Source organism: Pseudomonas sp. P4_C8, from assembly GCF_056401975.1.
Genome location: NZ_JBFUIH010000042.1, coordinates 1 through 50,760, shown reverse-complemented (window position 1 = coordinate 50,760; position 50,760 = coordinate 1). Strand labels below are relative to the sequence as shown.

Sequence of the window (50,760 nt, the reverse complement as noted above, 5' to 3'; positions counted from 1 at the left end):
ACAGGAGTTTCCATGCCCAAAATTCTCGGCCACAACTACATCGGCGGTACACGCAGCGCCGCCGGCAGCCTCACGTTGCACAGCCATGACGCCAGCACCGGCGAGACGCTGCCCTTCTCTTTCATGCAAGCCACCGAGGCCGAAGTGCACGCCGCCGCGCAGGCCGCTGCCGCTGCATTCCCTGAGTTTCGCAACATGCCAGCGGCACGCCGTGCGGACTTTCTTGAAGCCATCGCCACACAACTGGATGCCCTGGATAACGAATTCGTCGCCCTGGTCACCCGCGAAACCGCATTGCCGAACGCACGGATACAGGGTGAACGCGCACGAACCAGCGGCCAGATGCGCCTGTTCGCCCAGGTCCTCCGTCGCGGTGACTTTTATGCTGCACGCATCGACCGCGCCTTGCCCGAGCGGCAACCGCTTCCACGCAGCGACCTGCGTCAGTACCGGATCGGCGTTGGCCCCGTGGCGGTGTTCGGCGCCAGCAACTTCCCGTTGGCGTTCTCCACGGCCGGCGGCGATACCGCTGCAGTCCTCGCCGCCGGTTGCCCGGTGGTGTTCAAGGCCCACAGCGGACACATGGCGACCGCCGAACAGGTGGCCGATGCAATCATCCGCGCTGCCGAGCAGACCGGCATGCCCAAGGGTGTGTTCAACATGATCTACGGCGCGGGCGTGGGTGAAGCCTTGGTCAAGCACCCATCGATCCAGGCCGTCGGTTTCACCGGCTCGCTCAAAGGTGGCCGGGCGCTGTGCGACATGGCGGCCGCACGACCACAACCGATTCCCGTGTTCGCCGAAATGAGCAGCATCAATCCGGTCGTGGTATTGCCCGAAGCACTGAACGTTCGCGGCGAGAAAATTGCCAGCGAACTGGCCGCCTCTGTCGTGCTTGGCTGCGGCCAGTTCTGTACCAACCCGGGATTGGTCATCGGCATGCGTTCCGCGCGATTCAGTGCCTTCACCGAGTCCCTCACTGCACTGCTGGCTGAACAACCGGCGCAAACCATGCTCAACGCCGGCACCCTCGGCAGCTACGAAAAAGGCGTGCAGGCTTTGCTAAGTCACCCAGGCGTGACCCACCTGACCGGCCATGGCCAACACGGCAATCAGGCGCGCGCGCATCTGTTCAAGGCCGACGTCAGTCTGCTGCTCGAGGGTGATCCATTGCTACAGGAAGAAGTGTTCGGCCCGACCACCCTCATCGTCGAAGTGGCCGATAGGGCCGAACTGCGCCAGGCGCTGAACAGCTTGCACGGTCAACTCACCGCGACCCTGATTGGCGAACCGCAGGACTTGCATGAACACGCAGAGCTGCTGGCCCTGCTGGAACAAAAGGTCGGCCGGGTGCTGTTCAATGGCTACCCCACGGGCGTCGAAGTGTGTGATGCGATGGTGCATGGCGGTCCCTACCCGGCCACTTCCGATGCCCGTGGCACCTCGGTCGGCAGCATGGCCATCGAGCGTTTCCTGCGCCCGGTGTGCTTCCAGAATTGCCCGGACACGCTCTTGCCCGACCCGCTGAAAAACGCCAATCCACTGGGCATTGCCCGGCTGGTCGACGGCAACAGCCACCGAAACCCGATCTGAAGAACACCCAAATACCTTGTAGGAGCGAGCCTGCTCGCGATAGCGGTGTGTCAGCCAACAGAGATGTTGAATGTGCTGCCCCCTTCGCGAGCAGGCTCACTCCCACAGGGATGCTGTGGTGGAAACCCGATCTAAAAAACACCCGGATACCCTGTAGGAGTGAGCCTGCTCGCGATAGCGGTGTGTCAGCCAACAGGGATGTTGAATGTACTGCCCTCATCGCGAGCAGGCTCACTCCTACAGTTATTGAATCAAGCCAGCAATGCCTTGAGGTCGTTACATAAAGCCTCAGGAATCTGCACCCCCTCCACCAGGCTACGCGCCCGCGCCTCGTATCGGCGTTGGGATGGCAAGCGTGCGCCCTGCCCTTCGATACTCTGGAACAATGCTTCGGCTCTGGCCAGATGTACCTCCGTCATGTTCCCCAAAAAGCGCTGCGGATCAAGGGCAATGATCAGTTCACCGTGATACGGCGACGACTTGCTGCCCGCGTCGTAAGCCAACGACTCGGCGCTGGTGAGGTCACCGATCAACGGCCCGGCAATCAGCTCCACCATGGCCGCCAGCGCCGAGCCCTTGTGCCCGCCGAACGTCAGCATCGCGCCGCTGTCGAGCACGACGTTGGCATCGGTGCTGGACTGCCCCTGCGCATCCACGCCCCAGCCCTCGGGGATCGCTTTGCCGGCACGGCGGTGCAGTTCGATGTCGCCACGGGCAATGGCGCTGGTGGCGAAGTCGAACACAAAAGGATCATGTCCCTGACGGGGCCAGCCAAAGGCAATGGGGTTGGTGCCGAACACCGGCAAGCACCCACCGGCCGGGGCCACCCAGGCATGACTTGGATTACACGCCAGCGCCACCAGGCCGGCAGCGGTCAACTGCTCGATCTCCACCCAAAGCGCCGAGAAATGCACGCAGTGATTGATCGCCAACGCCGCGATCCCGTTGGCTCGGGTTTTCTCCGTCAACAGCGGCAAACCCGCCTGAAAAGCCAGCTGCGAAAAACCACCGCCGGCATCCACCCGCACAATCGACGGTGCCTGGTCGATCAACCGGGGTTCGGCCGTGGCCGACACCTTGCCGGCCCGCAGGGAATTGACACACCCCAGAATCCGGTACAAGCCGTGGGAAGCACAGCCATCGCGCTCGCCGGCAATCACCGTCGCCGCCACCGCACGCGCATGGGCTAGGTTAAAACCGTTGTACAACAGGATCGATTCGGCCAACGCATGGGCTTCGATCAGGGTCAATCGGATCATGGTCATCTCCTTGGACAGACCGGTCAGGGTGGTCTATTCAAGGCGATAGGGCTTGATGGGTTTGCACGGAGGGAGTGACGAAATCAGCACAGGTGCTTCATCAACGACCCGCGACAGTGCAATGTCGATCCATGCACTGCCGCCCCTGTCCGTCAGGCCTTCGTGCTTCGTGCAACCGGCACAGTCAGCGCTGACTTCCTGGCCAGCAGGTAGTAAAGAACCCCCGGCACCACCAACCCGACGATCCAGGAAATATCCACGCCACCCAGCTGCGCGACCATCGGCCCGGAGTAGAAGTGTGTGTCGACAAAAGGCAGCTGGATCAACACGCCGCTGACATACACGCTGATGCCCAACACGTTCCAGCGACCGTAACGCCCGGCCGGGTCGGACAATGCCGGGATGTCATAGCGCTCCTTGTTGATGAAGTAATAGTCCACCAGGTTGATCGCGCTCCACGGGGTGAAGAACGTCAGCAGAAACAGGATGAAGTACTTGAACGAGTTCAGGAACGAGTACTGGCCGACCAATGCGAGCGTGGTGGATGCCGCGACGATCAGCAATACAAACAGCATGCGCTGGCGGGCGGTGATTTCCAGGCGACTGCGGAAACCGCTGATGATGGTGGCCACGCACATGAAGCTGCCATAGGCGTTAAGCGTCGACACCGTGACCTTGCCGAACACCACGCTCAGGTACAGCAGCGACGCCATCACCCCGGTACTGCCCAGGCCGACGATGGTCGCCACTTCGTGACCGCGAAAGTTGGCGCCGGCCAACGCAGCGGCAAACACCCCCAGCACCATGGACGCCTGGGCGCCTAGCACAGTCCCCAGGCCGACGGCGGTGAAGGTTTTCCAGGACGAGGTTTTGCTCGGCAAGTAACGCGAGTAGTCGGCCACATACGGGCCAAACGCAATCTGCCACGACGCCGACAGCGACACCGCCAGCAGGAACGTGCTCCAGCCAAAGTGGCGGTTTTCCAGGAGCAGGCCGATGTCGTTGAGGGTCATCAACCGGGTGAACAGGTAAGCGAAGGCGATGATGCCCAGCACGCTGGCCACCCTTCCCACCAGGTGAATCACCCGATAGCCGAAGATCGTCAGGAACGCGATGCACGCGGCAAATATCAGGATGCCGGTGCTGTCGCTGACGCTGATCAACTGGGCAATCGCCTGCCCCGAAAGGACCGCGCCAGTGGCGCTGAAACCGAGGTACATCAGGCACACCAGCACAATCGGTATGGCCGCGCCGTAAACCCCGAACTGCACACGGCTGGAGATCATCTGCGGCAACCCGAGTTTGGGTCCCTGGGCGGCATGCAAGGCGACGACGGCGCCGCCGAGCAACTGGCCGATCAGCAAACCGATCAATGACCAGAACACATCACCGCCCAACACCACGGCCAGCGCCCCGGTGACGATCGCCGTGATTTGCAGGTTGGCACCCAGCCATAGGGTGAACTGACTGTAGAGGCTGCCATGACGCTCGGCCTCGGGGATGTAATCGATCGAACGTGTCTCGATCAGGGGACTTCGTTGTTGGCTATCGCCGTGCTGGGTCATTATTTTTATTCTCTTCAAAGGTAGAACGAATCCACGCAGTCCAATGTGGGAGCGAGCCTGCTCGCGAAGGCGGCGGCACATTCAACATTGATGCAAGCTGACTCACCGCTTTCGCGAGCAGGCTCGCTCCCACAGGGAATGTGTACTAGGGGGCGGTTATTTTTGTTGTTCGGCCATGGCCACTTGTCCCACAAACGGCGCCTTGGCCCACACGACTTTGCCACCGACCACCGTCATCAGCACCGCGTTGCGAGCCAATTCTTCTTCAGGCACCTGCATGAAGTTTTTGTCCAGCACGATCAGATCCGCAAACTTGCCGACCTCGACCGAACCGACGACGTTCTCCAGCTTCAGTTGCTCGGCGGCGTTGAGGGTGATGGTGCGCAGCACTTCGGCACGGGACAGCGCCGGGTCGGCATTCAGGCGGCCGGCGTACTTGGGGCCATAGCTGTGCGGGTTCAGCGGATCACCTGAGCGGGTGACACCGATCTTCAGCGCCAGGAACTCGTCGAGGGGGTCGACAGGCCAGTCGCTGCCATACGCCACACGACCGCCAGCGCGGGCGATGCTGCCCGAGGGTTCCATGCGGGCAAAACGTGCAGGCCCGAGGTGATCGCTGGTGCCGTCGACCGTGGACGGCGCTTGCTGAGCCCATTGGAAGGACATGTTGGCGGTCACGTCGAGGGCCTTGAAGCGCCCGTAGTCGGCGGGGTCCACGGATTCGTTGTGCGTAATGGCCGGGCGGAAGCCGTTGCCGGGCAATTGCTGGCGCACGTATTCGATGCCATCGAGGGAGTCACGCACGGCGCGGTCCCCGGTGGCGTGCAGGTGCGGGTCGAGACCTGCTTGCACGGCTTGCAACAGCAGCGGTTTGAGCACTTGCGGCGGGAAATACAGCTCGCCGACGTTTTTGCCCGGCGCCCATTTTGGCGCCTTATCGGTGCCCGCGTTGTGCAGGTACGGCGTCAACATCGCACCGGTGTCCGCCGGCGCATTGATGATGCCATCCATGAACAATTTGACGTGACGCATGCTCACGCCCGGCGCGACTTTGGCGTCGCCCTGGTCGTAAGTCGCGGCCATCGCCTTGGCCTCGGCGATGGTTTTCGCCGGGTCGGCTGCCGCGGCGGCCGGGTCCAGTTTTATCGCCAGCAAGGCCCGGGCGGTCAGCTCACCCGACTGCTGCAACGTGGTGAACGCTTTGCCATTTTCCGGCCCCGACAATGCATCAAAGAAACTGGTGATGCCCTGTTGGCGCATCGCGTCGAGCGCCGCGCGGGTCTGGTTGAGTTTTTCGGCGTCGGTGGCCGGAGGCACCACGGCGGCCATCGCATCGGCCGCGCCGTCTTCGCAGATGCCGGTGAGGTTGCCGGCACTGTCGCGCACATACTTGCCATCACTCGGGTTCGCCGTGTGTTTGTTGATGCCGGCGACGGCCAGGCCGCGAGAGTTGGTCAGCACGGTATGGAAATCGGTGGAGCGAACCTGAATCGGCCGTTGGGTCTTGAGTGCGTCCAGCGTCGATTTGTCGGGGTCGCCGTCGAGTCCGTCCATGCCCATCCGGTCCCAGCTGCCCACTTCGAGCCAGACATCCGGCCCTTTATCCTTGTCGGCATCCAGGCATGCCTGAATGGTGGTCTGGAACTCCTTGCGGGTCATGGTCTGGTACTTCAGGTCGCACAAAGTCATGGCGCGGCCGCCGTCACCCGGGTGCATGTGCGCATCGATAAAGCCCGGCATCAGCATGCGCCCCGCCAGATCGATCAATTGCGTTTGCTTGCCGATGTACGACGCCGCCCCTTCGTCGTTGCCGACGTAGACGATCTTCCCTCCCGTGACGGCAATCGCCTGCTGCACCGAGTTCTGGCCATCGACGGTGTAGACATAACCGTTGCGCATGACCATGTCTGCCGGGGTCGAACCCTGGGTCTGGCACCCCACCAGCGCCACACCGGAAAATGCCGTGGTTGCCGCAATGGCGACAAAAAGCCTGGAGAATTTCAACTGCCTCACCTCTGTTTTTATAGTTTTGGAAGAGGCCCGAACAGCCTGCGCGCAAGCCCCTGATATGCAAGGCATACCCTATAGGGCGCGGCGGTTGGATGGACCTCTACAAATGAGGAGGGGTCAGTGAATGAGTGGGCGTCACGGTGATTCGCGACGGGTTGCCTGTGCAGACAGAACAGAACCCAACTCAACCTTGCTTTTCACCCCGAGTTGCAAGTAGCAGTTGCGCAAATAAGTACGCACGGTCGCGGGGCTCAAACCGAGGATTTTGGCGATCTCTTTATACGAGTGACCGGCCGCGAACAGCATCGCCGCCGTCCGCTCCCGTGGCGCCAGCACCACGCCGCGTGACTGGGCTTCAAGGGACAGAATGACGTGTTTGGCATTCGGGCTGAGGGTCAGCGCACAGCGTCCCAGGCGTATGACGCACGGCGCTTTTTCCAGCTGACCGATCACCTGCGTCGGCAGCATCGACCCGCTCCACCCCGGCACTTCGCGCTGGATCGCCGCGCACAGGCTGGCGCCCACGTACAGCAGCGTGCCGTCCATGCGCGCGACCCCGAAGTCGCTGGCGCCGTTACCGGTGTCGATGCGGATCATGTCCTGCACCTGAAAGCGCCACAGCTGCAACAGGTGATCGCAAAAGGCTGAAAACAACGCGGCCTCGCTGTCGTTGAACCCTGACGCGTGTTCGCCGCGATAGAGGCAGACAAAGAACATCAAACCGCTTTCGGGCAACTCGAAGGTGATGCATATCACATGGTAGAGGTCATGACGGCGAGCGAACGCATCGACTTCTTCATGGGGATCGGTGTAACCACTGTCACGCACCACTGCGCCGGGTTGGCTCAAGGTGTCATGGGAGAATTTGTCGCTGCCTGCGCTCTTGTGCCATTCGGCGGCAAACGATTCGGGCAGGTCTATGCGCCCGTGCATCCAGCTTTTCGGCGCCACATGGGCATCTGACGTGGACATCTCGCCCCACCATGCCGACGCGAACGGCACCAGTGGGCGAAAGGCTTGCAGCCCGTCTTCGATGAATTGCGAGGCACCGCGCTCCCGTGCCAGTCGCCCGAGGTGCAACACGCATTGATTGAATGCCTTGAGCATCGCCATCGACGGTGTGCCGCCGACCTCATTACCCTCCTCCATCAATTTGATCCTGTTGGCTGCGTGGCATTTTTTTCGACCATGCCACAAGGGCAGTGATGGCGTCCACAAGCCCCGTATTCATGCGCAAACCGGCAACAGTGTTTGTCCTTCTGGCCGCTGTTTGAGGCAAGGACTACCCCCTAGCATCGTCCCTACCCCGTGAGCATTCAGCACGAACTCACAAGGTGAAAAACGGACGATCAAACCGGTCGCCCAGCCATCCTCAAACGATACGGTGAACACCATGAACCTTTCGAAAATCGCTCTCTTGCTGGCGCTTGCCAGTCTAGGTGCACCGGCCTTCGCCGACGACAGCGCGTCAACGGCCGCAACCGCCAAGACCCCGGTTGAAACCTATACCTACGACACCCACCTCGACATCAAACGCGTTATCAGCGTGACAGACGTGGGCGACCAGTGCGGTCCGGTGCCGGCGCAAATGACGTATGAAGACTCTCACGGTCAGCAACACGTCCTTGAGTATCAAGTCATGGGAACCGGGTGTTCGAACGGTTGAGCAACGTGCAGACGATGGAGGGTCGACACTCCATACCGGCGGCACTGGCGATTATCTGTTTTTCGTTGAGCCCACGATCTTTTCATCACTGGCCAGCAAGACCGGAATGTAATCCTTGAGAAAATCCACCCAGGTCTTGATTTTCGCATCAACGAATTTTCGTGATGGATAGATGGCAAAGACATTCAGCTCTTCAAAATGATACTCAGGCAGTACCCGCACCAACGTCCCCGCTCTCAAACCGTCCACGGCAGACGCAATCGGTTGAATCCCGATGCCCATGCCGTTGGTGATCGCGACCGTCATCGCATCGGCGGTATTGACGTGAAACGGCGACAACGGTGTGTTCACCGTCTCCACGCCTTCAGGCCCTTCAAATATCCAGTTTTCTGCCGGCATCACGGTGTTCACAATCCTCAGGCAATCATGTGCGCCCAGTGCACCTGGCGCGTCGGGAACGCCGCGTTTCTTCAGGTACGCGGGCGAGGCGCAGAGAATGCTGTAGGTAACGCCGAGCCGCTGGGCGACGAAGCCTGAATCGGGTAAATCCCGCGCCAACACAATCGACATGTCATAGCCTTCTTCCAGCAAGTCCGGCAGCCGATTGGTCAGGGTCAAATCAAACATGACCGAAGGATGCGTCTCTCTGTACCGGGCGATGGCGTTGATCACGTAGTGATTGCCAACGGCTGACATCGCATGAATTTTCAGCCGGCCCACGGGTCTGGTTTGAGCCGTCCCCGCTTCTTCATCGGCTTCACGCATCTCTTCAATAATTTTCTCGCAGCGTTGCAAATAGCGCAGGCCCGCTTCGGTCAGGGCCAGGCGCCGGGTCGTGCGGTTGATCAGGCGTGTTTGCAGCCGGGCCTCCAGGCTGGAAACCGCTTTGGAAATGTTGGTGGTCGAGGTGTCCAGCATCACCGCTGCGGCCGTAAAGCTGCCGCTCTGCGCGACCGCTATGAAACAACGCATGGTTTGGAAAACGTCCATCCTTTTCGCCTCGGCGCAAAAATGTACCTGTAGAAAAAGTGGCGGCCTGACATCAGGCCGCCGCTTTGGCATGGGTTACTTTGAACGCGGGATAAAGCCGGGGATACCGGTTTCCACCACCGAGTTGAACCGCACCCGAGTCGTAATTTCCTCCTTGATTTCAAGCATGGCCCGGTGCGGCAGCGTGGCAATATCAAAGTTCTCCTGAATATGGCTCAGTGTTGCAGACGTGGTCAGAAACGCCACACCACGCTGCACCGACCAGGCCAAGGCGACTTGAGCCGGGGTTTTCTGCACGTGTCGCGCGATACCGGTAATCACCGGGTCTTCCAGCACGGCAGGCTCCATGCCATGGCCGAGGGGTGCAAAGGCGAGGACGATGATCCCATGCTGTTTGCAGAACTCCAGAAGCTCCCATTCCGGCAGATAAGGGTGGGATTCCACCTGCACGACGGCGGGTTTGATCCGCGCCACTTCGACAATCGCCTGCAACGCCTCCAGCGTGATATCCGACAAGCCGATGGACTTGCAGCGCCCTTCATCCACCAGCTGTTCAAGCGCCCGCCACGTCTCGATCAGGGTCACGCCCGAGTCGTAAATCATGTGGCCGAATGGGTCTCTTGGTTCCTGGTCATCACCGGGTTGAAAGGCAAACGGTGTATGGATCAGGTAGCAATCGATGTAATCCACCTGAAGCCGTCGGCAACTGGCTTCGAACGCCGGCAGAACCCGCTCCGGGCGATGGTTGGTGTTCCACAGTTTGGTGGTAATGAACAAGTCCTCGCGCCGGGCCTTGCCCGTGTCGAGGAAGGCCTTGAACGCCACGCCCACCGCCTCTTCGTTCCGATAACGCTCGGCACAATCGAAATGGCGGAAGCCTGTTTCCAGCGCCTGTGTGACCGCTTGGGTCGTGACACTGAGGTCGCGGAACAACGTGCCAAAGCCAACGGCCGGCATCTCGACCGAGCCGTGGTTCAGCGCAAATTTTGTCTGGCGAAGTTCATCGTGAAAGGCTTCGTAGGTCATGTCTTTACTCCACTCTCTGAGGCCGCAGCCTTTACTGATATGAACGTTTCGGTGCTTCGCGACTGGCGACTCGTTGCTCAAACACGCCAACGGAATTGCCGCCGAGGGCGACAAACAGCTGAACGGTGTCGAGGTACTGCGCGGTCTTCACCCTGATCTGCCCCAACAACGCCTGCTCATAGGCGCGCTCTGCTTCCAGCACCTGGAGAATGCTGTTCTCCCCTTGGGCGTACGCTTGCTGGTTCAAGCGAAAACTGCTGTCGGCGGCACGCAATGCGTCTTCCTGGGCGAGGTTTTCCTCGGCGTCATGGTTGATGGCTTGCAGCGTGTCAGCGACCTGACCGAACGATGTGATGACCGTCTGCTGGTAGTCCGCGAGCGATGCGTTGTAGCCGTCGACCGCCGCCTGGCGTTCAGCCTTGAGGGTTCCGCCATTGAAGATCGGCCCCGCCACCCCGGCGGCGAAGCCCCAGAGCGCAGCGCCGCCGTTGCCTGTCGCCGACTGTGCGAGAAATGCGGAAAGCTCCACATGGGGATAGAGGTTGGCGGTCGCGACACCGACGGCGGCGCTGGCGATGTGCAGTTGTGCTTCGGCTTGCAGCACGTCCGGCCGGGTGTGGGCCATTTCCGAGGGCAGACTGACGGGGATGTTGGCCAGGGCGAATTCACTCAGGTCGAAGTCCGGCGCGATCCAGTCCGCCGGGCCTTTGCCCGTCAGGATCGACAGCGCATGCCGTGCCGAATCACGCTGCTGAGCCAGCGGCGGCAACAGAGTGCGGTCCTGCGCGAGTCGGGTTTCGGCCAGCGATACATCGATCTGCGTGGTGCTGCCATTGAGGTGCGCCATGCGCACCAGTTCGAGGTTCTTGGTGTCAATGGCCAGCAGTTTTTCCACGGCGTGCATCTGTGCGTTCGCCGAGGCCATCAACAACGCCTGGCTGGCGACATTCCCCGTCAGGGTCAGGTACGCCGCTTCGTAGCGATGTGTCTGAAAGGCCGTCAGCGCTTCCTGTTGTTCGACCTGGCGCTTGTTACCGCCGAACACGTCCAGATCGAAGCCGACCCGTGGCCCGATGGCATAGAAGTTGGAAACGATGGGGTCACGACTGTTGTGCGTACGCACTCGGCCGGCCTGAGCGGCAAAATCGACCTGCGGATACAGCGCCCCCTGCGCCGCCGCGACGGAGGACGCCGCTTGGCGGATCGTGGCATCGGCAGCGACGAGCTCCAGATTGCCATCGATGGCCCGGCGCACAATGTTGTCGAGCTTGGGCGAACGAAACGCAGTCCACCAATCGCCATTAACCTTTTTGCCGAGGTCGATGCGCTGGCCAAGACGCTGCTCGGCTTGCTGATCGTAGTGCTGCGACGGGCTGGGTGGCGGCATTTGGTAATCGGGGCCGACCGTACAGGCGGTCAGGAACACCAGCACCGACACCGCGCCGGACGTGGTGTTGAACAGCTGTCTGTTGAGGAAGCGCGCATTGGATTTCATCAGGCAAACTCCACGAAAACTATTTGGTCGCAACGGGCTTGCGAAGAAAGATCACCAGTGGGCTCACCACCAGCATCGCGTACATCAAAATCTTGAATTGGCCGACCACACCGATAAACGCCGCCTGGCCGGTGATCATTTCGTTGAGCCCCGCCATGGCTTGCAGGGACGTCGCCGCCGAATGCGCCGCCGCGCCATAGGGTGTCAAGTTGCTGGCCAGCGCCATGTGCATCGCGTGGGTGTTGTTGAAGAAATACAACTGCACGATCGCAACGCCGAGGGTGCTGCCGTACACACGCGACAGATTGAAAAGACCGGTGCCTTCCGGGCGCAGCGTCGGGTCGAGGGTGCTGAAGGCGACCTTGGTCAGCGACGGCATCAACATGCCGATGCCGATGCCCTGAATTGCGCCAGCCACTGCCACCGGCCACCAGTCCATCAGCGGCGAATAGCCGAGCATCAGCCAGTTGGCATACACCACGATGGCCACGCCCGCCGCCACGAACAGCCGGCGGTCGAAACGCTCCGGAACACGGCCCATCAACAGAAACGCACCGACCAGTCCTATACCGCGCGGTATGGTCAGCGAACCGGTGGTGTCAGGCGGGTAGCCGAGAATTTCATCGAGCATCGGCGACGTCAGCGCCATGGTCGACAGCAACACGAAACCCACGGCAAAAAAGATCACCGTCGACAGCACGAAGTTGCGGTCGTTGAACAAACGCTTGTTGAGGAAATGCACCTTCGCAGTCAGCACATGCACCAGGAACAGGTAGAGCCCGAGCGCACAGCCGATCGCTTCCAGCCAGATCTCGGTCGAGGAAAACCAGTCCAGGCGTTCACCGCGATCGAGCAACATTTGAAGGCTGATCAGCCCCAGGGTGAAAGTGCCGAAACCAAAGAAGTCGAACACTGGACGTTTCTCGGCCTTCTTCTCGGCCAGCAACAGTGCGATCACCAGGAAGATATACGCCGACAGCGGCAGGCTGATGTAGAAGATCGGGCGCCAGCCGAAATGTTCGGCGACCCAGCCGCCGATGCTCGGGCCGCTGACGATGCCGATGAGCACGATGGCCGTCCACGTTGCGCCGAACTTCGCGCGCTTCTCCAGTGGCAACGTTTCCAGGGCAATCGCCATCGAAAGCGGTGCCAGCACACCACTCGCCAGGCCCTGGATAATGCGCGCGCCGATGAACTCCAGCGGCGTCGATGCCAGGGTGGCGAGCACCAGGCCCAGGACGAACACGGCCAGCACGGTTTGATAAACCCGCTTCAGGCCGTAACTCCCGGCCAGCCATTGCGCAATCGGCATCGTGATCGCACTGGCCGCGAGGTACGCGGTGAAGATCCATCCGGCCTGGTCGTCGGTCATCGACATACTGCCCTGGATCAAACGGAGGACGGCATTGGGCAAAGGCAGGTTCGCCGATTGCATATAAGTCGCGAGCAATGCGGCAAACCTTAATGAGCCCGCAGGCCCAGCAAGGTTGGTGTTCATCAGAAGGCTCCTGCAGTCATCAGCGCTTTGAGCGGATGCCACCATGGCGTGCGGTGCCCGGTATCGACCTTGACCGTGGCGCTGATCCCCGAGTAGAGCGGCATCTGTGGGTCGAGCTCGTCGAGTTCGAGCCGTACCGGCACCCGCTGCACCACCTTGACCCAGTTGCCGGTGGCGTTTTCCGGTGGCAGCAAGGCGAAGTCCGATCCGGCACCGGGACTCATGCTGACCACGTGGGCTTTGAATTCGTGATCAGGGTAGGTATCGAGGTGAATGGTCGCGGCCTGACCCGGATGCATGTGGGTGACCTCCGTTTCGCGGAAGTTGGCTTCCACCCACACCTGGCGATCGGACAGCAGCGCAAAGGCCGGCGCACCGTTGTTCACAAAATTGCCCACCTGCAAATCATCGACCTTGGCGACGATGCCATCGTCCGGCGCATACACCGTGGCGTACGAGAGGTAGAGCTGCGCTTCATCAAGCTGCGCCTTGGCCTCACGAACGGCCGGGTGGCTGTCGACGTCGATGTTCGGATTGCCGTTCAAGGCAACCACCGTGCTGGCGATCTGTTGTTCGATGGAGGCTATTCGTTGGCGTGACACTTTCAGGTCGGTGTCTGCGCGCTCATAAATCGACTTCGACACGAACTCGGAAGCGACCAGCGCCTTCTTGCGGCCAAATTCCTTTTGGTCGAAATCGGCCGACTCTTTGGCCGATTGCAGTTCAGCCTGTTGCTGGCGGTAGCTGGCCTTGAGCCCATCGATGCGCAGCCGTGCGACGCTCAGCTGGGCTTGCGCGCGGTCAACGGCGATCTGCAACGGTTTGGGATCGATGCGGAACAACACCTGGCCCTTGCGAACCGACTGGTTGTCCTCGACTGCGATTTCGATGACTTGGCCCGACGTGCGTGCATTGATCGATGCCTTCGCCACTCTGGCGTAGGCGTTATCGGTCGAGATGTAAGGCTCACCGGCTACATAGTGTGCGTACCCAACCGCCGCGAAGAGCGCCGGTACACCCACCATCAGCAATGGCCGCACGGTCTCTTTAAGGGTTTTTTTGCCGGGCGTTCCGGTCGGGTTCGGCCCTGGGTGCTCAAAGGTTTGTGAAGCTGGAATATCGAACTGTTTAGTCATGATCGAAAACACCTTTAACCGGGAAGTCAGGGGCTAATACCCATAAAAAACAGCCATACCGTGCGCAGTCAGAAGGATCGCTCCGCCGCACCCTGTTTCGTCGCCGCTATACCCAGTTCGAGCTCCGCTACAACAAACTTCAAATTCAGGAACTTCTGATTCCTTAATTTTGTGCGATGGTGTAAGAATATGCCTCGACCTACCTTCACACAAGGATTTTGTACGCCATGGCACAAAATAAGATTACGCAAGGAAAAGGTCGCGGACGCCCCCGCGCCTATGACCCACAGACCGCGCTGCAGCAAGCGCTTGGGGTGTTTTGGAGTACCGGCTATTCCGCTGCGTCACTGGATAGCATCGCCACGGCAGCGGGCATGAATCGCCCGAGCCTGTATGCCGCGTTCGGTGACAAACACGCGCTCTATATCAAGGCGCTAGAGCAGTACTGGGAATTCGCCGCTGCCGACATGCATGAGGCGCTGACCGACACCCAGCTGACCTTGAGCGAGGCGTTGATGCGTTTCTATGAGGGGCAGTTATCGATCTATTTTTCGGGAGACGGCCAACCCCGTGGCTGTTTTGCGATCGGCACGGCAACGACCGAAGCCGTCGAGGATGTGGAAATCCGTGAGGTGCTGTCGGACCGTCTCAGTCGACTCGACGCCGATCTTGAAGCGCGCCTGCGAACGGCCATTACTGCTGGCGAACTCAAAGACAACGTCGACCCGGCAGCCCTCGCGGTGCTCGCCTCCTCCCTGCTGCACAGCATTTCGATCCGGGCACGGGCAGGCAAATCCCGAGAGGAACTGACCGAACTGGCCCGCAACGCGGTCAGCGTAATCTGCGGTTGAGAGGCGGTATGGCAGGTGAAGGACTTGAAGACATACTGGCCGATCAGCTCGACGTGATTTTCTGCGGGATCAATCCGGGCATGACGGCCGCCGCCCAAGGGCATCACTTTGCGGGCCGGGGCAATCGCTTCTGGCGCACGCTCCACCTCGCCGGGTTTACGCCCGAGCAAGTGCGCCCGGAAAACGACCGGACGATCTTGCAGTACCGCTGTGGTTTGACCGCCGTGGTCGACCGGCCCACGGCGCGCGCAGATCAACTGTCGTTGCACGAGTTCATCGCCGCCGCTGCGGACTTTGAACAAAAGATCCTGCACTACGCACCCCACTTCGTAGCGTTTCTCGGCAAGGCCGCGTACTGCGCGTTATCCGGCCAGCGAGATATTGCCTGGGGGCTTCAACCCGACACCTTCGGCAACGCAAAGGTATGGGTCTTGCCCAACCCGAGCGGGCGAAATCTGGCGTTCTCGCTCGATCAATTGGTGGACGCGTATCGCCAGCTCTATCAGGCATCAAGCAGCAAAACTTGCACAAATCGACAGTAGGCTAAGCTAAGGATCAGCTTCTTGCACACGATGCTCGCTCCGGCAGGGTTTGGGTTTTTCTGAAGAGCGTCTGCAACAGCTATTTCAGACTGGCCCACACTATTCACGCAGGACTGACGTGATGACCGAGCCCCTCCTCAGCTTTGATGAATTGAAGCGTGCCGCCGTGTCCGGCGAAATCGATACCGTACTGGTCTGCATGGTCGACATGCAGGGACGCCTGGTCGGCAAGCGATTCCAGGTCGAGTTTTTTATCGACAGCGGCCATGAAGAAACCCACTGCTGCAACTACCTGCTGGCCGACGACATCGACATGGAACCCGTGCCGGGTTACGCCGCCGCCAGCTGGAGCAAAGGCTATGGCGACTTTGTGCTCAAGCCCGACATGTCCACCTTGCGCCGGGTGCCGTGGCTGGAGTGCACGGCGCTGGTGCTCTGCGACGTGCTCGATCACCACCATCGCCGCGATTTGCCGCACAGCCCGCGGGCGATCCTGAAGAAGCAAATCGAACGCCTGCGCGAGCGTGGCTATACCGGCATGTTCGCCTCGGAACTGGAGTTCTATCTGTTCGACGAGAGCTACGAGGCCATCCACGAGCGCAACTACCACAAGCCAAAAACCGCCGGCCATTACATCGAGGATTACAACATCCTGCAGACCACCCGCGAAGAGCCGGTGCTGCGGGCGATTCGCAAGCATCTGCAGGCCAGCGGCATTCCCGTGGAAAACTCCAAGGGTGAATGGGGTCCGGGACAGGAAGAGATCAACATCCGCTACGCCGATGCGCTGACTATGGCTGACCATCACGTCATCATCAAACACGCCTGCAAAGAGATCGCGCAATTGCAAGGCAAGGCGATCACCTTCATGGCCAAGTGGCGCTATGACGCCGCCGGGTCCAGTAGCCACATCCATAATTCGCTGTGGGACAAGAACGGTAAAAAGCCGTTGTTCTTCGACGCCAAGGCCGAATTCGGCATGTCGAAACTGATGCGTTCCTGGGTCGCCGGGCAGCTTAAATATGCCAACGACATCACCTGTTTTCTCGCGCCCTACATCAACTCGTACAAGCGCTTCCAGGCCGGCACGTTTGCGCCGACGCGGGCGGTATGGAGCCGGGACAATCGCACCGCCGGCTTTCGTCTGTGTGCCGAAAGCAGCAAATCCATCCGCATCGAATGCCGCATCGGCGGCGCCGACCTCAACCCGTATCTGGCCTTCGCAGCCCTGATCGCAGCGGGCCTGGCCGGGATCGACGAGAAGCTCACCCTCACACCGCCCTTTGAAGGCGACGCCTACCTCGATGAACACTTGCCGGAAGTCTCCAAGACCTTGCGCGAAGCCAGCGCCGCACTCCAGACCTCCGCCATGTTGCGCGAAGCATTCGGGGACGAGGTGATCGACCACTACGTGCACACCGCCGAATGGGAGCAGAAAGAGTACGACCGGCGGATCACTGACTGGGAACTGCAACGCGGATTCGAGCGCTATTGAGGTCACCATGACGGCAACCATTCAACTCATCTCCCCGGTCGATGGCCGGGTTTACGCCGAACGCCACTACGCCGACGCGACGCAAATCGAACAGGCTCTGACGGCGGCCGCCACCGCCCAGGCGCAATGGAAACGCCGGCCCCTGAGCGAACGTGCCGCTTTTTGCAGTGCAGTGGTGGACGCGATGCTGGCGATGAAGAATGAAATAGTGCCGGAACTGGCTTGGCAGATGGGCCGCCCAGTACGTTATGTCGCGGGCGAACTGCGCGGTTTTGAAGAGCGCGCCCGGCATATGATCGCCATTGCGCCTGAAGCGCTGGCCACGATTGAACCCACCCCGGTCAGCGGTTTTCGACGGCACATCCAACGTGATCCACTGGGTACGGTGCTGGTCGTTGCGCCGTGGAATTACCCCTACCTGACGGCCGTGAATACGATCATTCCGGCGCTGATGGCCGGCAACAGCGTCATCCTCAAACACGCGTCGCAAACGCTACTGGTCGGCGAACGGTTCGCCGAGGCCATGGCCCGCGCCAACCTGCCCGCCGGTCTGTTTCACAACCTGCTGCTCGATCACAACCAGACCGCCGCAATCATTGGTTCCGGACGTGTTCATCAAGTCAATTTCACCGGTTCCGTCGGTGCCGGCAAGGCCATGGAAACCGCCGCCACCGGGCGCTTCCTTGGCGTGGGTCTGGAGCTCGGCGGTAAAGACCCGGCCTATGTTCGCGCAGATGCCAATCTCGACCATGCAGTAGAAAATCTGGTGGACGGCAGCTTCTTCAATTCCGGGCAGAGCTGCTGCGCCATTGAACGCATTTATGTCGATAAGAAAATCTACCCAGCCTTTATCGAGCGTTTCGCTGCCCTGACCCGTCAATACGTGCTGGGCAACCCACTGGACGAAGCCACCACACTCGGCCCCTTGGTCACCCCGGCAGCTGCTGATTTCGTACGTGGTCAGATCGCCGAAGCGCTTACACAAGGCGCCAAGGCACTGATTGATCCGCAGGCGTTTCCCGCTGACGTACCGGGCAGCGCCTACCTCGCGCCACAGGTATTGGTCGACGTCACCCACCACATGTCAGTCATGCGCGAGGAAAGCTTTGGCCCGGTGGTCGGCATCATGCCGGTGGACGGCGACAACGAAGCCATCGCCTTGATGAATGACAGCGAGTTCGGGCTCAGCGCCTCAATCTGGACCCAGGACCTTGCCGCCGCCGAACGCCTGGGCAACGAGATCGACACCGGCACCGTTTTCATGAACCGCTGCGACTACCTCGACCCGGCCCTGGCCTGGACCGGGGTGAAAAACAGCGGGCGCGGCGTCACCCTGTCGCGCCTCGGTTACGAACACCTGACCCGCGCCAAATCCTTCCATTTGCGCCACGAGATTTGAGCCATGAGCCTGACCGCGAACTGGAATTACCCCACAAGCATCCGCTTTGGTGTCGGCCGCATCGCCGAACTCGCCGACACCTGCCGCAGCCAAGGAATCGAGCGCCCGCTGCTGGTCACCGACATTGGCCTGGCGCGTGCGCCGATGACCATCGCCACCCTGGAAGCCCTGCGCACCGCCGGCCTGGGCGTCGAATTATTTTGCGACCTCAAGCCCAACCCGGTCGAAGCCAACCTCGCCGGCGGCCTCGACGCCTGGCGCGCCGGCAAACACGATGGCGTGATCGCCTTCGGTGGCGGCAGCGGCCTGGACATGGGCAAGCTCATCGCCTTCATGAGCGGCCAAACCCGCCCGGTCTGGGATTTCGAAGACATCGGCGACTACTGGACCCGCGCCGACGAAAGCCGCATCGCCCCGGTCATTGCGGTGCCGACCACGGCGGGCACTGGGTCGGAAGTGGGCCGTGCAGCGGTGATCATCGACGAGGCCACCCACACCAAACGCATCATCTTCCACCCGAAAATGATGCCGCGCGTGGTCATCAGCGACCCGGCCCTGAGTGTCGGCATGCCGGCCAAAGTCACCGCCGGCACCGGCATGGACGCCTTGGCCCATTGCCTGGAAGCCTACTGCGCCCCCGGTTTTCATCCGTTGGCCGACGGCATCGCCGTGGAAGGCATGCGCCTGGTGGCCAACGCCCTGGTGCGCGCCGTGCACACACCGTCCGACCTTGACGCGCGCGCGCACATGCTCGCGGCGGCAGCGATGGGCGCCACCGCGTTCCAGAAAGGACTGGGCGGGATGCATGCCCTTTCGCATCCGGTGGGCGCGCTGTACGACACCCATCACGGCATGACCAATGCGACCTTCATGCCCTACGTCCTGAAATTCAATCGCCCGGCCATCGAAGAACGCATCACGCGCCTGGCTGCCTATTTGCGCCTGCCCTCCCCCGGCTTCGACAGTTTCCTGGCCTTCATCCTCAAACTGCGCAAAGACATCGGCGTGCCGCACACGCTGGTGCAGTTGGGGGTGGATGACCAACAGGCCGACCTGATCGCGGACATGGCCGTTGTCGACCCCTCTGCCAGCGGCAACCCGCTGCCATTGACGAAGGCCGGTGCGGCAGAGATTTTCGACGCGGCGTATCACGGCCGCCTGTAGAGCAGTTGACTGCCTGTGCTCAACATTTGAATGCAGCGCACGGGCAGGTTGTACCGGTTGGAGACAGGAGCAGTACGACAAGGGGTTGAAGGCCAGCCCGTCCGGCATTCCGGATGGATGCGTATCAAAACCTGATGGGGCACACAACATGAATCCAGCAAGCCAGCCCGGCACTGACGCGCCGCATGACGATGACGTCAAAGTGCTGCACAGCATGGGCTACGCCCAGCAGCTATCGCGACGAATGGGCGTTTTCTCCAACTTTGCGATTTCCTTTTCAATCATCTGCATCCTCTCCGGGGGCATCAACTCCCTCGCCCAGGGCACCTCCGGTGCGGGCGGCGCGTCCATCGGCATCGGCTGGCCGATTGGCTGCCTGATCTCCGGGGTGTTCGCCATGGCCATGGCGCAGATCTCCTCGGCGTACCCTACCGCTGGCGGGCTGTATCACTGGGGTTCGATTCTCGGCAACCGCTTCACCGGCTGGCTGACCGCGTGGTTCAACCTGTTGGGGTTGGTCACCGTACTGGGAGCGATCAACGTCGGCACCTATTACTTCTTTTTCGGTGCTTTCGGCCCGGCGCTGGGCATGGAAGACACGACCACGGTCCGGGTGATTTTCCTCGCGGTGCTGACCGGTCTTCAGGCCTTGTGTAACCACTTGGGGATCGGCCTGACCGCCAAGCTCACCGACTTCTCCGGCTACCTGATTTTCGCCACGGCACTGGCGCTGACCATCGTCTGCCTGATCTCGGCACCCAGCTATGAATTCGCGCGGTTGTGGACCTTCAGCAACTACTCCGGCGAGGCGGGTGGCAGCGTCTGGCCACAGGTGTCGAACGGCTGGATTTTCATGCTCGGCCTGCTGTTGCCGATCTACACCATCACCGGCTATGACGCCTCCGCGCACACCTCGGAAGAGACCCGCAATGCCGCCATGTCAGTGCCACGCGGCATGGTCATGTCGGTGGTCTGGTCGTTGCTGTTCGGCTGGGTGATGCTGTGCTCGTTCGTGCTGATGCTGCCGAACATGGATGAGGCGGCCAAGCAAGGCTGGAACGTGTTTTTCTGGGCCATGAACACCCAGGTCAGCCCGACACTAAAAGTTGCGCTGTATGTAGCGATTTTCATCTCGCAGATCCTCTGCGGGTTGGCAACCGTGACCTCGGTTTCACGCATGATCTTCGCGTTCTCACGTGACGGCGGCCTGCCCTGCTCCAAAGCGCTGGCCTCGGTCTCGCCGACCTTTCGCAGCCCGGTGGCAGCGATCTGGACCGGTGCCACCCTCGCGGTGTTGTTCGTCTGGGGCTCATCGGTGATCTCGATCGGTGAAACGCCGGTCTATACCATCGTAGTGTCCTGCACGGTGATCTTCCTGTTCTTCTCCTTCGTCATCCCCATCGTGCTGGGCCTGTTTACCTACGGGACCTCGAAGTGGCCGACCATGGGACCGTGGAACATGGGACGCTTCTGGTACACCGTGTTCGCCCTGCTCTCGGTGCTTTCGATGGTGATCATCTTCATCATCGGCATTCAGCCACCGAACGACTGGGCGTTGTACATCACCATTGGTTTCCTGGTGCTGACGGCGATTGTCTGGTTCGGTTTTGAAGCCCGACGCTTCCAGGGGCCGCCGGTGGGCGACATGATTGTCCAGCGCCAGGCGCAAATTGCGGCGGCTGAGGCGGCGTTGGATAAACGCGCTTGAAGCGGATAGCTGAAGCTGCACGCAACCCGTAGCAGCTGGCGAAGCCTGCGTTCGGCTGCGTAGCAGTCGTAAAACCTGAGTTTGCGGTCTTCCTGAAACACCGCATCGTCTGATTTCACGACTGCTTTGCAGCCGGACGCAGGCTTCGCCAGCTGCTACAGAAATTGCGTAACTCATGAGAGAGCTTGCCCCCTCACCACAGAACAGCGGCTACACGGATGGCTCAACTTTATCCAGCACCCCGTTCGCCGTAATCTCCGCCACCATGATGCTGTTGGAAATGCCCAACAACGCATAACGCGACTCCCCCTCCAGATGATCCACCAACTGATGGACCATCACATCGACCGACGCCAGCGTCTCGACCAAAAATACGGCCAGGGTTTCGGCAGTGGCTTCTGGGTCCACGGAAAACAGAGTACTACGCGTTCGCTTGGTGGCTTTGATGTCGGCATTCGACGGGAAGTGGAAGTTGAGGGCGCGTTCGGCGGCTTCGTTGAGTTTTTTTGAATCGGGTTCGTACGGGGACACTGGATCGGTGTCTGGTGGGTTGGGTGTTACTTTGAACATTGGCTCAGACCTCATATGAGTGAGGCTGCAACCCGCTCGCGACTAAACGAAATGGAGGCAGCTGTGCACAGGTTAGTCGACCGATGAGCCAAGAAATCGGCGCGCCGAAGCGCCCTGCGCACAACCGCCATCGAGTGCAGGCATGGGATACCCGACTGACAGAGACATTGTGCGTCTTGACATCAACGGGCGACTAAACCCGATCACTGATGGGCAGTGACGGGAATCAAGTTACCGAGCAGCACCAAGGCGCACAAGCCGGCGGATTCTGGCGTAGCCGTAGGTAAAGACGCAAGGTCTTGTAGCTTTCAGGACGTAACCTTGAAGGTGTTTAAACACGCGCCTTCAACAGCTGTTGAACGAGCTGACATGCGCTTCCTACAGGCGGTGAAGGCCGGAAAAGCCTCCAGGAAACCACCATGAATAAACGATGTGGACTCCTTATTGAGTGCAACCAATAAATACAACCCTGAACAATATAGCCATTGTTGCGAATACGCTGAGCGTGATCTGCATGCCAGCAACAAGTATCGGATTATCGGGTTTGTTTAATTTCAAAAGTGACAGAAATTGGCTTGGCTTCGTTTCTGTTGGACTTTCTTTGTAATCTTGTAGTAAACGCCAAATTTCGAGCGCGGCCACTTGGGACGCTAGGATCAGCCGACAGTTCAGCAATGAAAATAATAAATACACTGTAGCAAGTCCGATCAGTAATTCGGTTGGAGGTTTGGTTGATGCCCAAGCGAAAGCTACTGCCGCTGCAGTGATTGCTTGATAATAACCCCAGAATTTGTGCGCCTGTTCTAAAGAGTATCGAAAATATGAAATCGCATCAGACAGTTCCATTTTTCTCCTTTATTACTAATAATTTATTTCAAGGCTGTAGAAGAGTGTAGATGGTATAAAAATCAATGCATACCCATGTCCCCACAGTGCTATCGATAGCACTGGCTGAAAAACCGCTCGTACGATTAATACCGATAAGTTGCCTGCACTGAAATTCCATTCGCACTGTTTTCGTAGTTGGCACTGTATTCAGGTTGAAGGCCGGAGTTGTTCGACTGCTTTACTGAGACTTTGGAATCCCAGAGATAGCCATAAGCAAAGTCTATCGTCAGATCGGCATTCGGCGAATAAGCACCGCCCAAAGTCACGGCTTGGCGATTCCCGACCGGAACGCGCACGCTGCGATCGGCATTTCTAATCGGCGACGGATCATAGGCGTAGCCTGCACGCAGCAGCCATTGTTGGTTCAATTGATAAGATGCACCAACCGCGGTGGCCCAAGTGTCGTGCCAGTTCATTTCTTCGGTCACACTTCCCAGACCAGCCGCCTGACCCAAGGGGGAAAGACCGCTGTTGACTGCCTCGACCTTCTTGATCCGGCTCCAACGTTTCCAGGTGGTCCCCACGTATCCCGTCCAGCGACTATTGAAATGATGGGTGATAGACGTGTCCACGGATTCGGGCATAGTGATGTCTATCTTGTTGTCATAATTTCCGTCCAGCGGTACAACGCTCGGGGAGCCGGTAACCTCAGTATGCCCTTTGAGTTCATAGCTCACCTTCGAGTGATAGTTAATCCCCCAACGGGTCGCATCACTCAAATCAAACAAGACGCCGACGTTGTAGCCAAGTGCCGTGTCATCGCCTTTGATGGTAACCAGTGTGTCCTGGCCGTTGTTCAGGGCGCCGGTGGCCAGGTAATTCTGAAGCTTTGCATTGAAACGGTTTATGGTCGGTCCGCCACCAATGGACACGTAATCATTGATCCGATAGGCAATGGTGGGCTGCAGGGTTATTTCCTTGGTCGTGCTATAGGAACCATGGTAACGGCCCTGAAAACTGCTCTCGTAATCATTGATCAGACCACTCGGAGCATAAAGGCCCAAACCAATCGAAAAACGATCGTCAAGCGGCGTCGACATATAGGCGAAGGGCACAACCCCCAAAGGGACCGAGTCGCCCTTATTCGTTCCTGGGGCACTGCTTTGCGCATTGCTAATATCGTCGCTCACCGAGACGACCGCGGCGCCGCCGGAAATCTCACTACGCTTCAACTTGGTCAAGCCTGCAGGATTTCCAAAGATAGTGCTGGCATCCAGCGCGGAAGACGACCTTCCCGCATAAGCAGTTCCCGCACTGCTTGCACTTTGTTCGTTCAGGGCAATGCCATTGGCGCCCGCAGTTGTTGAAGCGCTGAGTATGGCTACGGCGCCGGTTAACTTGATCCAGAAAGCAAATGCTTGCTGAACAGAGAAACACGGGATCGCACGGTTATTCACTTTCATTGTCCACCCCTTATTCTTTTTGTTGGTTGCGCACGGGCAAGGCTTCGCCTTCCCATGCACGTCTGAGTGCCGGTTGGAGTTGATCGAAGTTGTAAAAATGGCCCTGGCTAATGAGTACCAGGGCATGCTTGCTTAACTTATAGAGGCGGACTCGCTCTCAGTTATCCACTCAACCTGGAAGCTATACCGTCCTAGTAGAAGGGCCAGGGCCTCCTGATTGCCTCCCGCCCGGATGCATGCGACTAGCCCGCGTCGTGCATCCTGTAACACCTCTACCTCAACTTCCTGCAGACACATACGTTCCACTTCCTGCTGGACGACTCTATAAATCTCCCGCTGCTGCAAAGTGGGCTTGAATATCTTGCCAACGGCAGTCAGTGGCAACGCTTCAAGAATTTCAATGCGCTTGGGAACCGCTGCCCGCTCGCTGATGTTGAGATGAGCGAATGCCACAAGTTCTTCGGCGTTGCAGGCATGCCCGGGGCGCAGTTGAACGTAGGCGACCGGCACCTCGCCCGAGTAGGCATCGGGGCTGCCGATTGCAGCGGCCAAGGCGACAGCGGGATGCGTCTGCAGAGCCTCCTCGATTTGCTTGGGATCGATGTTGTGGCCGCCGCGAATGATCAACTCCTTCTTGCGCCCGGTCAGCCAGAAGTAACCCTGCGCATCCTGGCGACCCAGATCGCCCGTATTCAACCAGCGCTGGCCGTCGATATCGATCCAAAGGCCCTGGTTATGACGCGCCTCCAGATAGCCATCGAAGAGATTCGGACCACTGATCGTGATGAGACCGATCTCATCCACGTTGGCGTCGCGCAGGTACTCTCCAGAATCATTGAGCATGACCGCACGCATTTTCTGGTAGGGGATCCGTATCCCGATGGAGCCAATGCGGCGCTCACCATGGGGCGGATTGATTGAGGAGACGCAAGCGCCCTCGGTAAGACCATAACCTTCCAGGATCTTTACCCCGGTCCGGCGCTCGAACTCTCGGAAAAGCTCGGCCGGCATGGGCGCGGCGCCACACATTGCAAAGCGAAGACTGGATAGGTCGCGACCCTGCCATTCATTTTGCAAAAGCGCAGCGTAGACAGTTGGCACGCCGGAAAAGAGGTTGATACCGAAGTGCTCGACCATCTCCCAGAATCGTGGAATCACCCCCTCGCCACGATACCCAAGAGGCGTCCCGAGGATCACATGGTCGCCTTGAGTCCAAGGCATCAGTCCAGTAACCAGTTGTCCATTGACATGAAATAGCGGCAGGCCACAAAAGATAACCTGGCCGCCACTGCGTGGCTGCAAGTGAGCGGCCACAGACCATGCATTGAATACTTCAGAGCCATGGGTACGCGCGGCGATCTTGGGGAGCCCGGTGGTGCCGCCAGTACAGATATAGGAGGAGCATTCATCCTGGCGGATTTGCCGACCGCTCATCAGGTATGTGTGCGGCTGAGCATTCATCAGCGACCGCCAATCATGGATCGGGATGCCGCGGTGTAAGTCTCGCTCCTTCAGTGCCACGGCTTTCAGAGCCCCACGCACAGGTTCGGCGACATAGGACTCCATGCTGACCCAAACGACAGACCTGACCGTGGGTAACTGATCCAGCTGCGAAGCCAGTTTGGGCCACAGATCACTGCTCGCAGTCGGCGCAAGCGTCACCACCACGGATACCTTCGCGGCATTCAGCAAGCCGGCCATCTGCTTGGCTTCGAGCAGAGGGTTGATCGCCATGACGATGCCCGCCGCCTCCCCGCCCCATATAGTGAAGTGGGTTTCCGGCAAGTTGGGCAGGATGAAGGCAAGCACCTCGCCCGGTTTTATGCCCAGGTCATGGAAGGCATTTGCAGCGCGCGTGATATCCGCGAAGAGCTGAGAATAATTCCACTCATAGGTGCGTCTGAAATCGGCAGCATCGGCGAAGAAGCTTAGCGCCGGAGCCTGGGGGGTGCACTCAGCCGCCTGTCGAAGAGCTTCATAGGTGCTGGACGCCAGGCCACGCTCCGACAAGGGGACTCGTTCAAGATTTTCAATGTCGCTCAGGGTCTGCACCACCATCAGGCTTCCCCCACGACTCGGTTGCGTTGCACACCGAGGTCGATCACACCATCGGCGCTGCGAATACGCGCCTCAACCACGTCACCCGCCTTGAGATACTGCGGCCGGCTCTCCTGCGCCTTGAGAAAAAGTTTCCACTTGGTGGCTTCTGGCATCAGAGCCGCAATGCGCTGTTTGGCAGGCGAAGGAATCGTTAGCGCACAGCCAGCCGGAGTACCGGTGGCGATCAGGTCTCCAGCGGCGAGGTCTTGCAAGGAGGAGAGCTCGGTAAGGGTTTCAGCGGGGCCGTAAACCAGGTTGGCCGTGCTGTCGCTCTGTCGCACCTGGTCGTTGACTGTCAGGCGCAGCTGCAGTGCTTTGAGGTAATGCATGTCCTTGGCATCCAGAAGACAGAGGTAGGGACCGACCGGGCCGAAAGTGCGGAAGCTCTTGCCCTTGTAGAACTGCATCTGGGGAATCTGAATGTCGCGGGCCGAGTAGTCATTGACAATGACGACGCCGGCGATGAACTCATGCAGATTGGCGTCAGTGACAGACACGGAACCGGTGATCGCGCGTTTCATCACAAGCCCCAGTTCAATCTCGTAGTCGAGGAAGCGCACGGTGCGCGGCTTGATCAGGTCGCTGTCAGCCGCCACCAGGCAACTCGTCGCCTTGGTGAAGATCATGTTGAATTTCTTCGCGTCCGGGTCCATGCCCGATTCGATCATGTGCTGACGGTAATTGGCGCCCTGGCAGACGAACTGCTGGTTCCGGGTCACCGGCGACAGCAATTTCACTTCGCCCTCCTCCAACTCCGCGCCTTTCAGTTGAGCGAGGTCGTCGATACTGTTCTGGCGAATGAAGTCACCGGTGGTTTCAAAAACACCGGGGATGACCGTGATACGGCCCTGGCGAAGCACGCCCCAGTGGATACCGTTCTGAAATTCAAAGCGGACTACGTGTACAGCAGACATTGAAGGTACTCCTGGAGCGGCGTTTGTCCCGCACTCAGCGGCGCGAGAACTGTGGTGTTGTTCCGTAGGGGGCTGACCGTTGCCCGACATGGCGGCAGCTCTATCCAAACATCCGCATGAGTGTTACCAACTTTCGAATTGTCAGGTCCGGGCTGCGTCGCAGGTTGCGGATCAACAGAAGCAGATTGGTTAAGCTCATCTTGGGTTTTGTAAAACTCTTGGGCATGCGCTGCCCCCACTGGGCCATTGCCTCGGGGCTCACCGGATGAATGCCCGTAGGCCGAGTGGCCGTGAAAATATCCCCGTCGCAGTAATGCTCGTGCTTATCGCCCCATGGGTCTTGCCAGTAATCGAAGATCTGACTGCCCAGAATGTGTCGGCCGATGCCCCATGAGTGCTCCCAACCGCGCTCGCGCAGGACGCGCTGCCCCATTCCCACCGCGTCTGCATCGACGACCTCATAGGCGCTATGGCTATAGGTCGCCATGAACCCTTGCGCTATCGCGAGCGTATGGTGCGCCGCGGGAATTTCACCGAGATCAAGACGCATGAAAGCGACAATAGGTGTGCCGTCGGGGAGTACTTGCACATCGCTGGGAATAAACCCGAAATGCTGGGTATACCAGGCACAGGTCGCTTGGTAGTCGGCCACTTCAATTACGATGTGGCCAAGCCTGAGCACTTCCGGCGGAGCAATCGGTGGGCGCTGCGTGGCGTTGATTCGCGGTTGCTCCTGCGCCAGATTCCAAGGAAGAGGAGCTCTATGTTCAAGAGTTTCACTTGGAGTCTTGTCGCAAATGGCTTCCACAATGAAACCGGAAGGATCGGTCAGTCTGACGTAATACCCTTTGCCAGGATGTTCCGACTTCTCTACCGATGACGCCCCTGGGATTCGAGTGAGTTTTTCCAGGTCCTCTAAAGACTGCACTGCAAGTCCGAACCCGATAAAACGTGCATGTTCGGCACGTTGGACGCGGTAACAGTATGAAGTGGCGTCGGTGGCGCGTAGATAGAGCGTATCGGCGTCCTGCCGACTTACCGTCAGGCCGAAGTCGGTCAGGAAACGCGCCGCCTCATTCAAGTCCGGTCTTTGAAAGATCAGGTGAGTCAGATCCTGGGCCTTCACCGTCGGCTGTGGATGCCGGGCAGGTTGTTGTGTCGCCAACCGGTACACTTCGTTTTTGTTGTTCATTGTTCTTGTTTTCCGGTTTTTTAGGGCAAAGCTGTCCCGAACCCCTGAAAAACCAGGGGTGTTGTCTAGTTGAGTCAGTTAGACGCTCAGTCGAGAGACGGGAGTGCCGGCAACTCTTTGGTCGCCAGGGCACGAGCCTCCTCTGGCGGCACACCCAACGCCCGCAGCACCAGCTCGGCGGTGTCAGCGCCCGATTCGCGCCACGTTCTATGACCTTCTAGTACGAGGAAAATTGAGCCAAGCACGCTGCTCGATATCAGCGTCAGTACTGAGAGCAATTGCTCCTGCGCAAACGTGTACCGCCCAGTGGAAAGTCCGCTCAGAAGATCCGTAGTCGCTTGGCTGCTGAACATTTCGCGCAACGAAGCATTGCTCATGGCGAATTTGTGGATGAATGCTCCCCACTGGGAGTCCTCATGAGCTCGACGAATGAAGAATCGAATGCCATTGGCAAGGCGCTGAGCGGGATCAGACAGTGAATCGAAGCTCTTGTTGACGCGCTCATGCATCTCCCTCGCAAGATGGCTGGCGACCGCCTCGAACAGGCTTTCCATGCTGTCGATGTTGCTATAGACCGTTCCGCGCGCCACTCCTGCCTCTTGTGCGAGGTCGAGAATGTTCACTTGTGAGGTGCCTCGTTCAGCAAACAGGCGAAAGGCGGCTTGATGAATGCGGCGCTGTGTTGGATTTAGGGATTCCACGGTTCTCTCTCCAGGATTACCTTATGGACAGATTGAACACTCGTGTTCATTTTCCGTCAACCATATTTTTAAACGTGTAGGTTTTTCTGTCTGAAAATCGGCCACAGCCGAGTCAATTAAAGTCCTACGCCATTGACACAATTGAACACGCATGTTCAATTGTGTTGTGTTTCAGGCTTGCCTTCTCGGCACATCAAGCCCTGCGATGGTTGGCCGACTTTTCATTAGCTGAAGGACAGAACATGACCGGCTCAAAGCTCTTCAAACCGCTTCGATTGCCTAACGGCACGGTGATTCCAAACCGAATCGCCAAGGCTGCCATGGAGGAGAATCTTGCCAATGAGGATCACGCTCCAGGGGAAGCGTTGGTTAATCTTTATCGGCGTTGGGCTGAGGGTGGAGCCGGTCTGATCATTACGGGCAACGTCATGGTTGATCGCCACGCCTTGACCGGACCGGCTGGCGTGGTGCTTGAGGACGATCGGAACCTGGTGAATTTCCGGCGATGGGCCGATGCCTGTCGCAGTCGTGGAGCCCAGGCCTGGATGCAAATCAATCATCCCGGACGGCAGCTATTGGCTTCAATGGGGCAACCGGCAAGGGGCCCCTCCGCAGTTGCGGTCGATATACCCGGACTGTCAAAAGCTTTTGTGCCGCCCAGGGCCTTGAATGAGCAGGAGATCGAAGAGCTGATTGAGCGCTATACCCAAGCGGCGGTGTTGGCAGAGCGCGCCGGATTCACTGGCGTGGAGATTCATGCAGCGCATGGCTATCTATTCAGTCAATTCCTGTCGCCCTTGACCAACCAGCGTAACGACCGCTGGGGCGGTAGCCTGGAAAATCGTGCGCAAATTCTGCTGCAAACCATCGACGCAATACGTCAGCGAGTGGCACCGAGCTTTTGCGTCGCGGTGAAACTCAATTCCGCTGATTTCCAGCGGGGTGGTTTCGATGCCGAGGATGCGGCTCGTGTAGTGGAAATGCTCAATACCAAAGCGGTCGACTTGGTCGAGTTGTCTGGTGGCAGCTACGAAAGCCCGGCGATGCAGGGGCAAACCCGCGATGGCAGCCGCTTGGCTCGAGAAGCGTATTTTCTCGAGATCGCGCAAAGAATAGGAGAAATAGCACGCATGCCGCTGATGGTCACTGGCGGCGTGCGCAGAAAGGAGGTCGCGGAGCGAGTGGTGAGCGGCTCAGTGTCGATGGTCGGACTTGCCACTGCGCTGGCAATCGAGCCAGCCCTGCCGAAACAGTGGATGGCCGGTCGGGACATCAAAGTGGAGCCCATTGTCGTTCACTGGAAGAACAAGGCGCTGGCATCGCTCGCAGTGGCGTCGGTGATCAAGAAGCAGCTTGGCTTGTTGAGCCAAGGGAAACGGACACAACCTGGGACGTCGCCACTTATGGCACTGATAGGTAATCAGCTGAAGTCTCGTCGCCAGGCGAAGAGTTATCGGAAATGGATTGATCAAGCCTGGCAGATCGAGGGTGACACCAAATCAGGCGGGTAGCGGTTTTCCGGCGATTTTCCTGGCTCTGGCAGGCGTAACGCCCAGAGCCTGGAGAATCATTTCCGCGACCCGCAGATCGTGCTCCGCCACCGCACGGCCCTCGACAACTGAGCGCATTGCTCCGGTTGTGCACGACAGAACTATGTCCATGGCGACCCCTTCATCCTCGTAAGCAAAAGTGCCCGCACGCAGCCCCTCACGCAGATCGCCAAGTACATGGGCAGCCAAACGCGAGCGCATTGCCTGGTCGAAATGGATGATGCGCAGCAGCGCATTCGCCCATTGGTGGTCGGCGGCGGCTCGACATACAAACATACGTACGCCGATCGAAAGCCGCTGCGCACCGCACTGAACGTCCGAGTTCAAAACGGAAATGGCGTCAGAGAACTCAGCGGCCATGGCAATGCCAACCGCCTCGAGTACTTCGTCGCGAGTCCGAAAATAGTTGTAGATGGTGCCGTTGGATACCGCTGCCTCCGCAGCTACTTCAAGCAGTGCGATCTCCCCCACCTCCTTACGCGCGATAAGACGCAATGCCGCGTCCACCAGGCCGCGACGGGTGCGCTCACGCTTCTTGTGCCCCCTGGTGAGAGGTTCTGGCGCAGTAGCTTCTAAAGGAGGTGTGGGGGAATGCATGATTAAGCTCGTAATCTAATCGGCTCGTTGATGGTAATGGAAACGCTGTCAGAAGTGGCGCCATCACTCATCAGCAGACCCCTGCAGTCTTGAAGGAGCCTGCTTGCCTCTGTGCCTGGGGCGTGATGCATGATGATACGGTCCGGACGAACGGCGACGAGTGTTCCTTTCGCAGCCAGCGGCAGGATGTCATGGTTCATGTCTTCGATGAAGTCACAACTGCCGCCGGAACGTTGGCCGCGGGGTCTAACCTCTAAGAAGTGGCCCCCCATCTTTTCCCAGGAAACGATCTGATCAGTGGTGAGCAGTGACAACGGGTCAACACCGAATCCAACCAGGGTCAGGTTGTCTCCCAGTGTATCGTCGCTCAGCTTGATCTGCTTTTGCAGGGTGCGAACCCAAGCTTGGGGAAACAGGCTGCCACGTACCAACTTGTCACCCCGACGATGCTGCACGAACAGGCCGTGCTTGAAGGTGTTCTTCGGCTTGATGTCCAACTGCTCGAAGTACCTCCTGGTAGCGGGAGTCAATGCCAGCATACGCATCAGGCCGTGGATGAAGAAAGCCGCGATCTTGTTCTTGGGCATTACCAGACGGCCCATGAGTTTTGCCAGATCGATCATCGCCTGAGCATGCGGGCGGCGCTCTACATCATAGGTATCGAGTATCGCCGGCGCGGCGTGGCCACGAAGAACCCAAGCCAGCTTCCAGGCAAGGTTGGCACCATCACGAAGGCCCGCTACGAGACCTTGCCCCACAAAGGGCGGGGTGATATGTGCGGCGTCGCCGACAAGGAAAGTACGTCCCTTGCTGAATTTGTTGCAGCAACGCGCGTGGAATCGATACACCGCCTTGCGCTCGATTTCCAGTTCCTGCGGATCGACCCATGGCGCAATGAGCCGCGCGATGCTTTCCGGGCTTTCCAGCTCTTCCCGGGATTCTCCGGGTTGCAGCATGAATTCCCAGCGCTCCCTTCCACCGGGGGCGGGCATGTGCGGCGTGGGCCGCCGCGGATCACAGAGAAACTCAATGTGATCAATGGCTGACTGATGCCGGTTCTTGGCATCGACAATCAGCCAATCCTCTGCATAGGTTTGTCCTTCGAACTCCTGGCCGATCAGCGCCCTGACCTTGGAGCTGGCGCCGTCCGCACCGATCAGGTACTGGGCGCGAACAGAATGCGATTGCCCATTTTGATCCCGTACGGTGGCGACCACGCACTTCGCTTCTTCGACCAGACTCTCCAGCTCGAAACCACCCAGGCTGGTCACTGATTTCAGCCGGGAAACCTGGCCACGCATCGCTCGTTCGAGGTCGGGTTGATAGAACGTCACAAGCTTGGGATGGCCATCGATACACCCTTCAGTATTGGCCCGACCGAATTGACCGAGGACCGGAGAGTGCATCTTCACTTCAGGGATAACGATCTTCTCAAAAGCGTCCTCCGACAATCCGGCGAGTTGCAGGATGCGCAGGGCCTCGTTGTCCAGAGCGATGGCACGAGGCATCAGTACGATTTCATGGAGCTTATCCAGCACCAAGGTCGTAACCCCATAGCGGCCGAGCAGCGCCGCGATCGTTGCACCTACCGGACCGTTACCGACGACCAGCACGTCGACGGCGGAGGGAGGCAATTCGGAATCTTTTTTGTTGTTGTTCATTTCGAGCCCTTGTTGTGATTGAAGTCGTGAGGCGCGCAGGTCTCATCGTCAGGCAGGGTTCAAGGTATGCAATATTGAGAGATATTTCAATATTGATGTTTTTGTCATTAATTTTTGAGATCATGGAAAAGCCGTGATATGACCGACCGGACGAGCTGAGATACAGGCGTAAGTGGCCGCGGTCAGGCGAAGAAGGCTGGTGGCGTGAAGTTGCGCGCGTGTCAGTTTCCGACCGACGTCGCTTGGCTTCAGAGCCGATCAGCGTTGTCATGGGTGCAATGGCCCAGGACTGAAGTGCGTGGCTGCCAGGGCCCCAGCCGAAGTTGGAGAACAGTCGGTGCAAGAAGACGTGTCGACAGGACCAGAACGGCAGGAATATTGTTTTTTTCAACACTGGATCACGTGCGAATCTTCAGCGCACCACCATGTTTTAAGTCTTTAGGAATCAACCGTGGCGCGTCCGCAGCCCCATCCGACACCCGTCCTGCTTGACTTCGGCGAGTTCGAACTCGACGAAGCCAACGCTTGCTTGTTGCGTGATGGGCAAGCGGTGGCGGTGGCACCGACCCCTTTCCTGTTGTTATGCGTGCTCGCACGCCAGCCGGGGTCGCTGGTATCCAAAGACGCCTTGCTGGATGCCGTGTGGGGGCATCGATTTGTCAGCGATTCGGTCCTGAAGACGGCCATCAGCGATCTGCGCAAGGTGTTGAGCGATGACCCCAAGCATCCTCGTTTTATTGAGACTGTGTCGCGGCGCGGCTATCGCTTCATTGCCGTGTCGCCCCCTGCTGCTTCGATGCCGCCTACATCCACGGCGGTTACGGCGACCGACACACATCCGTTTCCGTCATTCATCGGTCGCATTGACGAGGTCTCCAGGCTGCAACGGGCGTGGGAGCGGGCTAGTGGGGGCCAGCGGGCCGTGGTCTGGCTTGCTGGAGAACCGGGGATCGGCAAGACCACGTTGATCGAACATTTCCTCGCCGGCCTTGGCGGCATCGCCTGCGCACGCGGCCATTGCATGGAACACTTCGGCACCAGCGAACCGTACCTGCCGGTGCTGGAGGCGTTGGCCGAACTGTGCCGCAGCGACCCGACCCTGCCGGCGTTGTTGCGCGAAGTGGCACCAACCTGGCTGCTGCAATTGCCCTGGCTGAGTAGCACGGAGGAGCGAGACGCATTGCGGCGCGAACTGGCCGGCGTCGGCCCGGAACGCATGCTGAGGGAATTCGGTGAACTGTTGGACCGCTACACAGAGCTGCGCCCGCTGTTGCTGGTGACCGAAGACCTGCACTGGAGCGACCGGGCGACGGTTCAGCTGATTAACTACATGGCGCGACGCCGTGGCCCCGCACGGCTCATGTGGCTGTCAAGTTTCCGCCTTGCCGAAGTGGTGGCGCTCGACCATCCGCTCAGTTCATTGCGTCACGAACTACGTCTGCAACGCTTGTGCGAGGAAGTGGTGCTCGACCCGTTTTCCGAAACCGAGGTCGCCGACTATGTGGCGCTGCGTTCAGCCTCACTGGCACGCGATGAAGCCTTCGTGCGCGCCCTGCACGAACGGACCGACGGCGTGCCGTTGTTCGTTTCCTCAATCATCAGTGAAGTGATGGATGCAAAAGAAGACGAAACCACCATCGAAGCTCGACTGGCGGATCTGGCGGTTCCCGACAACCTGGCCGCCATCATTGATCACTACATCGCCAAGCTTGGTCCGGAACAACGTACTCTCCTTTCGGCGGCTGCGGTGTGCGGGGCCGACTTCCGGGTTGAGACGGTTTCGCTAGCCCTGGAGCGCAATCTCTCTTCAGTGATCGGTGCCTGTGAGGAACTGATGCGTGAGCAGGTATGGCTCACACAATCGCGGGCTCCCGATGTTGACGAGGCGGTAGAGCCTCCTTACTCGTTCCGACACGCCCTTTTTCGCCAGGTGCTGTATGACCGCACGCCGCGTTCGTTGCGCATCGATCTCCATGGCCAGGTTGGCACTGCCCTCGAACGCGAGCGCTCGGCCGGTGTGTCGGTTGCGGCCTCGGAACTGGCGATGCACTTCGACCGTGCCCGGCTGCCGATGATCGCGCTGCGCTACTACGCCGAGGCCGCAGAAGCCGCGCTACAACACTTCAGCCCGGACTTGTGCATCGGCCTCACTGAGCGCGCCCTACTCCTTCTTATGCAGGCACCCGAAGGGACGGAGCGCGATACGCTCGAAATTACCTTGGCCACGTTGCAGGGGGTTTCGGCCTTCCACATGTTTGGTGTCGGCAGCGAAGCCAAGGGCGCTTTCGAACGGGCGTACACGCTGCTCGCGTATGTACCCGAGCACCCTATGCGCGGTCGCCTTCTGCACGGATTCGGCTATCTGCTCGGTCTGCGCGGCGACTATTCGCAGGCTTTGGAAGTGGCAGAGCGTGCTGAAATTCTCTCCCTAAACGCAAACGATCAAGAGCTCATGCTGGCAGCGTGCATCGTTCAAGGCGAGGTGCATCACCTCCAGGGCCGCACGAAAATGACACGCAGCTGGTTAGAGCGCGCCCTCACGATCGCCGAGCCGCTGGGCATAGGGACAAACGAGATCTTTGCGGCAGATCCCCAGGTCATGCTGCACGGTATGCTGGCCATCGAGCTGGTGCGGTCGGGCCTGATTGAGCAAGGGCGAACCCATTTGCAGCAAGCAAGAACCCGCGCGCATACGCTTGAACAACCTATGACATGGCTGGTCGCTACCTGGCAGGAGGTGTTGATCGAGGTACGACTGGGAAACCCTGTGCGGGTGGCAGCGCTGGCTGACGACATGCAGAAGCTCGTCGATGAATATTCGCTCGCGCTCGGACGCACGGCTTGCCGCTGGTGGCGCGGCTGGGCCGACGCGCGCAACGGTGCCCCCCACGACGGCTACCGGCACATCCGTGAGGCCTACGAGGAACACACCGGACTCGGTATGCGCTCCGGTGCCAGCGAAGTACTCGGCTACGCCGCCGAGGCGCTGCTACTGGCAGGCGATTACAACGCAGCGCACGTTGAATTGCAGGAAGCCTTCCGGGTGGGAGAGGAACTGGGCGAACGCGTATACCTGCCGCAGTTGTTGCTGCTGGAGGCCGCGATCGCGCGAGCTCAGGGTCGATCGGATGCCAGCAGCGTGGCGGTGCGGCGTGCGATTGAGGAGGCACGCGCCCAGGAAGCATCGTGGCTGGAGCTGCTCGCAATGGTCGAGCTGAGTGAGCATCACGACGTTACAACCGAAGATCACCTGGCATTGGTGAAGCTGATTGACCAATTGCCCGAAACTGACGGAACCGAACTGGTGAAACGTGCGCACTCACTGCTTCTGGCTGCTAAGTCGACTTGAAGCGACGGCGTATCCTTCATCGCCTGGTGAACTGATATCGCGCCCACTCAGCGTGGCTAAAACCACGTGACCACCAGCGTTCCGCTGGTCACCGTCTCAGTTTTGTGGGTGCTGTCCCGACTAAACCCTGACCTTTCGCTTACGACTTCTCCCGGGGGGCGGCTTACGCTGGCATCGAACTTTCTCGATCCCCAGGTCTGCGATGAGCCTTAACCCTGAATCCAAATACCCGAGCCGCCGTTCATACGTCGTCAAGTTGCGCAGTGATGCCGAGCCGGACGCCCTGAAGGGCCGGCTCGAAAACCTGGTGACCGGGCGTCAGCGCGAGTTCTCGTCCGCCACAGAGTTGCTCGAGTCAATTGGCGCGGATCTGACGTCAGCAACCGGTGAGCAGGCAATAGAAAGCGACAGCAAATGATCCTTTCCGGCAACGACATACAGAGCGCATGGCGACCGAACGGTGACGGTTCGCTGACGACTTTGCGTACACGGTCCCCCTACGCTGACGCCACCTCGAACTACACGAGTCCATTTCTAATGCCGCGACTTTCCACCCCCCTTCCGCTGCCCCGCCATACCGGTGGGATAACCTTGCAACGGACCAAGTGCTCAACTGGGTTCGCCATGGCGGCAGCCCTTGTCACTTCGATCGCCCTCGCCCTTTCCGGTTGCTCCGCGCCGGTCGTCAAGCCATCGCTCGACGTACCGAGCCACTTTGCCGCGAGTACGGCCTCCGAGATGGAGCCCGAGGCAGCTTGGTGGGAGGTCTACCACGACCCGTTGCTGACGGATCTGGTGCGCCGAGCCGCGCGTGAGAACCGCGACGTCAAGATTGCCGCCGAACGCTTGCGTGCAGCGCGAGCCGGAGAAACGGTCAGCCAGTCCTGGCTGCTCCCGAGCGTCGGCGCATCCGTCTCCGGCAGCGACCGCAGCAGCGGCTTCAACTCGGCCGTAAAACAGGGCTATCCGGATATCAAGACCGCCAGTGTGGGTCTGGACGTCTCGTGGGAACTCGATCTGAGCGGCCGTCTGCGAGCCGGCGCGGCGGCGGCAGACGCCGATGCGCTAGCCGCGGAACACAGCATGCGAGGAGTACGCCTGCTGGTGATGAGCGATGTCGTCAGCAACTATTTCACACTGGTCGGTGCACAACGCCAGGTCGCGACGCTACGCGCAATCTCGGCGATGCACGATGAAACGCTGCGCTTGGTTACCGCGCGTCAACAGGTGGGGCTGGCATCCGCATTCGACGTCGAACGCGCACAAACCGACGCCTTGTCGGCGCGGGCGCAGATTCCGCCGCTGGAAACCCAAGTGGCGGTGGCACGCCACCGTATCGCGGTGCTGATCGCCGACCAGTCTTTCAACACCACAAACATCCAGCCTCCGAGCGCAGACTTGGCCGACGTACCCCAGGCCAAGCCCGGGCAGCCCGCCGAGTTGCTGCAACGCCGACCTGACGTACTGGTGCTGATGGCACAGCTCGACGCCGCCAATGCACGTCGCCAGCAAGCGAAAGCTGAGTGGTTCCCGCAACTCTTCCTCGGCGCGTCCTTTGGCCGCCAGGGCCTGAGCCTGAACGGTGCCGATCTTGGCGTTGCGCGCTTCACTAACGTCGCGGGCCTGCTGGCGATGCCGCTCTTCAATGCTGGGCGCACGCAAGCGATCAACGAAGCGGCTGAAAGTGCTCAACAAGAGGCGCTGCTGCGCGCCGAAGACGGCATCGTGCGGGCGCTCGAGGATGTGGAAAACGCCCTCGTCACGCTTGCGCAGGAACGCCGCCGTTCCGGGTCGCTGCAATTGGCCGCCGCGTCTGCGGAGACGGCACAGAATCGCGCTCAATCGCTCTATAACCGCGGGCAGATCGACCTGTTGCCTCTACTGGATTCGCAGCGCGCGCGTCTGACTGCACGCCTGAGTGCCAACGAAAGCAACACCCGACTGCTGCTCGACAGCGTGCAGCTTTACAAAGCACTGGGCGGGGGCTGGCAGGTGTTCGAACAACCCGCCAACTCAACCGCGTCCGCTAAAACCGACCGGCCACCACTTTCCTAAGTATTTGTCGTTTTCCAAAGAGGAACCGTCTTGAAGAATTCCCTTACTGCGGCCGGCGCCTTGGCCGTCGCCGTGATGCTTTGCGCGTGCAGCCCGGACCAGCCGTCCGTGCCGGCCCCCAGAGCGGTACGTACCGTTGAAATCAACTACGACAATGCCCGCGACGTCAGTCGCTACGTGGGCACCGTGCAGTCGCGGCACGAAGTCGAGCAGTCCTTTCGGGTGGGCGGCAAGGTTGCCCAGCGCAAAGTTGATGTAGGTCAGACGGTGCACGAAGGCGACATACTGGCTGTGCTGGACGACAGCGACTACCGTCTCGCGGAGGAAGCGTCGCAACAGCAGTGGGCTGCTGCCGTGGAGCAGACGCGTCAGGCGGAATCGGATCGCCAACGCCTGACGGCCCTGAAGGCTGATGGTTCAGTCAGCGCGGCCGACGATGAGCGTGCGCATACCAATGCCCAGACCACACGCGCGACCGCCGAGGCCGAGGCGCGAAAACTTGAGCTCGCACGCAACCGGCTTAAGTACACCATACTGCGCGCCTCCCGTAGCGGCGTGGTCACGGCGGTACGCATCGAAGCGGGACAGGTCGTGGCGGAGGGTCAGCCAGTGATCTCGGTTGCGAATCCGGACGAATCCGAGATCGTCATCGATGTGCCCGAGGATCAGCTGTCCACCTTCAAGGAGGCGCGTTTCAAAGCCTCGCTGGCCAGTGCGCCGAACGAGACCTTCGATGTCACCCTGCGCGAGCTGTCGCCGCAGGCTGCAACGCAGACGCGCACCTATCGCGCCCGGCTCAAGCCGGTGCAGGCGCTGCCGCTCGGCGCCACTGCCACGGTTATGGCCGAGCGCGAGATGACCAGTGTCTCGGTAGCGGCGGTGCCAGCCACGGCACTGACGCAAACCGGCGGCCAGCCGGCGCTGTGGGTGGTCACGCCCGAGGGCAAGAATCCGGTGGGCACTGTCGAACTGGTGCCTGTGGCGGTATTGGGCTATCGCAACGATGAGGTGCTCGTCTCCGGGCCGCAGGCCGGAGTATTGGTCGTCACCGCCGGGGTGCAGAAGATGGCATCCGGACTAAAGGTCGCGCTTCCCGGCACGGCGATTGTTGATGCGAACGCCACGCAGCAGGCCGCCCGATGAACAATCTCAACCTCACCGACTGGGCGCTGCGCCATCGCGCCATTGTCCTGTTCATGCTCCTCATTGTCGCGGCGGCCGGTGCGTTCAGCTTCACCCGGCTCGGCCAGCTCGAGGATCCGAACTTTTCCGTGCCCTCCATGACCGCCATGGTCATCTGGCCGGGCGCCACTGCCCAGCAGTTGCAGGACCAGGTCCTCAACCGCATGGAGAAGAAATTCGAGCAGATCGACAACTTCGAGAAGGTGGTCACCTACGCGCGGCAGGGCTACGCGGGCATGACGCTCACCGTGCGCGGCGGAACCTCCAAGGCTGACCAGCGCGAGGCTTGGTACCAGGCGCGCAAGAAACTCAACGACCTGAGCCTGGAGATGCCTGACGGCGTGATCGGCCCGATCCTGAACGACGAGTACGGCGACGTGTATGGCCTGATGTACGCGGTCAAGGGCGACGGTGTCGGCCACGCCGACCTGTCGGACGCGGCCGAAGACATCAAGCGCCAGATGCTGAAGGTGCCGATGGTCAAGAAGATCGATCTTATCGGCAAGCAGGCCAAGCGTATCTACGTCGAGTTCTCGCACGAGCGCCTGGCAGCACTGGGCATTACACCACTGGCCATCGCCGAAAGCCTCAAGAGCCAGAACGCGATGTTGCCCGCAGGCCAGATTGACACCCGTGGCGACCGCGTCATGGTGCGCGTGAGTGGCCAATTCGCCAGCGAAGAGGCTATCCGCAATGTCCCCATCTCCGCGGGCGGCCGGCTGATCAAGCTCGGCGACATCGCGACCGTTACACGTGGCTTCGAAGATCCGCCGACCTACACGGTCCGCCACAACGGCCAACCAGTGCTGATGCTCGGTATCACAATGACCAGCGATGGCAACATCGTGGACCTTGGCAAGGCGATGGACACGGCAGTCGCCAAGATCCAGTCAGAACTTCCGCACGGCGTGGAGCTGGAGCTGGTGGCTGACCAGCCAACGACGGTGAAAGATGCAATCCTGGACTTCGGGCGAGCACTGGCCGAGGCGCTGATCATCGTGATCGCTGTAAGTCTGGCCAGCCTGGGCTGGCGCGCCGGCCTCGTGGTCGCAGCCACGGTGCCGCTGGTGCTGGGCGGCGTGGCGTTGGTGATGCTGGCGATGGGCTGGAACCTCGAACGCATCTCGCTCGGCTCATTGATTATCGCGTTGGGACTGCTGGTGGATGACGCCATCATCGCCATCGAGATGATGGTGGCGAAGATGGAAACCGGCATGGACCGCGTGAAAGCGGCCGCCTTCTCCTATCAGTCCACCGCCATGCCGCGCCTGACCGGCGCACTCATCACCGTCGTGGGCTTTCTGCCGATCGGCCTCTCGAAGTCCACCACCGGCGAGTACGCAGGCGGCATTTTCTGGATCGTCGGTGCCGCAGTGCTGTTCTCGTGGATCTGCTCCGGCATCTTCACGCCGTACCTGGCGGTCAAGATGCTGCCCAACGACTTGGGCAAGCACCAGCACGGTGGTCAGCACGACACAAAGTTCTACCGCAACCTACGCCGCCTGATCGACGCCGCCATCGAGCACCGCTGGATGGTCATAGGTGCGACGGTTGGCGCACTGGTGCTTGCCCTCGCTTGCATCAAGTTGGTGCCGCAGCAATTCTTCCCCAACAGTTCGCGCCCTGAGCTGGTCATTGACTTGCGCGTCAAGGAAGGCGCCTCGTTCGCCGCAACGACCGAGCAGGTTAAGCACATGGAGGAAATCCTGGCGAAGGACGAGGACGTGCGTTTCTATACTGCCTACACCGGCGCCGGCGCGCCGCGCTTCTATCTCTCGCTCAACCCCGAACTGCCGAATCCGGGATTTGCCCAATTCGTTGTGATGACCAAGGACCTGGATGCACGCGAGCGGGTACGTGCGCGGCTGGTGACCTCGGCCGACCAACAATTCCCACAGGCATGGGTGCGCGTGACCCGGCTCGAGTTGGGGCCACCTGTCGGCTACCCGGTGCAGTTCCGCGTGGTAGGCCCCGATACCCAGGTGGTGCGCAAGATCGCCCGCGATGTGGAGAACGTGGTTGCGTCCAACCCGAAGGTGCGCGACCTCCAGCTCGACTGGAACGACCCGGTGCGCACGATGAAGGTGGAGCTCGATCAGGACAAGGCGAGCGCGCTTGGCCTCACGCCGGCCGACGTGTCGCTGGCGACCCAGACCGTGATGAACGGCGCAACCCTGTCGCAACTGCGGGAGCGCGAGGACCTGATCGACATCGTAGCCCGTGCCGTACCGGAGGAACGCTTGAACCTCGACACACTGAAAAACATCAACCTTTACACACGCCAGGGCACGGTGGTGCCGCTGTCGCAAGTCGCACAGGTGCGCTCTGAACTGGAAGAGCCGGTACTGTGGCGCCGTAACCGCGACATGGCGATCACTGTGCGTGCCGACGTGAAGGATGGAGAGCAAGGTGTATCGGTGACGCAGGAAATCCAGCCATTGCTTAAGGACATCGAAGCCAAGCTGCCGACCGGTTACCGCATCGATGTGGGTGGAGCGGTTGAGGAAAGCGACAAGGCCAACAAGGCGCTACTCGCGGTGGCACCGCTGATGCTGATCACCATCCTGCTGTTACTCATGCTGCAATTGCAGAACTTTTCCCGCATGTGGATGGTGCTGCTAACCGCACCGCTGGGCCTGATCGGTGTGGTGCCCGCACTTCTGGTGTTTCAATCGCCGCTGGGCTTCGTCGCGATCCTGGGCATCATCGCTCTGGGTGGCATGATCATGCGAAACGCGGTGATCCTGATCGATCAGGTACAAATCGAAATCGCCGAGGGGCGTGACCCGTGGAATGCTGTGCTGGATGCCGCCATTCACCGAGCGCGACCGGTAATGCTGACGGCACTGGCCACCGTGCTCGCAATGGTCCCGCTCACACGTAGCGTCTTTTGGGGGCCGATGGCGATCGCGATCATGGGTGGCCTCACTGTGGCGACGCTGCTGACGATTTTCTTCGTCCCGGCGTTGTACGCCGCATGGTTCAAGGTGGGTCGCCAGACGGCCGCGGATACCCAACAGGTACGGGGAAACACTGCGCTTGCTTCCAAGTGATGAGTGCCGTGACCTTTGCCCCCCGACCTCACCGCTATTAGAGAGGTTTGTTAAGCGCCGTTTCTGAAAACAACCCAGGTCAGCCGTGAGGTACTGCGAACGTTACTGTCGTTCGCTCCTCGCGGCTCACAGGAAAGACTGGCCATAAATAGCTGCTGACGACAGACTGATATCGGCCAATTCTGTTGAAAAAGTCGGCCATGGTTTGCGCATCAGAAAAGTACGCGTCCGAGATTGAAATCTTTACTTTTGGCAGAGGCTTCCTGACTCGGATTTCACGTAGCAGCGTGCAGAAAAGGCGTTTTCACCAGTCAATGATCAGGCAGTTTGGGCAGACCGATTTTTCAACAGAATCGGCCAAAAGCGGCCCAGAGTGTGTAAAAACGCATTCGCGAACCCTTGCTATGATTTCTGAGGATTTCATCGCAGGGATCGCCCATGAAGCGCTTTATCCAAGGTGAACATCGAGGCCAAGGCACCTTACTTCCCGAGAGCCTCGACGACTACGTCAGCGATACCAACCCGGTGCGCGTAGTCGATGTCTTCGKCGATGAACTCGACCTGATCGTCTTGGGTTTTGACGGCGCTATTCCAGCTGACACAGGCCGGCCGGCTTACCACCCCGCAATCCTGCTGAAGATCTACATCTACGGCTATCTCAACCGTATTCAGTCGAGCCGACGACTGGAACGGGAAGCCCAACGCAACGTCGAGCTGATGYGGCTGACTGGACGTTTGMTGCCTGATTTCAAGACCATCGCCAACTTCCGAAAAGACAACAGCAAGGCTATCCGAGGCGTCTGCCGTCAGTTCGTTGTGCTGTGTCAGCAGTTAGGGCTGTTCGGAGAAAATCTGGTCGCCATCGACGGCAGCAAATTCAAGGCCGTCAACAACCGTGACCGCAATTTCACCAGCGCCAAACTTAAACGGCGCATGGAAGAAATTGAATCGAGCATCAGCCGTTACCTGACGGCACTCGATACTACCGATCGGCAAGAACCAAACTCCTCTGAGCCCAAGGCTGTGCGGCTGGAAGAGAAAATCGCCAAGCTCAAAACTCAAATGAAAGAGCTTCAAGCGATCGAAATCCAGCTCAATGAATCGTCGGATAAACAGGTCTCACTGACCGACCCAGACGCCCGCTCCATGATGACACGCGGCACGGGAATCGTCGGCTACAACGTGCAAACAGCGGTCGATACCCAGCACCATTTGATCGTTGCGCATGAGGTGACCAACGTCGGTTCCGACCGCGATCAACTCAGCTCGATGGCCAGGCAAGCCCGCGAGGCGATGGCGTCAGATACGTTGTCGGTAGTGGCTGACCGAGGTTACTTCAAAAGCGAACAAATCCTGGCTTGTCACGATGCAGACATCACCGCCTATGTGCCCAAGCCGATGACCTCTGGAGCCAAGGCTGACGGGCGTTTCAATAACGATGCGTTCATCTATGACGCGGCAAAAAACCAATACATTTGCCCGGCTGGCGAGGCGCTGATCTGGCGCTATTCCAACGTTGAAAAGGGCCTGAAGTTGCACCGCTACTGGAGTTCGAAATGCCAGGGCTGCGCGTTGAAATTGCAGTGCACACCGAGCACGGAACGCCGGGTTCGACGCTGGGAGCATGAAGCCGTATTGGAGGAGATGCAGCTTCGGCTGAGCAAAGCACCGGAGATGATGCGAGTCCGGAAACGGACTGTTGAGCATCCCTTCGGGACGCTCAAACAATGGATGGGCGCGACGCACTTCCTGACGCGAAAGCTGGCCGGGGTGAGTGCGGAGATGAGCTTGAATGTGCTCGCCTACAACATGAAACGGGTCATGAAAATCATCGGTGCCAACGGATTGATGAAAGCGCTGACAGCCTGAAAAAGGCTGATTTTGGCCCGTCCCAATAGCTGTAAAAACAGCGTTGGCGTGTTCCAGGTCGCGACTAATGCGATCCGCGGCATCGACTGCACAATCGCTCAGTCAACGAACGTCGATGATCGAAAGCGATGAGGTCATGAGCATTTTTACACACTCTGGGCCATTAGCGGTCACTGGTTGCGCCTCAAATCCGCCATCAGCAAACGTCCACCCAACCCGCACAACCCGTCATGACACCTGCTGACGTTCTATTCAGACGCTTCATTGTCTTCGGCGACTGGATGGCCCGCTAGATTCGCGACGCGGTAACGAGGTAAGTCAATTGGACGGTGAGATCGATCCTGATGCCGAGCGCGGTAATGAAGATGACTTCTGGCCAGGACAGAGCCGTCAGATCAAATGCATGGGGCAAACCCGCGCCGAAAAAAACGACGGCTTTAAATTACTCAGCGTCAGCACGGCTCCGGCGAGAAGGCCCGGCCTGCTGAGCGCTTTGGAGGTGCCTGCATTTGTTCGGTGTTCTTTGACCATAAGTTCCAGGCGATGAACAGGATAAAGGCAACGCCGAGCCATTTCACCGCGATGAAGACCGACTCAAACTGCAGGGCCAGTGCTGATAGTCCGAGGGTGGCGACCAGCAGCCCAGGCAAACTGATCTACAGGCCGCGTTGACGTCGAGGTGCGTGGCTAATTCAGGATGAACAGGTCCCCTTCCACATCCGTATCGCCGTGTTTACGACTCTGCGCCGCAGAGTCGTAGAGGATCAGCAGGACCTCCCCAAGCTGCTCGCCCGATTCGAACAAACACATGCCCTCAGCGTGATCATTGCCTTGCCCAAAAGGCACCTCCAGCACCTTCTCCAATTGATCCGTAAAGACCACGCTTTCCTCGTCGGACGCGAAACCGCCGCGCCAGCGGAAGACCGTTACCGGACCATCCTGGTCCATGGTGGGACCCGCCAGGATCAGCAGATCGTCACCGCTAGTGCACAGGTCACGCAAGCCCAGACCATTTAGCGCGAAGAAGTGCTTGCGATAGCGGCGCCCATCCGGACCGATCTTCTTAAGCACCAGCGTGTCAGTCGAGGCGTCGTTCAGCTCAGGTTCTATCTCCAGCAACACAGCCCAGCCGCGAAGGACCGGTCCACGTAGCCCTAGCAGAAGACGCGAGCCAATCACCACCAACCCTTCGATATCAAAGCCGTTGTCTTTACCCGGGATACTCAGGAAGTCGCGTAGTTGAGGATCTTCAGCAATGGCCGTGGTCAGGTCGTTACTGACCTCGTTGCCATGTAGCTGCGCCGCCGTACGTCCATCGGCGTCCACCTTCCTGGCGAGTGCATAGCCGTCGTTCTGCCGGACCACAGGGATGCGGGCCAGCAGAAAGCGATTGCCCTGCGCCTCTACCGTCGATAGGCGCTTGATATTCTTCTGTGCAGGAGTGCCGGCCTCTGCCTTCTTTCGCTTCAGGCTATGGGAGCCCACCAACCAGAGGTAACCACTGTCATGGGTATAGGCCAACCCCTCGATATCGATCTCGGCGTCTTGCTTCGGTAGGGGCAGATCCAAATACTCCAGGAGCTGAAACGATTGGTGCTCATCGCACCTTACGACGTCGCCGGGCGCAGCATCCTGGATTTGCAGGCGTTCCAGGCTCGTGGTTTCGTCGTTCGCCACCCAGAGTGTGTCGTCAATCTGCTGAGCGACCGAAAGGCCATTGCGCAACGACGCAAACGCCGGATCAAAGCTCAACAGCGCAAAATTGCTTCGGTGGCTCATGAGCAGTCTCCTGTCTTTATGGCGCGGCGTGCCGGTTATTCAGAACCGGCTTCTGAGCGTGTTCTTCGTCCAGTGCATGCACTCATCCTAGCCGACCCGTCCACCGCTGATGGCTTAGGTCCCTTCGCTGCAGCTGCTAAGCAACCCGGATTAGTTCCATCAACTCCCAAAATAGCCGACTAACGGTGACCCCCGTAGGCACAAAGCCTGCAATACCCACCTCGACGAACATTTGACGTCAATCTACCGCCATACGGGTTTCCTAATCAGCAGACCCAATTGACACAGCTCAATAGCGTCGGTTCGAGCGCAACTGTGGCCGCAACATTCCCCGCATACAGGATTATTGACATGATCGACCTCGCCACCTGGAATTTAAGCATCCCTGAAGGCAGCCCACCGGCTACCATAGAAACGCCTCGACTGGCGCAAGGCTTCAAGGACCAGTATTTCAGTTCTGAAGCCGCTACCCTTTCCTTCTGGGCACCTGTGACCGGTTCCAGGACGGCCAACGCTATTTACCCGCGCAGCGAGTTGCGGGAAACCTATAGCGATGGAACGCTGCGCAACTGGCAGTATTCAGCGGCGGATAACATTCTGCGGGCGAGTCTGACCGTCAATCAGGTGCCCAGCACCGGCAAGATCGTGATTGGTCAGATTCACAACAAGGACAGCAACAGCCCCATGGTGAAGCTGGAATACCAATACAAAACGTCGACTTCGACTGGAAACATTGTCGTCAAAGTGCGCATGCGCCCCGACGATGAAGAGGGCCAGGTCATTACCATTGCGACGGGTGTGCCGCTCGACCGCAACTTTTCCTACCAGATCCACCTCAGCCCGAAGGGCGCTCTGGGCATCAGCGCAGCAGGATACAACTGGAGAACCACCATCGACCCGAGCTGGAAGACCAAACCACTGTATTTCAAAGCGGGTGCGTATGTGCAGGACAACACCGGCTATCCCACCGAGGGCGGAAAAGTGACGTTCAAGATGCTGGAGATCCAACACAACATTTAGTCGCTTCTTTAGGTCACTACCATTGGCACGCCGATCCGAAGGGTGAAGACTTTAGTGGATTTCCTCGTCGATCGGCTACCAAGTGGCTAGCTGTCAGTGAACTCAACCGCGCGGGCGGCAGATGCCCTCGAAAAACACTAAATTACGAAACGCCCGCTAAACGATTTAGCCAATCTGTTGCGTCGACCGGTTGAATCCACAGCCATAAGCGGTCGGTCGTGACCGTCTGCTGTGGGTCGTTTTCAGCCGGTCGCGACAGGCAGCAATCATCCAATCCGCTCTTCCCAGAGAGATCTCGCGACCCTCGTCCCGAAACCTTCTCGCCCGCATAAACCTTCCAAGCTATCCCATCCGTTGCTGCTTTAGCAGAATCCTCAAAAAACAAAATGATTGCACTTGGCCATTTCGTGACCGATTGGTTTTCGCTGTGAACGCTAAATTGGCACGTGTCGATATCAGGCAAGGAGGCGGCGTGAACAGGCAACTGAATTGTCGAACAAGCCGGGTAAGGTGGCGCGTCTTTTCATAGAAATAACCACATAGCGACGATGGGTTTGATAAGAACTGCAGCGTTTGAAGGGTGCCACTTTTAGGAAGCGGCAGCAGGAAACGATGATGATCCGTTGCCCCCATCAATTCGCTTAAATGTCGATCAGCAGAGAAAAAAAAACCAATGATCAGCCCGAGTTCCAAGGATTCGAATGGCCAATTGGCGCAGGGCTTCAAGCCTCGTCACGTAACAATGCTGTCAATCGCCGGGATTATCGGCGCCGGTTTATTCGTTGGCTCAGGACATGCCATTGCAGCTGCTGGCCCAGCAGTCCTGTTGGCGTATCTATTCTCAGGTCTGCTCGTCGTTCTGGTCATGCGTATGCTCGGTGAAATGGCGGTGGCCAACCCGGACACAGGCTCGTTCTCCACCTATGCCGACCAGGCAATAGGTCGTTGGGCAGGCTTCACCATCGGTTGGCTGTACTGGTGGTTCTGGGTACTTGTGATTCCTATCGAAGCACTGGCCGCCGGCCATGTGTTGAACCAGTGGTTTCCCCAGATCGATGCCTGGCTGTTCGCCCTGGTGTCGATCATTGCGTTAGTGATCACCAATCTGTTCAGTGTCTCCAAGTACGGCGAATTCGAATTCTGGTTCGCCATGGCCAAGGTGGTGGCGATCATCGGTTTCATCGGCGTGGGTTTTGCCGTGTTGATGGGCTGGGTGCCCGAACGGGAGGTCAGCGGCTTGAGCGGCCTGATGGCCGAACACGGCGGGTTCGCCCCCAACGGCCTGTCGGCGGTGGTGGGCGCCTTCATCACCATCATGTTCAGCTTCATCGGGACCGAGGCAGTGACCATCGCCGCCGCCGAATCCGACAATCCCTCGCAGAACATTGCCAAGGCCACGCGTTCGGTGATTTGGCGCATCGGCGTGTTCTACCTGTTGTCGATTTTCGTGGTCATCTCCGTGGTGCCCTGGAACGATCCGCTGCTCGCCCAGGTAGGCTCCTACCAGCGGGCACTGGAGATCATGAACATTCCCCACGCCAAGTTCATGGTGGACGTGGTGGTGCTGATCGCCGTGGCCAGTTGCATGAATTCCTCGATCTACATTGCTTCGCGCATGCTGTACTCGCTGGGCCGTCGTGGCGATGCGCCGAAGGCGCTGAAGGCGACCTCCTCCGAAGGCGTGCCGCGGGCAGCGGTCATCGCCAGCACCGTGCTGGGCGCGGCGATCACCGTGTGGAGCTACTTCATGCCCGCCGGGCTGTTTGACTTCCTGCTGGCCAGCTCCGGCGCGATTGCCTTGCTGGTGTACCTGGCCATTGCGGTGTCGCAGCTGCGCATGCGCCGGATGTTGCATCGGCAGAACGTTGAGCTGACCTTTCGCATGTGGCTGTTTCCATGGCTGACGTGGCTGGTGATTGTGTTCATTTGCGCAGCGCTGGCAGTCATGATGATCACACCAGAGCACCGTACCGAAGTCAGCACAACCATTGGACTGGCGCTGGCGATTTCCTTTATCGGCCTTGTGACGTCGCGTCACCCTGCGCAGGCTGCGAGGGTGACGTCAGTGGGATAAAACCAAGGAGGTATTTGCGCCAAACCTAATACTCCTTACGCCAAGGCTGGGGGGTATTACAAGCTCCTGCGTCTCAGGCCGTAATCGCTCTTTGTGAGGACATGACCACGATGTCATCGAACTCCACCGTGTCCGACGGTACGACTCAATCCGTTGGTTTTCTGCTGTTGGATAAATTCACACTTATTTCCCTGGCGTCCGCAGTAGAGCCACTGCGCATGGCCAATCAGTTGTCGGGGCGAGAGCTATATCGCTGGCATACGTTCAGCCCCGATGGAGAGCCTGTCTGGGCCAGTGATGGCGTGCCGATTACCCCAGATGCTTCGTGGAACAATCCATTGGTGGCGGACACTGTAATCGTGTGCGGTGGTGTTGGAATCCAGAGCGTGATTACCCGCGAGCACATTACCTGGCTGCAAACCTTGGCGCGTCAATCCAGACGGTTGGGAGGTGTGTGCACCGGTAGCTGGGCGCTCGCAAAAGCCGGGCTGCTCGACGGCTACGAGTGCAGCGTGCATTGGGAATTTTTGGCCGCCATGCAGGAGGCTTTCCCACGAGTCAGCATCAGCGCGAGTCTCTTCACCCTCGACCGAAACCGATTCACAAGCTCCGGGGGAACAGCGCCGCTGGACATGATGCTGCACCTGATTGGTCGCGATCATGGTCGTGAATTATCCGCAGCCATCTCTGAGATGTTTGTTTACGAGCGCATACGCAACGAACAGGACCATCAGCGCGTTCCGCTTAGGCATGTGCTGGGAACTCATCAGCCTAAGCTGCAGGAGATCGTCGCGTTGATGGAGGCCAATCTCGAGGAACCGATCGACCTGGATAACCTTGCAGAATACGTTGATCTGTCACGTCGACAGCTAGAACGGCTATTTCAGAAATACCTTCACTGTACGCCGTCACGCTACTACTTAAGGTTACGTCTTATTCGAGCGCGACAACTGCTTAAGCAAACATCATTGTCGATCATAGAGTTGGCGTATGTATGCGGTTTCGTGTCCACACCACACTTTTCCAAATGCTATCGCGAGTACTTTGGTGTTCCACCAAGCGACGAGCGTTCCGGCACTGAAATGAGTCGCAAACCGGCAACGCTTGCGACTACGCAGCAGTCATCAACTAAACAACTGGCAGCGCTCGACCAAGCACGAAACGAATCGACTTTTGCCAGTGTTCGAATGATTGATCGTTCCGATTTGGCGCAATCGTGCTGATAGGACGTCCCTGCCGCCCCATTCATCCGTAGTGCCTGGGTTTACTCAATAAGATCACGCAGGAGATTTGACGTGCACATTGGTGTTCCTCTCGAAACCCAGACGGGTGAAACACGGGTTGCTGCAACCCCTGAAACCATCAAGAAGCTGATCGGCCAGGGTCATAAGGTCACTGTGCAAAGC

At 59.2% G+C, this 50,760-nt stretch carries 38 protein-coding genes; 19 read left to right on the top strand and 19 right to left on the bottom strand.

All coding sequences use genetic code 11. The features are described from left to right. The first annotated feature begins 12 nt into the window (after positions 1-12). A complete protein-coding gene (locus AC1DWM_RS23505) occupies positions 13-1,593 on the top strand; it encodes an aldehyde dehydrogenase (NADP(+)) (protein WP_477796250.1) in 1,581 nt (526 codons plus the stop codon). 251 nt (positions 1,594-1,844) lie between these two features. Here the strand turns inward: AC1DWM_RS23505 and AC1DWM_RS23500 are convergent, their stop codons facing one another. The 4 genes from AC1DWM_RS23500 to AC1DWM_RS23485 all read right to left on the bottom strand — a co-directional run bounded on the left by AC1DWM_RS23500 (position 1,845) and on the right by AC1DWM_RS23485 (position 7,576). Then, positions 1,845-2,852, bottom strand: coding sequence for an Ldh family oxidoreductase (locus AC1DWM_RS23500; protein ID WP_223517662.1), 1,008 nt, complete (start codon positions 2,850-2,852; stop codon positions 1,845-1,847). A gap of 152 nt (positions 2,853-3,004) precedes the next feature. Next, positions 3,005-4,417 carry a purine-cytosine permease family protein gene (locus AC1DWM_RS23495; protein ID WP_223517663.1) on the bottom strand — a complete coding sequence of 471 codons (1,413 nt, stop codon included), beginning with the start codon at positions 4,415-4,417 and terminating at the stop codon, positions 3,005-3,007. Between the two features lie 156 nt (positions 4,418-4,573). After that, positions 4,574-6,421 carry an amidohydrolase gene (locus tag AC1DWM_RS23490; RefSeq protein ID WP_477796249.1) on the bottom strand — a complete coding sequence of 616 codons (1,848 nt, stop codon included), beginning with the start codon at positions 6,419-6,421 and terminating at the stop codon, positions 4,574-4,576. A gap of 141 nt (positions 6,422-6,562) precedes the next feature. Further along, the gene (locus AC1DWM_RS23485; protein ID WP_477796248.1) at positions 6,563-7,576 is read right to left on the bottom strand and encodes a helix-turn-helix transcriptional regulator; all 1,014 of its coding nucleotides are present in this window, start codon (positions 7,574-7,576) and stop codon (positions 6,563-6,565) included. A gap of 244 nt (positions 7,577-7,820) precedes the next feature. Between AC1DWM_RS23485 and AC1DWM_RS23480 the strand changes: the two genes are divergently transcribed. After that, on the top strand, positions 7,821-8,093 hold the full coding sequence (locus tag AC1DWM_RS23480; RefSeq protein ID WP_223517677.1) for a DUF2790 domain-containing protein: 273 nt from the start codon (positions 7,821-7,823) through the stop codon (positions 8,091-8,093). A 51-nt stretch (positions 8,094-8,144) separates the two neighbouring features. Here the strand turns inward: AC1DWM_RS23480 and AC1DWM_RS23475 are convergent, their stop codons facing one another. The 5 genes from AC1DWM_RS23475 to AC1DWM_RS23455 form a co-directional block, all read right to left on the bottom strand. Continuing rightward, positions 8,145-9,083, bottom strand: a complete 939-nt coding sequence (locus tag AC1DWM_RS23475; protein ID WP_223517711.1) for a LysR family transcriptional regulator — start codon at positions 9,081-9,083, stop codon at positions 8,145-8,147. Positions 9,084-9,158: 75 nt separating this feature from the next. Then, positions 9,159-10,109 carry an aldo/keto reductase gene (locus AC1DWM_RS23470; RefSeq protein WP_223517678.1) on the bottom strand — a complete coding sequence of 317 codons (951 nt, stop codon included), beginning with the start codon at positions 10,107-10,109 and terminating at the stop codon, positions 9,159-9,161. A gap of 31 nt (positions 10,110-10,140) precedes the next feature. Then, positions 10,141-11,604 carry an efflux transporter outer membrane subunit gene (locus tag AC1DWM_RS23465; protein WP_477796247.1) on the bottom strand — a complete coding sequence of 488 codons (1,464 nt, stop codon included), beginning with the start codon at positions 11,602-11,604 and terminating at the stop codon, positions 10,141-10,143. A gap of 19 nt (positions 11,605-11,623) precedes the next feature. Then, positions 11,624-13,102 (bottom strand): DHA2 family efflux MFS transporter permease subunit, encoded by a 1,479-nt coding sequence (locus tag AC1DWM_RS23460; protein ID WP_477796246.1) that lies wholly within the window; start codon positions 13,100-13,102, stop codon positions 11,624-11,626. After that, positions 13,102-14,238, bottom strand: coding sequence for an HlyD family secretion protein (locus AC1DWM_RS23455; RefSeq protein ID WP_477796245.1), 1,137 nt, complete (start codon positions 14,236-14,238; stop codon positions 13,102-13,104). Before AC1DWM_RS23455 ends, AC1DWM_RS23460 begins: the two co-directional genes overlap by 1 nt. A gap of 227 nt (positions 14,239-14,465) precedes the next feature. Here AC1DWM_RS23455 and AC1DWM_RS23450 point away from each other — a divergent pair, with 227 nt between their 5' ends. From AC1DWM_RS23450 to AC1DWM_RS23425, 6 genes are all read left to right on the top strand, one after another. Then, on the top strand, positions 14,466-15,089 hold the full coding sequence (locus tag AC1DWM_RS23450) for a TetR/AcrR family transcriptional regulator (protein ID WP_223517683.1): 624 nt from the start codon (positions 14,466-14,468) through the stop codon (positions 15,087-15,089). A gap of 8 nt (positions 15,090-15,097) precedes the next feature. Beyond that, positions 15,098-15,631: a G/U mismatch-specific DNA glycosylase gene (mug, locus tag AC1DWM_RS23445; RefSeq protein ID WP_223517685.1), complete on the top strand. Its 534-nt coding sequence runs from the start codon at positions 15,098-15,100 to the stop codon at positions 15,629-15,631. Between the two features lie 121 nt (positions 15,632-15,752). Continuing rightward, on the top strand, positions 15,753-17,126 hold the full coding sequence (locus AC1DWM_RS23440) for a glutamine synthetase family protein (protein WP_223517686.1): 1,374 nt from the start codon (positions 15,753-15,755) through the stop codon (positions 17,124-17,126). Between the two features lie 7 nt (positions 17,127-17,133). After that, positions 17,134-18,525, top strand: coding sequence for an aldehyde dehydrogenase family protein (locus AC1DWM_RS23435; RefSeq protein WP_477796244.1), 1,392 nt, complete (start codon positions 17,134-17,136; stop codon positions 18,523-18,525). A 3-nt stretch (positions 18,526-18,528) separates the two neighbouring features. Beyond that, the gene (locus AC1DWM_RS23430) at positions 18,529-19,689 is read left to right on the top strand and encodes an iron-containing alcohol dehydrogenase (RefSeq protein ID WP_477796243.1); all 1,161 of its coding nucleotides are present in this window, start codon (positions 18,529-18,531) and stop codon (positions 19,687-19,689) included. A 148-nt stretch (positions 19,690-19,837) separates the two neighbouring features. Beyond that, the gene (locus AC1DWM_RS23425) at positions 19,838-21,397 is read left to right on the top strand and encodes an amino acid permease (protein WP_477796242.1); all 1,560 of its coding nucleotides are present in this window, start codon (positions 19,838-19,840) and stop codon (positions 21,395-21,397) included. 210 nt (positions 21,398-21,607) lie between these two features. Here the strand turns inward: AC1DWM_RS23425 and AC1DWM_RS23420 are convergent, their stop codons facing one another. From AC1DWM_RS23420 to AC1DWM_RS23390, 7 genes are all read right to left on the bottom strand, one after another. Further along, positions 21,608-21,967 carry a DUF6124 family protein gene (locus tag AC1DWM_RS23420; protein WP_477796241.1) on the bottom strand — a complete coding sequence of 120 codons (360 nt, stop codon included), beginning with the start codon at positions 21,965-21,967 and terminating at the stop codon, positions 21,608-21,610. Between the two features lie 441 nt (positions 21,968-22,408). Next, positions 22,409-22,813, bottom strand: coding sequence for a hypothetical protein (locus AC1DWM_RS23415; RefSeq protein ID WP_223517695.1), 405 nt, complete (start codon positions 22,811-22,813; stop codon positions 22,409-22,411). Positions 22,814-22,938: 125 nt separating this feature from the next. Then, positions 22,939-24,258, bottom strand: coding sequence for an outer membrane protein transport protein (locus tag AC1DWM_RS23410; RefSeq protein ID WP_477796240.1), 1,320 nt, complete (start codon positions 24,256-24,258; stop codon positions 22,939-22,941). A gap of 132 nt (positions 24,259-24,390) precedes the next feature. Next, a complete protein-coding gene (locus AC1DWM_RS23405) occupies positions 24,391-26,316 on the bottom strand; it encodes an acyl-CoA synthetase (protein ID WP_477796239.1) in 1,926 nt (641 codons plus the stop codon). After that, a complete protein-coding gene (locus tag AC1DWM_RS23400) occupies positions 26,316-27,272 on the bottom strand; it encodes a fumarylacetoacetate hydrolase family protein (RefSeq protein WP_223517698.1) in 957 nt (318 codons plus the stop codon). Before AC1DWM_RS23400 ends, AC1DWM_RS23405 begins: the two co-directional genes overlap by 1 nt. 100 nt (positions 27,273-27,372) lie before the next feature. Continuing rightward, the gene (locus tag AC1DWM_RS23395; protein WP_477796238.1) at positions 27,373-28,464 is read right to left on the bottom strand and encodes a VOC family protein; all 1,092 of its coding nucleotides are present in this window, start codon (positions 28,462-28,464) and stop codon (positions 27,373-27,375) included. A gap of 86 nt (positions 28,465-28,550) precedes the next feature. Next, the gene (locus AC1DWM_RS23390; RefSeq protein ID WP_223517700.1) at positions 28,551-29,165 is read right to left on the bottom strand and encodes a TetR/AcrR family transcriptional regulator; all 615 of its coding nucleotides are present in this window, start codon (positions 29,163-29,165) and stop codon (positions 28,551-28,553) included. 242 nt (positions 29,166-29,407) lie between these two features. Here AC1DWM_RS23390 and AC1DWM_RS23385 point away from each other — a divergent pair, with 242 nt between their 5' ends. Further along, on the top strand, positions 29,408-30,676 hold the full coding sequence (locus AC1DWM_RS23385; RefSeq protein WP_223517702.1) for an NADH:flavin oxidoreductase/NADH oxidase family protein: 1,269 nt from the start codon (positions 29,408-29,410) through the stop codon (positions 30,674-30,676). On the opposite strand, the gene AC1DWM_RS23380 is transcribed toward AC1DWM_RS23385, so the two are convergent. Both AC1DWM_RS23380 and mhpA read right to left on the bottom strand, forming a co-directional pair. Further along, positions 30,665-31,312 (bottom strand): TetR/AcrR family transcriptional regulator, encoded by a 648-nt coding sequence (locus tag AC1DWM_RS23380; protein ID WP_477796237.1) that lies wholly within the window; start codon positions 31,310-31,312, stop codon positions 30,665-30,667. The two genes, AC1DWM_RS23385 and AC1DWM_RS23380, sit on opposite strands and share 12 nt — an antisense overlap. A gap of 2 nt (positions 31,313-31,314) precedes the next feature. Then, positions 31,315-32,973 carry a bifunctional 3-(3-hydroxy-phenyl)propionate/3-hydroxycinnamic acid hydroxylase MhpA gene (gene mhpA / locus AC1DWM_RS23375; protein ID WP_477796236.1) on the bottom strand — a complete coding sequence of 553 codons (1,659 nt, stop codon included), beginning with the start codon at positions 32,971-32,973 and terminating at the stop codon, positions 31,315-31,317. Between the two features lie 451 nt (positions 32,974-33,424). Here mhpA and AC1DWM_RS23370 point away from each other — a divergent pair, with 451 nt between their 5' ends. From AC1DWM_RS23370 to AC1DWM_RS23345, 6 genes are all read left to right on the top strand, one after another. Then, positions 33,425-36,322 carry an ATP-binding protein gene (locus AC1DWM_RS23370; RefSeq protein ID WP_477796235.1) on the top strand — a complete coding sequence of 966 codons (2,898 nt, stop codon included), beginning with the start codon at positions 33,425-33,427 and terminating at the stop codon, positions 36,320-36,322. 202 nt (positions 36,323-36,524) lie between these two features. After that, positions 36,525-36,740 carry a hypothetical protein gene (locus AC1DWM_RS23365; RefSeq protein ID WP_223517706.1) on the top strand — a complete coding sequence of 72 codons (216 nt, stop codon included), beginning with the start codon at positions 36,525-36,527 and terminating at the stop codon, positions 36,738-36,740. A gap of 206 nt (positions 36,741-36,946) precedes the next feature. Beyond that, a complete protein-coding gene (locus AC1DWM_RS23360) occupies positions 36,947-38,377 on the top strand; it encodes an efflux transporter outer membrane subunit (RefSeq protein WP_477796234.1) in 1,431 nt (476 codons plus the stop codon). A 30-nt stretch (positions 38,378-38,407) separates the two neighbouring features. Further along, positions 38,408-39,520: an efflux RND transporter periplasmic adaptor subunit gene (locus tag AC1DWM_RS23355; RefSeq protein ID WP_223517708.1), complete on the top strand. Its 1,113-nt coding sequence runs from the start codon at positions 38,408-38,410 to the stop codon at positions 39,518-39,520. After that, the gene (locus tag AC1DWM_RS23350; RefSeq protein ID WP_477796233.1) at positions 39,517-42,612 is read left to right on the top strand and encodes an efflux RND transporter permease subunit; all 3,096 of its coding nucleotides are present in this window, start codon (positions 39,517-39,519) and stop codon (positions 42,610-42,612) included. Before AC1DWM_RS23355 ends, AC1DWM_RS23350 begins: the two co-directional genes overlap by 4 nt. Positions 42,613-43,050: 438 nt before the next feature. Continuing rightward, a complete protein-coding gene (locus tag AC1DWM_RS23345) occupies positions 43,051-44,481 on the top strand; it encodes an IS1182 family transposase (protein ID WP_477796232.1) in 1,431 nt (476 codons plus the stop codon). A gap of 687 nt (positions 44,482-45,168) precedes the next feature. Here AC1DWM_RS23345 and AC1DWM_RS23340 read toward each other — a convergent pair. Continuing rightward, a complete protein-coding gene (locus AC1DWM_RS23340; RefSeq protein ID WP_477796231.1) occupies positions 45,169-46,260 on the bottom strand; it encodes a DUF3616 domain-containing protein in 1,092 nt (363 codons plus the stop codon). 351 nt (positions 46,261-46,611) lie between these two features. On the opposite strand from AC1DWM_RS23340, the gene AC1DWM_RS23335 reads away from it, so the two are divergent. The 4 genes from AC1DWM_RS23335 to AC1DWM_RS23320 form a co-directional block, all read left to right on the top strand. Further along, on the top strand, positions 46,612-47,280 hold the full coding sequence (locus AC1DWM_RS23335) for a polysaccharide lyase family 7 protein (RefSeq protein WP_223521503.1): 669 nt from the start codon (positions 46,612-46,614) through the stop codon (positions 47,278-47,280). 673 nt (positions 47,281-47,953) lie between these two features. Further along, positions 47,954-49,354 (top strand): GABA permease, encoded by a 1,401-nt coding sequence (gene gabP, locus AC1DWM_RS23330; protein ID WP_223521505.1) that lies wholly within the window; start codon positions 47,954-47,956, stop codon positions 49,352-49,354. 110 nt (positions 49,355-49,464) lie between these two features. Then, complete coding sequence (gene gbdR / locus AC1DWM_RS23325) at positions 49,465-50,577, top strand: choline metabolism transcriptional regulator GbdR (RefSeq protein ID WP_411741879.1); 1,113 nt, start codon at positions 49,465-49,467, stop codon at positions 50,575-50,577. A gap of 72 nt (positions 50,578-50,649) precedes the next feature. Next, on the top strand, positions 50,650-50,760 hold a 111-nt coding region (locus tag AC1DWM_RS23320; RefSeq protein WP_477796251.1), incomplete at its 3' end, for a hypothetical protein.

Bases quoted from the DNA above. Each gene is read 5' to 3' on its own strand.
- AC1DWM_RS23385 (WP_223517702.1), top strand. From the start codon at position 29,408: ATGACCGGCTCAAAGCTCTTCAAACCGCTTCGATTGCCTAACGGCACG.
- AC1DWM_RS23405 (WP_477796239.1), bottom strand. From the start codon at position 26,316: ATGGTGGTGCAGACCCTGAGCGACATTGAAAATCTTGAACGAGTCCCC.
- AC1DWM_RS23420 (WP_477796241.1), bottom strand. From the start codon at position 21,967: ATGTTCAAAGTAACACCCAACCCACCAGACACCGATCCAGTGTCCCCG.
- AC1DWM_RS23475 (WP_223517711.1), bottom strand. From the start codon at position 9,083: ATGGACGTTTTCCAAACCATGCGTTGTTTCATAGCGGTCGCGCAGAGC.
- AC1DWM_RS23505 (WP_477796250.1), top strand. From the start codon at position 13: ATGCCCAAAATTCTCGGCCACAACTACATCGGCGGTACACGCAGCGCC.
- AC1DWM_RS23440 (WP_223517686.1), top strand. From the start codon at position 15,753: ATGACCGAGCCCCTCCTCAGCTTTGATGAATTGAAGCGTGCCGCCGTG.
- AC1DWM_RS23340 (WP_477796231.1), bottom strand. From the start codon at position 46,260: ATGAGCCACCGAAGCAATTTTGCGCTGTTGAGCTTTGATCCGGCGTTT.
- AC1DWM_RS23480 (WP_223517677.1), top strand. From the start codon at position 7,821: ATGAACCTTTCGAAAATCGCTCTCTTGCTGGCGCTTGCCAGTCTAGGT.
- AC1DWM_RS23435 (WP_477796244.1), top strand. From the start codon at position 17,134: ATGACGGCAACCATTCAACTCATCTCCCCGGTCGATGGCCGGGTTTAC.
- AC1DWM_RS23350 (WP_477796233.1), top strand. From the start codon at position 39,517: ATGAACAATCTCAACCTCACCGACTGGGCGCTGCGCCATCGCGCCATT.
- gabP (WP_223521505.1), top strand. From the start codon at position 47,954: ATGATCAGCCCGAGTTCCAAGGATTCGAATGGCCAATTGGCGCAGGGC.
- AC1DWM_RS23495 (WP_223517663.1), bottom strand. From the start codon at position 4,417: ATGACCCAGCACGGCGATAGCCAACAACGAAGTCCCCTGATCGAGACA.
- AC1DWM_RS23455 (WP_477796245.1), bottom strand. From the start codon at position 14,238: ATGACTAAACAGTTCGATATTCCAGCTTCACAAACCTTTGAGCACCCA.
- AC1DWM_RS23485 (WP_477796248.1), bottom strand. From the start codon at position 7,576: ATGGAGGAGGGTAATGAGGTCGGCGGCACACCGTCGATGGCGATGCTC.
- AC1DWM_RS23395 (WP_477796238.1), bottom strand. From the start codon at position 28,464: ATGAACAACAAAAACGAAGTGTACCGGTTGGCGACACAACAACCTGCC.
- AC1DWM_RS23400 (WP_223517698.1), bottom strand. From the start codon at position 27,272: ATGTCTGCTGTACACGTAGTCCGCTTTGAATTTCAGAACGGTATCCAC.
- AC1DWM_RS23380 (WP_477796237.1), bottom strand. From the start codon at position 31,312: ATGCATTCCCCCACACCTCCTTTAGAAGCTACTGCGCCAGAACCTCTC.
- AC1DWM_RS23415 (WP_223517695.1), bottom strand. From the start codon at position 22,813: ATGGAACTGTCTGATGCGATTTCATATTTTCGATACTCTTTAGAACAG.
- AC1DWM_RS23430 (WP_477796243.1), top strand. From the start codon at position 18,529: ATGAGCCTGACCGCGAACTGGAATTACCCCACAAGCATCCGCTTTGGT.
- AC1DWM_RS23410 (WP_477796240.1), bottom strand. From the start codon at position 24,258: ATGAAAGTGAATAACCGTGCGATCCCGTGTTTCTCTGTTCAGCAAGCA.
- AC1DWM_RS23465 (WP_477796247.1), bottom strand. From the start codon at position 11,604: ATGAAATCCAATGCGCGCTTCCTCAACAGACAGCTGTTCAACACCACG.
- AC1DWM_RS23460 (WP_477796246.1), bottom strand. From the start codon at position 13,102: ATGAACACCAACCTTGCTGGGCCTGCGGGCTCATTAAGGTTTGCCGCA.
- AC1DWM_RS23470 (WP_223517678.1), bottom strand. From the start codon at position 10,109: ATGACCTACGAAGCCTTTCACGATGAACTTCGCCAGACAAAATTTGCG.
- AC1DWM_RS23425 (WP_477796242.1), top strand. From the start codon at position 19,838: ATGAATCCAGCAAGCCAGCCCGGCACTGACGCGCCGCATGACGATGAC.
- mug (WP_223517685.1), top strand. From the start codon at position 15,098: ATGGCAGGTGAAGGACTTGAAGACATACTGGCCGATCAGCTCGACGTG.
- AC1DWM_RS23450 (WP_223517683.1), top strand. From the start codon at position 14,466: ATGGCACAAAATAAGATTACGCAAGGAAAAGGTCGCGGACGCCCCCGC.
- AC1DWM_RS23335 (WP_223521503.1), top strand. From the start codon at position 46,612: ATGATCGACCTCGCCACCTGGAATTTAAGCATCCCTGAAGGCAGCCCA.
- gbdR (WP_411741879.1), top strand. From the start codon at position 49,465: ATGTCATCGAACTCCACCGTGTCCGACGGTACGACTCAATCCGTTGGT.
- mhpA (WP_477796236.1), bottom strand. From the start codon at position 32,973: ATGAACAACAACAAAAAAGATTCCGAATTGCCTCCCTCCGCCGTCGAC.
- AC1DWM_RS23365 (WP_223517706.1), top strand. From the start codon at position 36,525: ATGAGCCTTAACCCTGAATCCAAATACCCGAGCCGCCGTTCATACGTC.
- AC1DWM_RS23500 (WP_223517662.1), bottom strand. From the start codon at position 2,852: ATGATCCGATTGACCCTGATCGAAGCCCATGCGTTGGCCGAATCGATC.
- AC1DWM_RS23360 (WP_477796234.1), top strand. From the start codon at position 36,947: ATGGCGGCAGCCCTTGTCACTTCGATCGCCCTCGCCCTTTCCGGTTGC.